A 57,671-nucleotide genomic window follows, 5' to 3' on the forward strand; every position below is an offset into this window, starting at 1 on the left:
CGGCGTGATGAGCGGTGCGAGGATGACGGCGGCCGCCGCGACCGGCAGCGTCGCCAGCCCGGCCTGCAGCGCGCTCATCCCCAACGTGGCCGGATCCTGGAAGTAGAGACTGATCACGTACATGATCGCGTTCAGTGTCCCGGACCCGATGAGGATCGACACGGTCGCGCCGACGAGCACCTTGTTGCGCAGCAGCCGCAGATCGAGCAGCGGCGCGGCCCGTCGCTGCTCGACGACGACGAAGGCGACGAGAGCGGCGACGGACAGGACGAGGCAGCCGATCGTCCGGCCGGACAGCCAACCCCACTCCTGGCCCTTGCTCAGCGCGAAGATGAGCGCCGCGAGCGTGAGGGCGATGAGCAGGGTGCCGGGGAAGTCGATGGAGCGGGATCGGTTGGGATCCCGCGATTCGGCGGTCCGCGCCAGGGTCAGCGGGATGCAGGCGGCCGCGATCACGGCGTCGATCCAGAACAGCCCCTGCCAGCCGGTGACCTCGACGAGCAGCCCACCCACCAGAGGACCGGCGGCCGCGCCGATGGCCGACGCGGCGCCCCACAACGTCACGGCGCGTAGTTGCTCCTCGCCGGTGTTGGCCGCCGACAGCAGGCTCATCCCGCAGGCGAGGATGGTGGAACCGGCCGCGCCCTGAATGCAGCGGCCCGCGATCACACCGCCACCGCCCTGCGCGAGCGCGATCATCGCGCACGACGCCACGAACAGCAGCAACCCGCCGAGGAAGATCTTGCGACGGCCGAACACGTCCCCGAGCGCGCCGGCTGTCACGATGGTCGCCGCGCCGACCAGGGAGTATCCGGTCACCGCCCACTGCAGGGTGGAGACGGGCGTACCGGTGTCGTCGGAGATCGCCGGCAGCAGGATCGCCACCGCGGAGGTGTTGGCGTTGACGACCAGCGCCGAGACGCAGGTCGCGAGAAGCGTCCCGGAGGAACCGCGGCGATCCGTCACGTCGATCCACCTCACTCACAGCGATGGCAGCGCAGGACCAGGAGATCAGCCGGAGACAAGATCCGGTTCACCCGCGGCGGGTGAGGGTCGCGAACCCCGGTCGCGGCGATGATCGGGGATACGAGGGGGTGGGGGTCGTGGTGGTGGAGAGCAGGCCCGGCGTGATGGCCACACCCGGCGGGCCGGCATACGCCCGGTCGTACGCCGACGTCGCCGCGGCCGCCGGAGTGCGACCCGAGCAGGGACTCAGCAGCAGCGAGGCGCAGGCTCGGCTGACGAAGTACGGCCCGAACCGGTTGGCGGGCGGGAAGAAGGAGTCGGCGCTCGCCGCGTTCGTGCGTCAGTACCGCGACTTCATGCAGATCATCCTGCTGGTCGCGGCGATCGTGAACCTGATCGTGACCAAGAGCTGGTCGACGACGATCGTGCTGGCCGGGCTGACCGTGTTCAACGCCGTCATCGGACTGCGGCAGGAGGCCAAGGCGGAGGAGAGCGTCCGCGCACTGCAACAGATGATGAAGACGATCGCCCGCGTACGCCGGGACGGGCAGGCGGTCGAGATCGACGCCGAGCAGCTCGTCCCCGGTGACGTCGTCCTGCTGGAGGCGGGGAACCGGGTGCCGGCCGACGGCCGGGTCGGCGTCGCGGCCACGTTGGAGATCGAGGAGGCCGCCCTGACCGGGGAGAGTCTCCCGGTCGGCAAGACGGTCGACGTGGTCCCCGGCGACGACGTCGCGCTGGGCGACCGCACCTGTATGGCGTACATGAACACCTCCGTGACCCGGGGCCGCGGTGAGCTGGTGGTGACCGCGACCGGGATGGACACGGAGATCGGCCACATCGCCCACCTCCTGGCCGGCACCGAGGCGGGCAAGACCCCGTTGCAGAAGCAGCTCGACGGCCTGTCGAAGATCATCGCGACGATTGCCGCGGTGGCCCTGGTCTTCGTCGTGGTGCTGGGGCTGATTCGCGGCCAGTCGTTCGACACGCTGTTCATCACCGGCGTGGCCCTGGCCGTGGCGGCGATCCCCACCGGCCTGCCCGCGGTCGTGACCGCCCTGCTGTCGATCGGCACCCGGGACATCGCCGCGCGAAACGCGATCGTCAAACGGCTGCCCGCGGTCGAGACGCTCGGCGCGACCTCGGTGATCTGCTCGGACAAGACCGGCACCCTGACCCTGAACAAGATGACCGCACGGGAGCTGGTCATTCCCGGACAGCAACGGTTCACCGTCAGCGGCGAGGGTTACGGCACCGAGGGCAAGATCACCCACGTCGGCGGGTCCGACTTCGAGCTGGACCCGTATCTGCTGCCGATGGCGTTGTGCGCCGACGCCGTGCTGGACGGTGAGAACCTGATCGGTGACCCGACCGAGGGCGCGCTGATCGTGCTGGCCGCCAAGGGCGGGCTGAACATCTCCGAGACCCGCGCCGGCTTCCCGCGCGTCGCCGAGGTCCCGTTCGACTCGGACTACAAGTTCATGGCGACCTTCCACGAGATGACCGACGACACCGGCAAAGCGGTGATCCGCTGCTACGTCAAAGGCGCGCCGGACGTCCTGATCGCCAAGGCGTCGTCCTACCGCGACCCGTCCGGTGCGGTGGTGCCGGTCACGGCCGAGAACAAGGCGCTCGCATCGGCGGCGAACGACCGGATCGCCGCCGCGGGGGAGCGGGTCATGGTGGTCGCGCAACGCGACTTCGACCCGGCCACGTTCGACCCGGCCGCCGATCTCCTTCCAGAGGTACGCGACCTGACGTTGCTGGCGATGGTCGGCATCGTCGACCCGCCGCGGCCGGAGGCCAAGGCCGCGATCGCCGAATGCCGGGCCGCCGGCATCCGCGTACGCATGATCACCGGCGACCACGCGACGACCGCCGCGGCGATCGCCCGGGAACTCGGCATCGAAGGCCGCGCCCTGACCGGCGCGCAGTTCTCGGCGATGACCGACGACCAACTGCTCCAGGAGCTGCCCGGCATCGGCGTGATCGCCCGGGTCGCCCCCGAGGACAAACTCCGCCTCGTACGCCTGCTGCAGGAGAGCGGCAACGTCGTCGCGATGACCGGCGACGGGGTCAACGACGCACCGGCGTTGAAGGCGGCCGACATCGGCGTCGCCATGGGCATCACCGGCACGGAGGTGTCCAAGGAAGCCGCCGTCATGATCCTCACCGACGACAACTTCGCGACGATCGTGGGCGCCGTCGAGTACGGCCGGTCCCTCTACGACAACCTGCTGAAGTACCTGCGCTTCCAGATGTCCACCCTGGTCGCGTACATCGCGATCTTCCTGGCCGCCGGGGTGCTCAACATCGCCGCCGGTGCGCCGTTGAACCCGATGCAGATCCTCTGGCTCAACATGGTCATCGACGTCCCGATCGCGATCGCGCTCGGCTTCGACAAGCCGACGGCCGGTCTGATGGAACGGCCGCCCCGGCCGGTCGGCGCACCCGTGCTGTCCCGCGCCAACTGGATCCGGCTCTGCGTACAAGGGGCGGTCATGACCATCGGGTCGCTGGTGGCGTACCAGATCGGCGACGGGCAGGGCGGACCGGTGCTGGGCGCGACCATGCTGCTCACCACGCTGTCGCTGTTCCACCTCGTCGGCGGTCTGTTGTCGCGGGACCAGGTCGGCACGATCTTCGACCGGTCCGCCATCCCCGGCGCGCAGCAACTGCGGCGGTACGGCATCGCACTGGTCGCGATCATCGCCGTGACCGCGTTCGACATCCTCCACCGCATCTTCGGCACGACGTCGCTCGGCGGCCGGGAATGGCTGATCAGCATCGGGCTCGCCGCGACCCTGCTCGTCGTCGAGGAGCTGATCAAGGTCGTCGTGCGCCGCGGTGCGCGTACGCCGGAGGCGGCGGCCGTTCAGGGCGGCCGGGTGCCCCGAGCCGCTTGACCCAGCTGACTAGGACGCTCTACGCAGTGTGGCCACCCGGTCGACCCGGTTGGTCCAGATGACACCGCTGTAGCCGGCCGGCAGCCGTTTCCAGTCGTCGGCCGAGTCGAAGCCCTCGGAGAACCCGCCGTCACCGGCCACGAGCACGACCCGGGTGTCCTTGGCGGCCATCCGGTCCACGAACTTGACCGGCCAGCCCCACAGATAAGGCGCGTACGCCTCCGGGATGTGCAGCTGCCGGTGGGCGCAGGCGTCCGGCACGTATCCGGTCGCGCCGACGGCGATGTACTTCAGCAGGCAGTCCTTCATGATCGCTTTCGACATGACGCGTACCCGCGGGAGCCGGGCGGCCAACGCCGCGATCGGCTCGTCGCCGCCGTAGACACTGATCTTGGTCAGCCGCTCGGCGGGCACCGTCGCGAGGTATGCGGCCAGGACTTCGCCCTCCGTCGGTTCGCCGCTCTTGACGTCGATGAGGAACTCCCGGTCGGGGAACGCGGTCAGCACGTCCTCAATGGCCGGCATCTTGCCGACGCCCTTGCCGCGGAACGGAAAAGTCGCTCCACCGTCGGCGGTGTAGTGGTATCCGATGTCGAGCTTCTGCAGGTCGGCGAGAGTGTGATCGCGGACCTTGCCCGTGCTGTTCGTGCGGCAGCCCAGTTCGTGGTCGTGGAAGACGGCGATCCGGTCGTCCTGGGTCACCTGGATGTCGAACTCCACGATGTCGGCGCCCGCGTCGAAGGCCGCGCGCATGGACTCGATCGTGTTCTCCAGGTACGGATGCTCCGGCGGGTAGATCACCTCGGCCGTGCAGGTGTCGCCGTCGACGCTCCCGACGTCGAAGGTCTGCGCCAGCCCACGATGAGCCAGCAGCAGCGGCGCGCGGCCGTCGTCGCCCGCGAGCCACGAGCTGTTGTTGACGTACGCGGCCGCGACGAGGGCCAGAACGCAGGCGAGCGAGATGAGGAGGATGCGGCGGCGACGGGAGCGTTTCTGTGCGTGCACCGAAGCAGTGTCCCAGCCTTTCCGTGGAGCTTCGTTCCGTGGAGCGCCGAACACGCCCGCGTAAGGAAGGCGACCGGAGGACCCCTCGGGTCTGCTTTCGACGGCACAATGTCGCCATGTTCATCGAGACGACGCCCGAGCAGGCCGCGACCGGTTCCACTGCCGAGTATTACCAGCAGCAACGGGCCGCGTGGGGATTCCTGCCCAACTACGCCGGCGCGTTCGGTCACCGTCCGGACGTGGCGCAGGCGTGGAACGCGCTCAATCTCGCCATCCGGGGCGGGATGGATCGCCGGCGGTTCGAGATCGCCACGATCGCCGCCGCCCGGGCGCTGCGGTCGACGTATTGCACGGCTGCCCACTCGAAGTTCCTGCGGGACGTCTGCGGCGACGAGGCTTCGCTCCGCCGCATCGCCGAGTCGCCGGACGGTGAGAGCCTCGACGAGCAGGACCGCGCCGTGTACCGGTTCGCGACGAAGGTCGCGACGGATGCCGCGTCGGTGCAGCAGGGTGATGTCGACGAGTTGCACGCCGTCGGGCTCGCGGACCGCGACATCGCCGACATCGTGTACGCGGCGGCCGCGCGTAGCTTCTTCACCCGGGTGCTCGACGGGCTCGGGGCGCAGCTCGACGTGGAGATCGCCGAGGAGTTCGATCCCGAGTTGTACGCGACGATGGTGGTCGGCCGGGAAGCCGCCGCCTGATCGGAGTACTCGGTCGCCAGGCCGTATTCGGTTCGCCCGGCGGCTGGTCGACCTGACAGGATGCCGCGATGGCGTACAAGATCCGGAAGGCCGTGGCCGACGACGCGGCGTTCCTGGCCGAGATGCTGCTGGCGGCGTTCGACTGGCGGGGCACCGGCCGGTTCACCTTGTCCGAAGTCCTTGCCCGGCCGGACGTCGCGCACTATGTCGCCGGGTGGCCGCGCTCGGGTGATCTGGGTGTCGTCGCGGTCGACGAGGCCGGCGTCCCGGCCGGGGCCTGCTGGCTGCGGTACCTGCCGGCCGACGATCCCGGCTACGGCTGGGTCGCCGCCGACGTCCCGGAGATCACGCTCGGTGTGGCCGACGCCCACCGGCGTCGCGGGCTCGGCCGGATGCTGCTGCGCGAGCTGCTGGTCGTGGCCCGCGAGGCGGGCATCGCGCAGCTGTCGCTGTCGGTGGAGCCGGACAATCACGCACGTGGCCTGTATCTGGCCGAAGGCTTCGAGGTGGTCGGCGGGGACGGCGGAGCGGAAACCCTCAGCCGCCGTCCCTGACGTCCGGAGTGGTGCGGTGTGCTCAGCAGAACGGTGCGACCGGGACGGTCGTGGTGCTGGGCAGCCCGGCCGGCGGTTCGCCCGTGAACGCCAGCCGCATGTCGGTGTAGAACTCGTTGCCGCACAGGTGCTGCGGGGCGCTCAGCGTGACGGTGACCGGGATGCTCACCGTGGCGCCGGTGGCGCAGTTCGGGTCGCACAGGTTGACCGTCGCGGTGCCCGTGCCGGAGACGGTGCCGTTGCTGGTGCTGTCGGACCAATTGGTCCAGGTCAGGTCGGACAGCTTCAGTGAAGAGTCGACGGAGACCGGCGCGGTCGTCGGTGCCACGGCGGCGGATGCGGGAGTCTTCCCGTTCGCGGCGAGGTAGATGGCCTGACCGTCGGCGGCCGAGGCGGACATGGCGGACGGGACGAGACCGGCGGCGACGATCGTGGCGGTCGCGATCGATGCGGTGAACAGCTTCCGTCGCATGGGGGTGCTCCCTCGCGGTTGTGCGGGTCAAGACGACTACGGCGAGTATTCCCTCGGTTACAGCGACTCGTCTACCGTACTTTTCGCCAGGATGGAGAAGTTTCGACCTGTCCGGAGGTTTTCACCCGTATTTTCTGTCCTGTCCCCGGTATAAATTCGCCGCACATTGCCGAATATCCGGTTCAGCCCCCGCTCACGGCTGGTCCGTCTGCACGATGTCCACCGAGATCTCCACCGCAGGGACCGTCCCTCGGTTCTCCAGCCAGTGCAGGGTGTCACGGTCTTCGGGCCAGCCGACCCCGGGACCGTAGTCCGTGGTGGTGCCGTCCCGATGGTCGGTGATCGTCCCCTGGAGCACGTAGACGGTCCCGGGCCGGCCTCGATGGTCGTGCAGCGGGCCGAAGACGCCGCCGGGTTCGATCGTCACCATACGCATCCGAAGCTGCCGCCCGGCCAGGCCCTCGATCTCAGGCCCGAGGTCCACCGTGGCCAGTAGCTCCACCGACACCCCGCTCGACGGCGGCACCGCCTGTTCGTCGCTCACTGTGCTGTCCTCTCCGCCGAGGTATGCCGGCCGCGACCGACCCGGTTCGATTATCGGGCCTGGTCAGCGTCTCGACGGCGAAGTCTCGCGAGTCGCGTGAAACGGCCCGGGCCGCAGGGTCGATGATGCAGGGATGAGAGACGTTCCGATCCGCGACGACATGATCCGGCTGGGCCAGTTCCTGAAACTGGCCGGTGTCATGGACACCGGCGGCGAAGCCAAGTCCGCCATCGTCGCCGGCGAGGTCGCCGTCAACGGTGAAGCCGAAGTGCGTCGGGGCAGGCAGCTCCACCGTGGTGACGTCGTCGAGATCGACGGTGAACGCCTTCGGGTGGCGTAGCGGGGTTAGGCGTACGCCGGGCTGCTCCGTTGCGCCCAGCGCACGACGACCGGCATCACCAGCCCGACGATCACGAACACTCCACCGAGCAGCAGCCAGCCCGGCGCACCCCAGCTCAGGCAGAGCACCGCGACGACCGACGGCGCGACCACGTTCACCAGGCCGGTGCCGAGGCTGGCGACCCCGGTGTACTGGCCTTGGGCGTACGCGGGAACGAGGCTGAACCGCAGCTCCATCGAGCCGGCCGCATGCCACAGTTCGCCGACGGTGTGCACCGCGACCCCGCCGGCGATGAGCAGAGCGGCGGCCCAGCCCGGCAGTCCGGCGGCGGCGGCCGTCAACGCCATTCCGGCCAGGAAAGCCAGGCCCGCGCGGCGGATGGCGTGCGCTCCCGGGATGCTGCCGTCGACGGCCCGGCCGGCGCGTACCTGGAAGAGCACCACCAGCGCGGTGTTGAGGAGGGTCGCCGCCCCGACGAGCCACCGCGGCGCGGACGTATGCCCGACAATCCACAATGGCAGGCCGAAGACCAGGACCCGACCCTGGATCGACATGATGGCGTCAAGAACAGTGAAGACCACGTAGCCCCGGTCGCGCAGCGCCAGCCATCGGCCGACGGTCGACGGCCGTTCGACCGGGGCGACCGACGGCAGGCGAACCGTGATCAGGGCGCTCGCCACGAAACTCAGCGCGTTGCCCACGACGACCGCCAGATACGCCGACCGGGTGTCGAACTGCACGGCGAACCCGGCCGCCACCGCACCGAGCGCGGCGGCCAGGTTGGCGACCGAGCGCAGGTACGCCCGGAACCGCGGCAGCTCGGCGTCGCCGAAGCGGCGTACCAGAGGTGCTCGCGCGGAGACGCTCGCGGTGCGAGCCAGCTCGCCGACGCACAGCGCGACCAGGAAGACGCCGAACGAGCGGGCCGTGACCAGCGCCGCCATCGCCGCGGCCTGCACGCAGAGCGTGACCAGATAGACCTCGCGCGGCCCTCGGCGGTCGGCGAGATGCCCGACCGGGATACCCGCGGCGATGCCGACGATCGCCGCGATGCCGAGCGCGGCGGCGACCTGCGCGACCGACAGACCGACCACCCGCGTCGCGAACAGCGCCGAGCTGACCATGAACATGCCGCTGCCGAGCATGTTGACGAACGAGGACAGCGCGATGACACGCTGCGGTCCAGCCTCGGGGAGCGCGGCCCGGATCAATCGCGACAAGATCAGCACGCGGTGCAGGCTAGCGGCCTTGCCGCCCTGCGGGGAGTCGGTTCGTCGCCCGATACCGCGCGACGGCCCAGGCTGCTAACTTACTTGTACGCGATCAGCCGAGACAGACCTCGTCGCCCGGAACGGGTTCTTGCTACGAGTTGCCGACTTCGATCTCCTCTGCCCAGGCGAGAAGTCTGATAACCATCGCTTCGACCTGGTCGGCATTGAGCTTGTACGACTCGAACGCTGAAGCGGGAAGTCGCGTGACAGCCTGGAGGGCCTCAGCGAAGATCCCGGCTTCGAATCCTGGGTCATGGTCTGCGGCCATCTGCTGCAGTTCGGGCCCGGTGTACCGACCGTCTTTCAGTACTCCATACACGTCGATGTAGTCACGCACCGCGGCCCGCCCGAACAAAGCGCACAGCTTGTTCGCCGCCGCATCCACCGGATGCAACACCGGACCGATCGCCAGTGGTACTGGCGGAAAAGCGCGCCAGTCCACTCCGAGCTCGACAGTGCTGCTCTCGCCGGAGGCGGGGTCGGCGACTCCCGGCGACTCGAGCCAGGCGCTCATGAAATGGATCCATCGATCTCAAGCCGCTCCGGGCAGACCCGGGAAGCGGGATTCCCATAGATCCCGGACCTTGCGAGGCAACCAGAGCCGACGCCACACCCGGGCCAGGGTCGCGCCGTCGATGAATGCACGTAGATCCTCCACCCGCATCGACTCCCGGAGGACGACCTCATACATGAGGTTGCGTTGACGAGGATCGGACAGGTCGTAACGGCCCTGCTCAGACCAGTCCAGACGCGGTGGCAGCTCGACCACCCCTGTGGTAGGTCCGGTCAGCTCTTCCAGCGAATCCGGCACCGTATAGGGTCGGCCATCTTCGTACAAAGTCCGTGGCTGCACCATATGAACATTATCTAGCATCCGTGCGTCGCCACTCCAGACCTGCCGCGCGAGGCGGCAATTGTCAAGTATTCGTGCGGCTTCTGGGATCTTCCCGCCGCAATCAGGACATAAACCGGATGCCTAGATCATTTGGATGAGTCGGGTGTCGCGGTGCGCGGCGGCCTGTTTACTCGGGCGTGGTCTTGCGTCAAGATCGTTGAAAGTCCGGGTTGGAGGCGGGAGATGACCAGGGAGGCAGCGACAGGCGAGCTGTTGTCCGGCGCTGCCGCGGTGTCGCCGCCGGCGTTGGTCGGCCGTGACGAGGAACTGGCCCGGCTGGGCGAGGTCGTCGCGACGCCCCCGGCCCTGGTGCTGATCGAGGGAGAAGCCGGGATCGGCAAGACCCGTCTCCTGGAGGAGTTCCTGGCCGCGGCTGGCGGTGGGTTCACTGCTTTGACGGCGACCTGTCCACCGCTGCGGGAGCCGTGCACGCTAGGCCCGATTGTGGACGCGGTGCTGGCGACCGGCATCAGTACGCTCGCCCCGCTGGAGCTGAGCCCGTTGGCGGGGGCGCTGCGTCCCTTGTTCCCGGAGTGGGCGCAGGAACTGCCGCCCGCGCCGGAACCGGCCGAGGACGCCACCGCCGCCCGGCATCGTGTCCTGCGCGCATTGGCCGAACTGGTCGACAAGCTGGGCGTCACGTTGCTCGTCATCGACGACGCCCAGTGGTCGGACGACGCGACCAGGGAGTTCGTGCTGTTCCTGGCGAACCGGGAGGGCGCTCGTCTCAGCATCGTGGTGGCGTATCGGCCGGAGGACCTCGTCGAGGACTCCTGGCTGCGGAGGCTTTCGGCGCTGTTGCGGCCGCACCGTTCCCGGCTCCGGCTCGTGCTGGAACCGCTCGGCCAGGCCGAGACGGCGGCGTTGGCGATGTCGATGCTGGCGGGGGAGGCGGTCTCCGACGGGTTCGCGCGCCACCTGCATGTGCACACCGACGGTGTTCCGCTCGCGGTCGAGGAGTGCGTACGCCTGATGGCCGGCCGGGGCGACGTCATCCGGCACGTGGGTGTCTGGAAGCGGCTGCCGCTGGAGGAGATCATCGTGCCGCCGACGGTGCGGGACACCGTCCTCGAGCACGCGGGTCAGCTCGCGCCGGCGACGCAGGCCGTGCTGCGCGCGGCGGCCGTCGTCGCCGAGCCGGTCGCCGAGCGGCATCTGATCCAGATCAGCGGGCTGGCGCCGGAGGAGTTCGAGGCGGGTGTGGCCGAGGCGATGGCGCATCGTCTGCTGCACCAGCGGGACCGGCAGCGGTTGTCGTTCCGCCACGTGCTGGCCGGCCGGGCGGTCTACGACGCCATCCCCGAGCGCGAGAAGCGCACGCTGCACGAGCGGGCCGGCCTCGCGCTCGAAACGCTGGCGCCCTTGCCGTTGGCCCAGTTGGCGAACCACTTCCGGCACGCCGGCGATGGCGAACGGTGGCGCAAGTACGCCGGGCTGACCGTCGACGTGGCGGTGCAGACCGGCGACGAGGCGACGGCCGGAGCGGTGCTGTACGACCTCGTGATCAACGGCGATGTGCCGGTCGACCAGCTCTCCGCGCTCGTCGACCGCCTGCCGCTCGGCGCGTTGACGGGAACGACGCGGCTGGCGGACGTCGCGCAGGTGTTGCGACGGCGGCTCGATCAGCCTTTGTCGGACCGCAGCGTCGAGGCCGACCTGCGATTCCAGCTGGCCCGGATCCTCAACGACCTGGAAGACTACGGCGGTGCTCGCTCCGAAATGGAGCGTGCCCTGCCGCATCTGGCTCGCACGGACGTGTCCGCCGCGCTGGCCATGCTGGTGCTCGGCTGGCCGCGCGGGCGTTCGACGGTGTCCACCCATGTGGCGTGGCTGGACCGGGCGGCCGAACTCCTGCCCGGACTTGAGCGGTCGGAGCGGCTGCGCATCGTCGCCGGACGGGCGGCCGCTTTGCTGACCTTGGGCGTCGAGCGTGGCTGGACGGAGGCCCAGGAGATTCCGGCCGAGGCCGGCGCGGGCCGGGATCGTCGAGTCATCACCGGCGGGCATCTCAACGTCGGCCACGCGGCGCTCCGTTGGGGAAGGTACGCCGAGGCGAGCCGATGGCTCGGGGCCGCGCGCCGGTTGGCGGAGGACAACGAGCAGTCGCGGCTCGAAGGTCTGATCCTGGGCTCGCAGCTGCACCTGGACTGGATGACCGGCACCTGGGACGGGCTCGCCGAGCGCGCCGCGACGCTGGCCGGGGATGAGAACGTCCCGCCGGTCAGTCGGCTGGAACCGGCCCTGATCGGCGGCCTGCTGCACCTGGCGTCCGGGCGTCCGGCAGTCGCCGCAAAGGAACTTGAACACGTCATGGAGACGGTGCGAGGCTTCGACGCCTGGGAGTTCCTGGCGGAGGCCGCAGCGGCGCTGACCCGGATCAGGCTGCGGGAAGACCGTCCCGACAAGGCGTTGGAGTCCTCCGACGAGGCCTGTGCCATCATCGTGGCGAAGGACATCTGGATCTGGGGGACCGAGATCGTCCCGGCGCGCGTACGGGCGCTGGCGGCTGCCGGGGCCACGGCGGAGGCCCGGGATCTCCTGGCGCGGTTCGAAGCCGGTCTAGCGGAGCGGCCTGTGCCCGCGCCGTTGGCGGCCGCCGCGGAGTGCCGTGCCGTGCTCGCCGAGAGCGCCGGCGAGTACGCCATCGCAGCGGACCTGTTCGAGCAGACGGCGCTCGCCTGGGCCGCACTGCCTCGGCCGTATGAGGCCGCACTGGCGCAGGAACACCAGGCGTCGAATCTGCTGCGGGCGGGGTCCGAAGCGGCCGGTCTGGAGCTGCTCACCGATGTGCTGAGCGCTTTTGCGGCACTCCCGGCGAGCGGCGACGTGGACCGGGTCGCCCGGACACTACGCGAACACGGGCAGCCGGTGCCGCGTACCTGGCGTGGGGGTCGCCGCGGCTATGGCACTGATCTGTCTCCGCGAGAACTCGAAGTGGTCGCGCTGGCCGCTGAGGGCCACACGAACCAGGAGATCGCCCGCCAGCTTCACCGCTCGCACCACACCGTGGCCAGCCAGTTGAAGTCGGCCATGCGCAAACTGGGCGCCGGGTCGCGTACCGGGTTGACTGCCAAGGCGATCGCGGCGGGTGTCGTGGCCGAACCGGGATCCACCACCGGCCCCTGATGTTGTTTCACCAGCTCTAGGTATCGCGATCGCAGGCTGTCCTGATCAGGATGCAGAGCATGCCAGATCGTGACGACGACGACCAGAACCAGCTGACGACGCCTCCGGAGGACGGCGTACGCGAGCGTGCGACCGCACGGCCCGCCGACGAGCAGCCGCGAGCCCGGCCGGGCGGCGACCCGGACGGCCACCCCCACGACCACTACGTGCCGCTCTAGGCCACCCCGAACCCCCACCCCGAAAGAAGATGAGGAACCCCCATGCCTGTCTTCCCCTCCCATCGGCGGAGATCCGCCGCAGTCCTGCTGGCGGTGGCGGCGACCGCGCTGGCGGTGACGGTCACGGCACCCGCGGCGGCCAGCCCCACCGCGCCCGGCACACCATCCACTGTGTCCAAGAACAAGATCCGTCCTGACCTGCGCAAACAGCTGGAAAGCCGGGATCGCACCGACTTCTGGATCGCCTTCGCGGCCAAGGCCGACCTGTCGAAGGCCGCGTCGATCAAGGATTGGAACGCCCGCGGCACGGCGGTCGCGGTGGCGTTGAAGCAGACCGCCGCCGAGAGCCAGCGGTCCGTCCGCGGAACGCTCGACTCGGCCGGCGTCAAGTATCAGAGCTTCTGGGCCACCAATGCGATCAAGGTGACCGGAGGCAAGCGTGCCCTCGTCGAGGCACTGGCGACCCGAGCCGAAGTGGCGTCCGTGTCACCGTCGTTCAAGGTCGAGCCGCCCAAGGTCACGACGTCCACGACCGCGCACACCTTGAGCGCCGTGGAGTGGGGAGTGGCCAACATCCAGGCCGACGACGTGTGGGCCGAGTACGGCGTACACGGTGAGGGCATCACGATCGCCAGCATCGACACCGGCGTCCAGTACGACCACCCGGCTCTGGTTCGTCAGTACCGCGGCAACAACGGCGACGGGACGTTCGACCACAACTACAACTGGTTCGACGCCGCCGGCACCTGCGGCGCCACTCCGTGCGACGGCCACGGCCACGGCACCCACACGATGGGCACGATGGTCGGCGACGACGGGGCCGGTCACCAGATCGGCGTCGCCCCCGGCGCCAAGTGGATCACCGCCAACGGCTGCTGCCCGGACGACACAGCGCTGATCGCGTCAGGACAGTGGATGCTGGAACCCACCGACCTGGCCGGGCAGAACCCCGACGCGAGCAAGCGCCCCAACATCGTCAACAACTCGTGGGGCTCCACCACCCCGAGCGACGAGCCGATCCTGGAGGACATCAGCCTCGCGTGGACCGCCTCGGGCATCTTCGGCATCTTCGCCAACGGCAACTCCGGCCCCGCGTGCCAGACCAGCGGCTCACCGGGCAGCCGCGTGATCAACTATTCGGTCGGCGCGTATGACGCGACCAACGCGATCGCCGACTTCTCCTCCCGGGGCTCCGGTCAGGACGGCGCGATCAAGCCCGACATCTCCGCTCCGGGCGCGTCGATCCTGTCCAGCCTGCCCGGCAACCGATACGAAGCCTGGGACGGGACGTCCATGGCCACCCCGCACGTCGCCGGAACGATCGCGCTGCTGTGGTCGGCGGCCGGGGCGCTGGTCGGCGACATCGACGAAACACGTGCCCTGCTCGACGGCACCGCCATCGACAGTCCCGACAGCCAGTGCGGCGGAACCGACGGCGACAACAACGTCTTCGGCCAAGGCCGCCTCGACGCGCTCGCGCTGCTCAAGTCCGCGCCCATCGGCGCGGTCGGGCGGGTGGGCGGAACCGTCACCGACACGGCCGGTACGCCGATCGGCGGAGCGCGGGTCACCATCACCGGACCGGTCAACCGCCAGCTGAGCACCGCCGCCGACGGCACCTTCCTCTCCGGAGTCCTGCCGATCGGGACCTACACGGTCAGCGTGAAGAAGTACGGCTACGAGGAACCGAGCGTCAGCGCCCAGATCAACCAGGACGCGACGACGACGCTGAACGTCGAACTCGTCGCCCTGCCCTTCACAACGGTCAGCGGCACCGTCACCGACGGGTCCGGCCACGGCTGGCCGCTCTACGCCAAGCTCACCATCGACGGCTACACCGAAGGCCCCATCTTCACCGACCCCGTCACCGGCCGCTACAGCGTCCGCCTGCCCGCGTCGACCGCGTACCAGGTGCACGTCTTCCCGCAGTACGACGGCTACGCCACCACCGACCGCACGGTGCGGCTCGGCGACGCCGACCTCACCTACGACGTGTCGCTGACCGCCGACGCGTCCAGCTGCACCGCACCGGGATACCGGTGGAACGGGGCCGGCGAGGACTTCACCGGCTGGACCAGCCCCACGGACGGCTGGACCTCCTCCGGTCAGCCCGCGTGGCGCTTCGACAACCCCGGCTACCGCACGGCGCCCAACGACGCCGGTGGCCGATTCGCGATCGCCGACCCGGCGTACGCGGGCGCCAAGCGCTTCGACACCACGCTCACCTCACCCGCGTTCGATCTGTCCCGGCAGGACAGTCCCCAGATCGCCTTCGACACCGCGTACTACGGCACCAGCAGCCAGCGGGCCGACGTGGACGTCAGCGTCGACGGCGGCAAGACGTGGACGACCGTGTGGCAGAAGACCACCGGCAACACCTTCGGCCGCGTCACCGTCGCGCTACCGCAAGCCGCGCACCGGTCCGACGTCCGTCTCCGGTTCCACTACCAGGGGCGCAACGGCACCTGGTGGGCCCTCGACAACGTCTTCGTCGGTACGCACGCCTGCGTCGTGGCCGACGGCGGCCTCGTCCTCGGATACGCCAAGGACACCACCGGTGCGCCGGTGTACGCCACCGTCGCGCGTACCGGCAACCCGCAGGAGTCCGCCACCACGGTGACCACCCCGGTCGACCCGAACGTCGGCGACGGCCTCTACTGGCTGTTCAGCAGCGCGACCGGGCCGACCGAACTCACCGCCACCGCCGCCACCTACGCCGGAGCCACCGCGACGGTCTCGGTGGTCAAGAATGCGATCGTCACCCAGGACTGGACCCTGACCAGGGCCGGTGGCTGACATGACGACCTTCACCTCACGAAGGAGCCGCCCCGTGATCCGGGCATACCGCAGACTTCTGGTCGCCTCCGCGACCGTCCTCCTCACCGTCAACGCCGGAACCACCGCCCTCGCGGACCCGGCCACGGACCTGACCACCACCGCCCCGGCCACCACGTCGGCGACCGGCAACAGTGGACTGTCGATGCCGGGCCTGACCGCGACCACCTACACGACCACCCTGATCACCGGGGACAAGGTCACCCTGCAGCAGACCGGCGGCCGCTACACCGTCACCGCCACGGCGGCTCAGCGCGCCGACGGCAGGATTCCCGCCGTCGACGTCCGGGCGAAGTTCGGCGCGGACTCGAAGACCACCAGCGTCATCGCCCTCCCGGCCGACGCCGGCGGCCTGGTCAAGGCCGGTGTGGTCGACCGCAACAGCTTCGACGTCCTCTGGCTGGCGAAACGATCCGCTGCCGGCGACACCTCGCTGCCGATGACGGTCAAGTTCGGCCCCGGGCTGGACGTCGCGGCGCTGACGCAAGCCGCGTCCGTCCTGCCCGGATCGTCCATCGCCGCGACGCACCAGGACACCGGCACCGTCGACCTGCGCGTCGACCCCGGCCAGGCCGCTCAGTTCTGGGCCGCCGTCGCGCCTTCCGGCTCCGCCGGAGATCTCACCGACCATCTGGTACGCGGTGTCACGCCTCAGCTGGCGCACGGCGTACTGGGCCTCTGGCCGACCGGCCACCGTTCGCCGGTGATGGCGCCGCAGACCGACACCGGCCAGCCCGAGTTCGACGTCACCTGGATCATCACCGCGCCCAGCCGCGCGGACCAGCAGCTGTGCGGCACCATGATCGCCACCATGTGCCTGTTCGCCGAGCCCAGCTTGGCGCAGGTCGGCGGGTCGGCCGTGGGGACGCCGTTCGCGTTGCAGGGCCTGCGCTGCGTGGCGGTCGACCCCTGCACGGGCTATGCGGCGACGTTCCGGGTGCCGGCCGGCGTCTACGAGGGCGGCGGGCTCATGACCTTCCGCCTCGCGGGCGTCGACCAGATCTTCAACGTCGAGGTGCCGGAGTTCACCGTCGACCGCGATATCACCCTCCAGACCGACGGCGACGTGGCCCAGCAGCTGACCGTCGAGACCCCGCGTCCGAGCGAGACCTACAACGGCACCCTGCTGACCTACCGCAGCTTCGCCAACGGCGTCGGCGGAGTCTCGATGGTGTTCACCATGTATGGGCACGCCAACTACTGGGCGGTGCCCAGCGCCCCGATCACGGTGGGCAGCTTCCACCTGGGCCAGAACTGGGTGCTCGGCGAGCCCTTCGTCCGCATGAAGGTCGTCAAGCCCACCAAACGGCCGCTGGCCGCGATTCAGGCGGGCAACATCCTGCAGGCGAGCCAGTCGTTCGCCCACTTCACCGGACGGCAGACCGTCGAACTGGTCGACGGCGGCCTCGGCCGGGCCGAAGACCTGGCCAAGATCGACGCGCGCGGCAAGCTCGTGATGCTGCAGATCGACGACGACAAGCTCGGCGGGATCTGCGACATCGGTACGCCCGCGCTCGACCGGGCGAAGGCGGCCGGCGCGGTCGGGGTGCTGGTCGACCCGGTCGCCAGCAACGGGCCGTGGCCGACGATGGTGTGCAACTACCTGCCGATCCTGCCGGCCTGGTGGACGCAGCCGTCGCAGGGCCGGCCCGAACTCCCGTACGCGGCGGTCACCCACGCCGAGGCGCAGCAGCTGCTCGAAATCATGCGTACGGACACCGTCAAGATCGAGATCACCGGTTCGTCGCCGATCAGCCCGTACATCTACAACCTGCACCTCTACCAGGAAGGGCAGATCCCCGCCTCCCTGCACACCGTGCTCACCGACAGCCAGCTCGCCGAGGTGCAGACGACGCTGGCGGGGACGCCGACCGAACCCGACCCGATGACCTTCTCGGCCTTCCGCAAGAACGAGCACGTGACGGGCGGCGTCATGTTGGTCGGCCTCACGGAGGGCATCCGCTACACCACCTACCAGGGGCCGGTCGCGCCCGACCTCGTCCGAGTCCAGCAAGACTGGTCCAACCGTGGCACCGTGGAGGTGGTCGACCGGGCCGGCCCGATCCGCGCCCAGCAGTGGGGGACCGGACCGCTGGTGCCTGGAGCGCCCGAGCTGTCGTCCAAGGTCTTCGAAGCCCGGCCGGGTGACTTCGACGGCGACGACTTCTACACGACCGTCACCGTCTGCTCGTTCTGCCGGCAGGGCAACACGTTCTATCCGCTCCTGCACCTGGTCACCGGGGCGAGCCCGAGCATCGTCAACGGCGCGTACATCTTCGCTCCGGAGAACCTGCACATGTACGCCGACGGGCAGGAACTGGCGCAAGGCACGGACTTCCTCTGGGGAGCCGTCTACGACCTGCCCGAGGAGGCGAAACGCTACGAGCTGACCGGCTCCAGCAACGGCGGAGCCACCACGACCAAGTGGGGCTTCACCTCGTCGGCGCCGACCACGGAGGCCCGGCAGCAAGGAACCTGGTGCCCGCAGGGGATCGGCGTCCTCTGCCACTCCGAGCCGCTGCTGTTCCTGCGATACGACGCCGGGCTCGACGCGACCGGGACGGTCACCGGCGGCGGTAAGCACGAACTGAAGCTCACCGCGTACCACCAGGGCGTCCACAGCGCGCCCATCGCGAGCCTGGAGCTGTCGATCAGTCTGGACGGCGGGACCACCTGGCAGCAGGTGAAGGTCGCGGCCAAGGGCGGCGGCGACTTCACCGCGAGTTACGTCCTGCCGAGCCGCACCGAAACCGGTGGGACGGTCAGCATCAAGGCGAAGGCGTCCGACACCGACGGCAACACCATCGAGCAGACGGTGCTCAACGCCTACGGCATCAAGTGACCGAAAGGGGTGCGAAGGCCTGGCGGCCTTCGCACCCCTTTCACATCTGCGGTCAGTACACGAACGGCCAGCCGGCTGAGTCGTAGCCGATGCGGTTGATGCCGAGGTACGACGCGCCACTGTCCGCGTAGTAGTGGTAGAAGAGCACGTCGCCATCAGCGTCGGCGATGACCGCCTGGTGGCCGGGGCCGTGGATCGAGCCGTGCCCGGCCAGGACCTGCGTGCCGCCGCCGGAGGTCATCGGCGTTCCGGCCCGGTCGGCGAACGGGCCGGTGACCGACGTCGACCGGCCGACCATGACGCGATAGGTGCTGGACGCGCCCTGACAGCACAGGTCGAACGAAACCCAGAGGTAGTAGTAGCCGCCGTGGTGGAAGATGAACGGCGCTTCGACCGCACCGCTCGCGGTCGTACGCGTAGCCAGGGCGCGGACCGCGGTGTCGGTGGTCGACCGCTTACCGGTGGCCGAGTTCAGCCGGATCATCTTGATGCCGCTCCAGAACGATCCGAACGTCAACCACCACTGACCGGCGTCGTCCACGACGAGGTTGGGGTCGATCGCGTTGTAGGTGACGGCGCTGCTGCTCTCGATGATCAAGCCTTGGTTGGTCCAGGAGCCCTGCAGCCCGGTGGTGCTGGTGGCCAGGAAGATGGCCGAGTGCTGGGACCCGAACGTCGACGCGGCGTAATAGAGGTAGAACCGGCCGTTGCGGAAGGAGATGTCCGGAGCCCACAGATTGGCGCTGCCGCCGGTGTACGCGGTCGTCCAGGACGCGCCGTTGGGCCACACCACGCCGGCGTTGGACCAGGCGGTGCGGTCGGTCGACGTCTTGAGCGACAGGTTGTTGCCGGTGGCGGCCAGAACGTAGGTGCCGTTCGGTCCCTTCACCACGCTGGGGTCGTGCGTACCGGTGCTGCCGGTGACCGTCCCGGGATTGGGATAGGAGGCCGGCGGGGTGGTCGGCGTACCGGTGACCGTGGGGGTCGCGGTCGGCGTCGAGCCACCCAGCTTGGTCAGGAGGAACTGCTGGTTGGTGCCGCCGTTGTCGGTCCACTGCACCAGGTTCGCGCCGTCGGCCGTGGATCGGGCGTTCACGTCGAGTGCCTTGCCGCTGTTGCGGTTGATCAGCTTGACGTAGCCGCTGTCGGTGTCGACGACGGACCACTGCTGGTTCGTGCCGTTGAGGTCGGTCCACTGGATGACGGCGGCACCGTCCGTAGTGGACCGGTTGGACACGTCGACCACCTTGCCGCTGTGCCGCGCGCGCAGCCGGTAGAAGCCGCTGCCGGAGTCGACGAACTGGAACTGCTGGCTCAAGCTGGCAGGGTTGACCGTCTGCTGGATGATCCCGGCGCCGTCGGCCGTTGAGGAACCGGCGACGTCCACTGCCTTTCCGCTGTGCCGAGCCGTCAGCCGATACCACGCCGACGTGTCGATCGTTGCCGCCTCGGCCGGCTGCCGAACGACGATGAACAATCCCATGACAGCGAGGGCGCTGGCCAGAACAGTCGAGACGGCGCGGAATCGCCACCGTCGGGACGCGGGTATGCCGATCATTGGTGCCTCCAGCCTTGCCAGGAGCGCAGCGACCGACAGCGCTGTCCGGGATCGCCCACGTTCAGGGGAAAGGGCGCGGCAGCAATGTTCGCGCTAACATCGACATCTGTCAAGGCGCGGTGCATCGATCCGCGAAAACCGGTGGACCGGCGTCGCTGTGCGTCATTACCGTGCACTGGAGCCGATGATCTAGACAAGGACGAGCCGTTGTACCACCTGTGAGACCTCCCAAGCGCTGTTATCTCGCGTGACGCCGCGTGCGTCGCGCTCCTTCCTGCTGCGGACCTCTCACTGAAACTGGGGTATATCTGTGCTCACCACCTGGGTGGTCGCCTTCGCCTGCCCGCCGATCGTCCTCCGCCGATGCCGCTCCTGCGCGGCCTGGGGCACTGCCGTTCCGTGCATCGGCTGCGACAACGCCGCCGGGCTCACTGTGTCGGAGCGGATGAACGCACGACTTCACGCGACCCGATCTGCTGGACCGGCGGTACGCCAACGCTGCCGGCACGACCGCCGAGCCGCTTCCGCGTCCGCTCACGCGATGGCGCAGTCGCAGCGCCACCGATTGGGGCAACACCTGGCACTGCGGCACCGGCGGGTCGGCTGACCTTGCACTGCGGCGAGCGCGGCTGGGCCGCTGGCCGGTCCGGTTCGGCGATCCCGCTGAACCGGACCGGCGCCGCCGGGTTCGGGCCGACAGTGGGGTGATTCCGGCGAGACCAGCATTCCGGACCGGCGTCGCTGGTTTCCCGACACGCGGGGCGGCTACCTCGACTTGGATCATCGCCTGCCGCCATGATCGAGCTGTCGGTCGTCCCGCGACGGCCACGAGGACGCGGTGACGGCAGCGGCAGCCGACTGCACGCGTGACGTCCCGGGCGGCGAGCCTGGTCACCCATGTGACCTACCGCGTGCTGTCCTGACCGCCTCTACGAAGGGAAGACATCGTGGCGGAGCTACTCGTCGACTTCATCACCTCGCTGGACGGCTACGGAGCCGCCGAGGGTTGGCCCGGGCTGTGGGGCTTGGGTGGTCCCGAGTACCTCGGCTGGCTCGAAGACCAACCCGAAGCCGGCTACACCCTGCTCATGGGCGCCAACACGTATCGCGCGATGTCTGGCCTCGCCGCCGAAGGGGAGCCGGGCACCGAGTCGCTGGCGGAGCTGCCGAAGATCGTGTGCTCGTCCTCGCTCACCGAGCCGCTGGTGTGGCCGAACACTCGGCTGATCTCCGGAGACGCCGTCGAGGCGGTCCGCAACCTGAAGGACAGCGAAGGCGTCTCGCTGCGTACGCTGGGCAGCCTCGCGCTCTGCCGTTCCCTGCTGAACGCCGGTCTCGTGGATCGCTTCCGGGTCGTCGTGTTCCCCGTCGTCAACGGACGGACCGGCTACGACCGGATCTACGACGGCTATCCCGAGGTACGCCTCGATCTGCTGCGTACCGGGACCTTCGACGGCCGGCTGCAACTGCTCGAGTACGCGCCCACGGTCCTCGACGGCCCGCCCGGCGCCTAGTCATACCCGGCCGGTGGCGGGAGTTGTCAGGACGCCACGGGTGACCATCCGGCTGACCAGAGCGAGGAGTTTGCGGGGGCGGCGGGGCTGCAGGTGCGCGCCGGCGAAGTTGCTCAGGCCCGGCACGACATAACCACGGTTGCGCTTGAGCGCCTGGAGCGCCTTGTCCACCACGAGGTCGGCGGTGACCATCCGGCCGTTGACGGCGGCTTTGCGGGTGCCGATGACCTCGAAGAACTGCGTCTCGACCGGTCCCGGGCACAGCGCCAGGACCTTGAGGCCGCGGTCACGGTACTCGCTCCACAATGCGAGGCTGAAATTCAGCACGTACGCCTTCGCCGCGCTGTAGACCGCGAAGTACGCCGCCGGCTGGAAGCCGGCCGTGGACGCCACGTTCACGACCGCCCCGCCGCCGCGGCTGAGCATGCGTGGGACAAGTGCGTGGGTCAGATCGGTCAACGCCACCACGTTGACCATCACCTGGTCGTGGTCGCGCTCGGCGGAGATCTCCTCGAATCGGCCGCAGGTGCCGAAGCCGGCGTTGTTGACGAGCAGGTCGACGGTCAGGCCTCGTTCGTCCAACTCCCGCGTGAGCTGCCGGGCGGCGTCCGGCTGGGCCAGATCCTGCCCGAGCACCTCGACGCGTACGCCGTGGGCCTGCCGGAGCTGTTCGGCGAGCTGCTCCATCGGCGCCATCGATCGTGCGGTCAGGACGAGGTCGTGTCCCTCGGCGGCGAGCCGCCGGGCGAAGGCGGCGCCGATGCCGGAGGAGGCGCCGGTGATCAGAGCGGTGAGGCGTGCCATGAGGAACTCCTATGGTGAAGGGCTTCTGCGATTCAACGTAGCCGTTCTCAGTCACATCTGCAACACCATGTTGCAGATAGAGACGCAAAGGATTCTTCGTGTACCATCTTTGGCATGACCGCGACTGGACGGCGCCTTCGTGCCGACGCCGAGCGCAGCGTGCAGGCCATCCTGGAAGCCGCCGAACGGGTGCTCAAGGACGACCCGGCCGCCACCTTGGAGCAGATCGCCGAGGCCGCCGGAGTCGCGCGTACGACGGTCCATCGGCGGTTCGCGAGCCGGGACGCGCTGGTGGCGGCGCTGGCGGAGTCGGCCTGGCGGCAGATCGCCGGGGCGGTCGAAGGTGCGCGGCCGGCGACCGCGCCACCGCTCGTGGCACTGCACCAGGCGACGGCGAACATCCTCGCCATCAAGTCGGGCTGGACGTTCGCGCTGGGGCAACCGGCCGCCACCGAGGAGATCGCCCGCCTGCAGGACGCCGTCTTCACCGCCTGCGACCAGGTCTTCCGCCGCGCGCAGCAGACCGGGGTCATCCGGGAGGGCGTCGACCTGGCCTGGGCCCGGCAGGTCTACCTGGCGCTGATCGACGAGACGGTGCACGGTCCAGCGGGCGGGGGAGATCCGGACGCCGCGGCGACGCGCATCCTCGACACCCTCTTCCACGGCGTCGGCTGAATCGCCCTGACGGCGATCGTCAGTGCCGCTCGGCCGCCGACCCGGAATTCACCGAACCGCGTACCGCCGCCTGCTCGGTTTTCTACAGTGAGGGGCGTGTGGCGACCGCCGCCGGTCGTGAATGGGGGGTGGGGTGTGGAACAACCCCGGAATCTGCAGGTGGAGATCCTCGACCGGGTCGCCGTCGACGACCTCATCGGGAAGGTGCGCAGCGTCGCCGAGCACCCCGGCGCGGCAGACGAAGTACGCCGATGGCGGGCCGACAACGGCCCGGAACACGCCACGCCCAAGGCCACCTCGTTCGTCGTCGTAGGTGCGACGCTGATGTTCCTGCACCCGTGCCCCGACGGTGTCATCCTGCCGTTCGCGGCATATCCCGACGGTACGACGAAGGTGTACACCGACGCCGACCACGCCGGCGAAAGCTTCTACCGCGAGGACTGACGACACCGCGAGGAGGTGAGGACCGGACGGATCCGGCCCTCACCTCCCTCAGCGATGCGATCAGACGCAGGTGTTGCCGGAGTACCGGCAGTAGTAGCTGCTGTCGACGCAGTTGGAGCTGCAGGTGTAGTAGCGGCGGTACGCGGCCGTGCCGGAGCAGTAGCAGAACGCGCCCCACCAGTGCGAGCCCGGGTCACACGCGCAGGGACCCGCCTCCGCCTTGACCTTCGGCACGATCCTGGTCAGCAGGCGATCAGCGACGGCGTTGAGCAGGGTCATCGACCTCTCCTTCCCCTTGATGGACTGTTCGCACCGACGGTAGGGAAGCGGGATACAGCCGGGCGCACATCGCGGGCACATCCCGTTCGTGATCTCCCGTTCGAAGTTGATCGTTGTTACGATGTCGCTCTGCACCGGGAGGTCGATCCGATCTGGAGCTCGCGTGGCGCACACCTTCAGCCTGCTGGGCCCACTCTCCATTCACCATGACGACCGTGTCGTCACCGTCGCCGCCGCCAAACCGCGTGCGCTCCTCGCCTTCCTGCTGCTGGAGGCGAATCGGCAGGTGCCGACCGAGCGACTGATCACGGAGTTGTGGGGCGAGGAGCCGCCGAGGTCGGCGACGGCGAACCTGCGCACCTACATCGCCGGGCTCCGGTCACGGGTGGAGTCGCCGAGTGCGGAGATCGAAACCGTACGCGACGGCTATGTCCTGCGCTGTGCCGCGGACGCGTGCGACGCGGAGGTGTTCCGGCGTACCGTCAGCGACGGTCGGCACGCCCGCGCCGCCGACGACCTGCCCGAGGCGCTGGCGAAACTCGATCAGGCCATGGACTTGTGGCGGGGGCGGGCACTGGAGGACGTACCGCTCGGCCCCCGGCTCGTCTGGCACGCCGAGCGGCTCGAGGCCGAACGGGTCGAGGTCTTCGAGGACTCGATGCAGCTACGCCTGGATCTCGGCCACCACGCCGAGGTCCTCACCGCGATGCGGCGGCATGTCCAGATCCATCCGCTGCGGGAACGGGCGCATTCGCTGCTGATGCTGGCGGCGTACCGGTCGGGAGACGTGGCGGGCGCGCTGAAGTCGTTCATGGCAGCCCGGTCGGTCTTGCGTAACCAATTGGGCATCGAACCCGGCCCGGAGCTTTCCGCTCTCCACCGGGCCATTCTGCGGCGAGACCGCGACCTCGCCGCGCCGCCCGTGGCCGCAGTACGCCGCGAGGCGCCGCTGCGTGAGGTGACCCCGCCGCGACAGCTGCCGGCGGCGCCGGGGACCTTCGTCGGTCGGCGCGAGGAGATCGCGACCGCGCTGCGGCTGGCGCGCTCGGCCCCGGCCGTCGGGCGACCGAGACTGGTCGCGATCTCCGGCCGAGCCGGGGTCGGCAAGTCCGCCTTGGCCCGCCACATCGCCCATGAGCTGGCCGATGAGTTCCCCGATGGGCAGCTCTACCTCAATCTGCAGGGCGCCAATCCGGATCTGCCCCCGATTCCGGGCACGGTCGCCGTGCACCGCCTGCTGCAAGGCCTGGGCGTTCCGGCGGGCGACATCCCGGCCGCACCGGCCGAGGCTGAAGCGCTCCTGCGGTCCACAGTGGCCGACCGCTCGTTGATGATCGTCCTGGACGACGCGGCCTACGCGCACCAGGTGATGCCGCTGCTCCCGGCAGCACCCGGCTGTCTCGTCCTGATCACCAGCCGGGCGATGCCGATCGAACTCGACGGCGCGGCGCACATCCGGCTCGCACCCCTGGATCCCGACTGCTCGGCTCAGCTGCTGAGCGAGATCACCGGCGCTGAGCGGGTCGCCGCGGATCTGGCGTCCGCCCGCGCCGTCGCCGAGCTGTGCGAGCATCTGCCACTGGCGCTGCGCGTCACCGGTGCCCGGCTGGCCGCCCAGCCGCATCGGACGCTGGCCGATCTGAGCGTACGGCTCGCTGACGAGCATCACCGCCTGGACCTGCTCGAACTGGGCGAAGCCGGCGTACGCTCGTCGCTTCGCGTGACGCTCGACCAGCTGCGTACCTCGGGCGATCCGGTGGACGTGGCCGCGGCGACGGCGTTCACCCGGCTCAGCGCGGCGCACCTCGCGACCTTCTCCGACGTCCTGGTGGCCCGGGAACTCGGGCTCGACGCGGTCGCCGCGGAAGGCGTGGTGGATCGGCTGGTCACCTTGCATCTGCTGGAGCCCGCCGGCCCGGGGCGTTTCCGAATCCTGGATCTGCTGCGGCTGGTGGGCGCGGAGGCCTGCGAGGACGGCGCGGCGGTCATGGGCCGGATCTACAGCTATTACGCCGCGACCGCGTGGCACGCGGTGTATCTGCTCCGGCCCGGCATTCCGCCGCCTCGCACGGATCTGGACAGCGGCGTACGGCCGCCGGATTCGGACGCCGCGGCGGCCTGGCTGCACGCGGAGATGTTCACGATCCTGGGTGTCGCCCGGCGCTGCGCCGACCGGCCGGATCTGGCCCATATCACGATGGACCTGCTGCACTGTCTCACCAACTACCTGCCCTCGCGGGGCCATTGGGCCGTCCTGGCGGACCTGTCGGACGCCGGGTTGACCGCCGCGGAGGCCGTCGGCGACGCACGCGCCCGGGGCCTGGCCCTCTCGGCGCTGGCGTCCGTCGACCGCTCGCGGGGCGACTTCGAGCTGGCCCTGAACCGGCTGGCGCAGGCCTACGGGATCTATGTCGAGGCGGGCTACCGGCCGGGCACCGCCGCCGTGCTCGACTGGCTGGCGCTGGTGCTGACGAATCTAGAGCAGCCGCAGGCCGCCATCGGGTGTCTGCAGCGGAGTCTCGGCATCCACCTCGATCTCGGCCGCACCGCCCAGGCGGCGACGACCCTGCACAACATGGCCGAGGCGTACGCGCAGCTCGGCCGCTATCCGGCGGCCGAACGGCTGCTCCGGCGCTGCCTGCCGATGCGCCAGAAGGCGTCCGATGTCCTCGGCGAGGCGTGCACGACAGTGGTCACCGGCCTCGTCCGGGCGCTGCGAGGTGATCTGCGGGACGCGGCGGCCTGGCTGGACGCGGGATTGGAGCAGGCGACCAGCAGCGGCTATTCGGAGATGGAGTGGGAGGCTGCCATCACCCGCGCCTGGGTACGCCTGGCCGCCGGTGACCCGTCCGGAGTCGACGACTGCAAACGGGCGGCCGACGTCGCCCGTCGCCTGGGTGATCGTTACCGGGTCGCGCTGGTGGACGCGGTGCACAGGCGGACCGTCCCGGATCTCGTCCGCGCCTATCGAGGACCGCGATCGTTCCTGGTGGAACGGCTCATCTTGGGTGCGGATCCGTCGGCCGCCGGGCGGGGCCGGATCGCGACGCCGAGCACATGGCCGACCGGGATGAAGCCGACCGACCGCGAGTCGTAGCCGCGGGTCGGCGAGTCGCCGAGGATGACCACCGTGCCCTCCGGCACCACAGCGTCGCCGTGATGCGCCGGCGGGAGAGCTGCGGGCACCGGATCCCCGGCCACCGCTGCCACCCGTTTGATCAGCCAGCGCTGGTCGGGCGACGGCGATGACCCCTGCGCGTCCGCTGCGGCCGGTGGACGCCGGACCACCACGACGTCGCCCACGCGCAAGCGCCGGTGCGACCGCCGGATGAGGACGACCTCACCGGGGGCATAGGTAGGGCTCATCGACGTCCCGTCCACCCGCACCGAGACGTAGCGCCGACGCAGGACCACAACGGTCGCGGCGAGCACAACTGCCACCAGCGTTGCGGCGACGACGGGACTCACGAGGGAATGCCGATCATGCCCGCCGGTTCGTCCTCGGCGAACCCCTCGGCCTGCAGCCGGAAGAGCCGGGCGTACTGCCCTTCGTGTGCCATCAGTTCGGCGTGCGTACCCTGCTCGGCGACGACGCCGTCGGCGAGCACGACGATCAGGTCTGCGCCGCGTACGGCGTTGAGGCGGTGCGTGATCAGCAGGCTCGTCCGTCCGGTACGCAGCACCTGCAGACGTTCGTGGATGGCGTGCTCCGCCTCGGCGTCCAATCCGGAGCTGGGCTCGTCGAGGATCAGCAGATCGCGGTCGCCGCGCATCAACGCCCGAGCCAGTGCGACGCGTTGCCACTGCCCGCCGGACAGCACGACGCCGGTCGCCGGGTCGTCCCGGTCGGACTCCGAGGTGAAGATGCGGGTGAGCAGCGTGTCATAGCCGTGGGGCAGGCCTTCGATCGCCTCGTGGACGCCCGCCGTCGCGGCGGCGCGCTGAATACGCGGCCGGTCCGCGATCGCTGAGACGTCGCCGAGCCCGATGTTCTCCGCGGCCGACAACTCGTAGCAGGTGAAGTCCTGGAACACTGCGGCGAGCCGGGTCCGCAGCTCGTCGACCGGCAGGTCACGCAGGTCCACCCCGTCCCATGAGATGCGGCCGCGTACCGGATCGTAGAAGCGGCACAGCAGCTTGACGACGGTGCTCTTGCCCGCCCCGTTGAGTCCGACGAGCCCGGTCGAACGCCCCGCCGGGAGCGTCAGCGTCAACCCGCGGAGCACCCACGGTTGGTCCTCGCCGTACCGGAACCACACGTCCTCGAAGACGACACCCTCGTGCAACGGCGGGACCTGCCGGGCCTCGGGCGCGGTCGGCAGGTCCGGTCCCGCCTCCACCACTTCGCGATAGTGCCCGAACAGCAACAGCGCGCCGTGCCCGGCGCCGAGCCCGCCGATGATCGACCCCAAGCCGCCCTGCACGCCGGCGACGGCCGCCACGAACAAGGTGAAGTCGCCGATGGTCAGGGTGCCCGACCGGGCGGCGAGAATCGCCCACACCGTTCCCGCGCCACCGACGAACGCGCCGACCAGCGAGACGGAAGTGTGATTGAGCAGTTCCCGCCGATCCATCGCGCGGTGGCGGGCGTTGATCCCACTCAGCTCCGCCGTCATCCGGGACCGGAACAGCGGGCCGAGGCCCAGCAGGCGTACCTCCTTGGCCACGGTCAGGCTGGTGAGCAGGTTGGCGAAGAAGAACTCCCGCCGCATCGGCTGACCGAGGTCGAGTGCGAGCCGACTGCGCGCACGGCTCAGACGCAGCTCCGTCACCAACGTCGGCACGGCCGCGACGACCACGATCACCAGCGCCCACGGGCTGATCGCGCTGAGCGTGACGACGAATCCCACGGTCACCAGCAGGCCCTGGGCCACCGTCAGCAATCCGCCGAGCACCTGGCTGGGACCACTCGGTCCGGCATCCGCGGCCAGTTGCAGCCGGTCGTGGAAGCGCGGATCCTCCAGCCGGCCCAGTCCGGTCAACCGCTCCACCGCCCCGAAGAGGCGGTCGCGGGCGAACAGGGCGACCCGGCGGCCGAGTTCCGCGTCGGCGTACTGCAGGAAACGGGGCAGCAGGGCCAGGAGGATGCCGCAGAAGGCGAGGCCGATGGCGGCCGGCACGACAGGAGCGCCCGCCGGTCTCGCCAGCGCGTCGATCACGATCTTCATGAGCCAGGCCGCGGCCAGCGGAACCGCCGAAGCCACCACGGTGAGGGTCAGACGCAGCAGGACGGCTTGAGGAGCCGCACGCCAGGCGACCGCGGCCGCGGCCGGCAGATGCCGTACCGTGGCCGGCTCGCCGGGCGACCGCTGGCTCACACCGCCTCCGGCAGCGGTACGCCATGCAGGTCGAAGCCGCTGAACACGATCGTGGACGAGTCGAGCACGGCGAAGGCCGGATAGCCCTGTACGCCGAAGGCCCGGCCCACGGGCCCCTGATCCGCCTCGGCGACGACCCGTGCCGCACCGGCGAGCTTGGCGCGCAGGTCCGCCGTCTCCTGGAGGTCGCCGACCGCCACCGCCACGACCTCGTCAGGGCCGCCGGGCATCTGGGCGGCGAGTGCCACGAACTCCGGCAGCCGCTCGGCGCACGCCGGGCAACTGGGAGTGAAGAAGCCGACGAGGGTCGAACGGCCTGCTCCGCCGACGTTGATCTGCGCACCCTCGGCGGTCGTGGCCGTCAGCGCCGGCAGCTTGGTGCCGGCCGGGTGCATCACCCCACCGGCGGCGTCCGATCGGTTCGTCAGCTTGGTCAGCATCTCGGTGTGCTCGCGCAGGCGGCGGATCACGCCGAAGTTCAGGAGCAGGCTGAACACACAGAGGACGGCGGTGATCACGACCGCGACGGCGAGCAGCGTCATCGAGTCTCCTCCACACACGACGGATGCCGCGACCGGCATCGGACGGAAACAGTTGGCCGAGGGGTGCGCCGTGACGTTAGGCAGCCCGCGTACAGCAGGGTGCACATTGCACGCACATCGACGTATCGTGCCGATCCATCCATCGGCGGGAGTGTGCCGAGGTCAGTGGGCGTGAACAAGGCTCTTGCCGACCGGTTACTCATATACCGGGCACATCGAATCGATCGTTACACCTTTACGGCTACGAAGATCGATTCTACGGTGGGGGACATTCTCTCGAAGCGGCCATCGGCGTAATCCACAGTCGGCTGCCTGCCCCTCACCGGAGGTCCGAGACATGCGCGTCGCCCGAAGCTGGTTCACCAGAGCGGCGCTGCCGCTGCTCGCCGTCACCATGGCCGTCGCACCGGCGCCGATCGCAGCGATGGCAGCGCCTGCCGCGGCGTCGGCCTCGACGGCGGGGACGCCGACACCGGCCGACGTTCTGAGCCTGCTCAGTGGACTTCCCGTGGACGCCACTGGGTTCGGCGCCGAATCGAGCGCCGACGGCACACAACCGCCGAGCGGTGTGTCCCCCGAGGTACGCGCAGCCCTGGACGACGGCGGCACCGCCAACGTCATCATCCGGTTGCGTACGCAGCCAGACTTGGCCGCGATCAACCGGCGGGCCGCGGAGGAGGGCCGGACGGCCGCCGAGACGACCCGTCGGCAGCTGACCGTCGCGAGTGCGTACATGGGTCGAGCGGCGGCCGAGCGGCAGATCGCCGACGCCGCGCGAAGCGCCAAGGCGCGTACGGTGCGTGACGGCATGCGGCAGACCGCCGAGGCGACCCAGCCGGGCGTACGCCGACTGCTCGCCACTCATGAGCAAGCGGGCCACGCTCGCGGCGTCAAGCCGTACTGGATCTTCAACGGTTTCGCCGCCACTGTGGACCGCCAGGCGCTCGACGCGCTCGCCGCCCACCCCGACGTCGCGAGCATCACCCCCGACGTCGAGATCCGGCAGGAGGAGCCCATCACGCCGGCGGCCGGCGAGCCGCTGCTGCCCAGCTGGAGCCTGGAGTCGATCAACGCCCCGGAGACGTGGGGCGAGTACGGCGTACGCGGTGACGGTGTCGTCGTCGGCATCATGGACGGCGGCGCGGACGGCGGCCACCCGGCGCTGCGGAACTCGTGGCGTGGCCTCACCGGCGATCCGGCAGCGAGCTGGTACGTCCCGACCGGCGAGAACTATCGGACGCCGGGCGACGGCGGCGGTCACGGCACCCACGTCACCGGCAGCATCGTCGGCTCCGCCCCGGGGGAGCTGACCGGCGTCGCGCCCGGAGCGCAGTGGATCGCGGCGAAGATCTTCCGCGACTCCGGCAGCACGACCGAATCGATCATCCACGACGCGTTTCAGTGGATGATGGCTCCCGGCGGCGACCCGTCCGCAGCGCCCGACGTCGTCAACAACTCCTGGGGCGCCGACGCCCCTAACGCCACGACCTTCTGGAACGACCTGCTCGCCTGGGAGGCCGCGGGCATCGTCGCGGTGTTCGCCAACGGCAACAACGGCCCCGGACCGGGCACCGTCGGTTCGCCGGGCAGCTATCCGCACGTCATCGGCATCGGCGCGACCGACCAGCAGGACCGCGTCGCCGGCTTCTCCAGCCGCGGCCCGGTCACCTGGGACGGCGTCACCCACATCAAGCCCGACGTCAGCGCACCGGGTCACCTGATCCGCTCGACCTGGCCCCGGCAGCTGATCGCGTCCGGGTACAACACGATCTCGGGCACCTCGATGGCCACGCCGCACGCCACCGGCGTCGTCGCCCTGATGCTCTCGGCCAACCCCGAACTGACCGTCGCCGAGGTACGCCAGATCCTCACGGGCACGGCGCGGGTCGAATCCCACATGGGCACGGTGCCCAACAACGCTTACGGCACGGGGATCATCGACGCGTACGCCGCGGTCACCCGGGCCGCGCACTCCGGCACCGTCACCGGCCGGGTGACCGGGCCGGACGGCAAACCACGGGCCGCCACGGTCACCGTCGCGGGGGAGTCGACGACCTCCGACGCGCAGACCGGCGCCTATTCGCTGGTGGCCCCGGCCGGTACGCAGGACGTCACCGTCAGCGCGTACGGGTTCGTGACCCAGCGGGGCAAGGTGACCGTCGCCGTCGGCGAGTCGATCGCCCACGACGTGTCGCTTGCCGCCGCGCCCAACCGCCGAGTCGTCGGCACCGTCACGGGACCGTCGGGTGCGATCCGAAGCGCTCGTGTCACCTTTGCCGGCACCCCGCTCGACGCCGTCACCACCGACGCGAACGGCCGGTTCGAGCTGACCGTCGCCGAGGGCGTCTACTCCGTGCGAGTGGCCGCGGCCGGCTACAGGCCCGCGACGTCCGAGACCACTGTGGACGGAGACGAGGACGTCCGGTTCGCACTGGCCGCCCTGAACCAGCCGACCGCACCCGGCTGGAGCCAATACCAGAACAACCCCGTGCGAGCCGGCCTGTCCGGTGACCCGATCGCGGGCCGGACGCTGCAGCCGAGCTGGAACGCCGACGCGGGCAGCCCGGTGGTCTTCGCCAGCCCGGTCATCGCCGACGGCCGGGTGTTCCTCGGTTCCGACGCCGGTCGGCTGACCGCCCGGGATGTCGGAACGGGACGGCAGTTGTGGGCCTTCCAGACCGGCCAGGCGCTGCGGGGAAGCCCAGCGGTGGCGGGCGGACTGGTGTTCACGGGCGGTGGCGTGACCGGCGGCATCCACGCCCTCGACGCCGCCACCGGCAAACTGCGCTGGCAGGTGCCCACCCCGGACCGGTTGACCGTCTACACCGCTCCGTCGGTCGTGGACGGCGTCGTCTACGCCGCGACCGGGCCGACGCAGAATCGCTCCGACACGGTGTACGCCCTCGACGCGGCCACCGGCCGGCAGCTGTGGGCCACCGATGTCGGCACGTCCGTCTTCGCCGGCCCAGCCGTCGGCGGCGGGCTGGTGATCGTCGGCAACGCCGACGACGGCCAGCTCATCGCCCTCGACGCGACGACCGGAGCCCGCAAGTGGACCTACACCCGCAGCGCTGACTACTTCATCGGCGGCGCGAGCGTCGTCGGCGGCGCCGTCTACGTCGCCACGACCGACGGCAACGGCGGCGGCAGCATGCTGGCCCTCGACGCCGCGAGCGGCGCGCTGCGGTGGGAGAACAGCACCCACGGCGACGGCCAGGGCAGCACGCCCGCGGTCTACGGCGACCTCGTGATCGCCGGATCGCACGGGCTCGGCTTCGTCGCCGCCTACGACGCGACGACCGGAAAGGCGGTCTGGCACTACGGGATCAACGGCGCGGTCAGCGCTTCCGTGCTCGTCAGCGGTGACGGGTACGTCCTCGGCGGCTCGCAGCTCGACCGGCGGATCTGGGCGCTCGACGCGGCCACCGGCGACCTGGTCTGGCAGGCCACGACCGGCGCCAACGTGACCACCACCCCGGCGTACGCCGAGGGGCTCCTGGTCACCGCGGATTCCAACGGTGACCTGTACGCGTACCACCCGACTGGAAAGATCACCGGCGTCGTCACCGGGCCGGACGGCCCAGTCGCCGCCACGGTCCGCGTACAGGAGACCGGTGCGCAGGTCGCCACCGATCCGGCCACCGGGCGCTTCGAGCTGGCACATCAGCCCGGCCGGGTGACGGTCACGATCGCCGCGTACGGGCTGGAGAGCCAGAGCCGGGAGATCGTGCTGATCGCGGGCGAGACCACCACGATGGATGCCGGTCTCGCCGCAGTCGGCACGGGCGCGATCCGGGGCGTGGTATGCGACGAGGCGGGCAAGCCGCTCGCGGGCGCCACGATCACCCTCGAGTCCACCCCTGTCGGCCCGGCCACCAGCGACGCGGCCGGCGAGTTCACGCTGGGCCAGGTGTCGGCCGGCACGTATCGCGTCACGGTCTCCCGCACGGGCTACGCTCCGCAGTCGCGGTCGGTGACCGTCGTGGCCGGGCAGACCATCACGCTCGACACGACTCTGAAGCGGTATGACCTGGCGGTGATCGGCGACTACGAGGGCCGGATCGCCGCCGAGCTCACCGCCCTCGGCTACTCGGTCCAACCGGCGACCTATGCCGAGGTGACCGCCCGCGCCGGCGACTTCCGCGCGGTCGTCGCCAACGGAAGCAGCGGCAGCGATCCCGGACCCGACGCGTTCCGGGCCTTCCTCACCGCGACCGACGCGGCCGGCACCAGCGTCGTGTTCCTGGATCAGTGGTCGCTGGGCTACGGAGCCATCAACCACTTGACCAAGCACACCGGCGATCCGCAGGCGCTCCCCGGCGACTTGAACACCACCGGGCGCATCTCGGTCGTCGCCACGACCTCACACCCCCTGACCGCGGGCCTCGCCCTCGGTGAACGCACCGAGATTCTCGCGCCGCGCGGCGCGTGGTCGGCCTTCACCGGCTACTCCGGCACCACGGTCGCCACCCTGAACACCGACGAGGCCGGTGACGTCGGCAGCGCCATCGCCTTCGAGCCGCGTGGCACGGAAAACACACACGTGCTGATCGGTTCGCTGGCCGCGGCTGCCTCCTGGGGGGTCCCGGCCGAGGACTGGCTCCCGGCGGCACGCACCATTCTCCACAATGCCATCGGGTACGCCATCGACGCGCGCTACGCAGCCGTCGAGGGCACGGTCACCGATCCGTCGGGCGTACCTCTGGCGGGTGTGACCGTGGCGGTGCCCGCGACGGGTGAGCGGACCACGACTGCCGCCGACGGCACCTACCGGCTGCTCGTCACCCCCGGCACACCGACGCTACGGTTCACTCGGGTCGGCAGCACACCGTTCGAGCAGGCGATCACGGTGGCGGCGGGCGACCTGGTCACCGTCAACCCCACGCTGACCGTCTCCGGGACCGGCGGCGTACGCGGCGTGGTCACCAGCGGGCGTGACGGCTCGCCGGTGGGCGGTGCGACCGTCGTCGTCGAAGGCACCGACCGCACGGCGACCTCGGCAGCCGACGGCGGCTACGCCATCGACCTGCCCGTCGGCACGTACCAGGTGCGGACGAGCGCGGCCGGCCACCTGAGCAGCACGGTCACCGTCGAAATCCGAGCCGGCGTCGAGACTGTCTCTGATGTGGAGCTGACCGCGGCCCCCCGGGTCGGTGTGCTGGGCGACTACTCGGGCGACAGCGTCGTCGCGTTGATGCGCGCGAACGAGATCGCCGCGGAGCCGATCGCCTGGACGGATGCCGGTCGGCTGTCGCAGTTCGACGTCGTGGTCTTCAACGACCCGACCGACCCCGGCGCGGCCGTGTTCACGCAGTTCCTCGCGGCCATGGACGCGGCCTCCGTCAGCGGGGTCTTCCCCGACGACCGGTACTCCAGTGACGGCGGTGCGCGCCTGCTGCGCAAGTATCTCGCCGACCCGGCGGGGACGCTGCCCGTCAGCGGCGAAGGCATCCTCTCGTACGCCTCGACCGTGGCCGGGCACCCGCTGTTCGCCGGTCTGCCCGAACGGCCGGAGATCTTCCGGGCCGGCCGGACCGCCGCCGCGATCGTGGGCTACTCCGGTACGCCGCTGGCCGACGTGCACTCGGAGACGGCCGGCCGGCGGGGCGTCGCCGCCGCCTACACGGTGCGTACCACGGGCAGCGTGCATCTGGTGCTCGGCGGCTTCGCCGGGACGGTCCTGCAGGGGCCGAAGGACGACTGGACGCCCGACGGCGTCAAGCTCTACCTCAACGCGATCCGGTGGAGCGCCGCGCCCGGGTTGGGCGGGGCGACGGGCCGGGTCGTCGGCGTCGACGCGGCGGCGCTGCCGGCGACGGTCGAACTGGTCGGCACTCCGCGCCGGGTGACGACCGACGCCGCCGGTGAATACACGTTCCCCCTCGACCCGGGGACGCACCGGCTGCGGTTCAGCTCGTTCGGCTACGCGCCGGTCGAGCGTGAGGTCACGGTCGAACGCAACGGTCTGGCCCGGGTGGACGTCGAGATGCAGCCGGGAACCGTCGGCGGCCTCGCGGGGACCGTCACCGCGCTGACCGAGATCGAGGCGAACGGCGCCACCGCCACCGCCGGACCCGTCGACGGGGCGACGATCACGCTGGTGGGCACCACCGCGCGCACCGTTACCGACAGCACCGGGCACTACCGGCTGCCGCTGGTCGAGCCGGGGTCGTACGAGCTGGAGGTGACGTCGGCGGGCTACGTGCGTACGCGGATCCCGGTGACCGTGACGGCCGGCGTGGAGACCACCGCCGACGGCGTCCTGCGTCCGTCCCCGGCGGTCGGCGTCCTCGACGACTTCGAGGGCCGGCTCACGGCATACCTGACCTACTGGGGCTACGAACCGCGCTCCATCGGCTGGGCGGACACCGCGGCGCTCGGCGACCTCGACCTCGTCATCGGCAACATGGCGACCTACACCGGCACCGACCCGGGCGCCGCCGGGTGGGCCGCCTTCGACGACGCGCTCAACCGGTCCGGCGTACCGGCGTTGTGGCTGGACCAACTGGGTCGCGGCTCGTTCCGCTACTTGAAGGCGTACGACGGTGATCCTGATGTGGAAGGCGAGGGCCGCAACGACGGCACCGTGACCGCGCACGCGACAGTGCCCGGCCACCCGCTGCTCGCGGGCCTGCCGACGTCGTTCGAGCTGACCGCGCCCAACAAGGAGTACTCCTGGTTCGGCGAGTTCAGCGGGACCACCATCGCCACCGTGACCTCCGACGACCCGACGGCGGGCGGCGGACTCGTGGGCGTGCGGCACCGTGGCGCGCGGGCCGTCGACGTCCTGCTCGGCGCACTCTCGGTGAGCACCTACGGGTACCCGGGCTACGGTGACCACCCCGGCCTCAACTGGTCCGGCGGCGCAGAGCGGCTGCTGCGTAACGCCCTGTCCTACGCGCTGGACACCGACGGGCTCGGCGGCGAGGTCCGCGGCACGCTGCGGGCCGCGAGCCAGGCACCGCTCGCGGGCACGGTCAAGGTCGCCGAGACCGGTGAGACGGTGTCCGCGCGGCCCGGCGACGGCACGTTCGTCGTGACGCTTCCGGTCGGCCGGTGGACGCTGCAGGCGTCGAGCTTCGGGTACGCCGACAGCACGACCGTCGTGGACATCACCGCGGGCGGAGTCGTGACGCTGCCGATGACTCTCACAGCTCGCCCGGCCGGAACCATCACCGGCGTCGTCACGGGGCCGGCCGGAGCCGTCGCGGGAGCGAGCGTCGCCGTCGTCGGCACGCCGTTGACCGCGACGACCGCAGCCGACGGTTCTTACACGATCGCGGGGGTGCCCGCCGCCGCCTGGACCGTGCGGGTCACGGCGGCCGGACATCAGGTGGCCACGCGGGCCGTCACGGTGGCCCCCGACGGCACCTTGTCGTTGGATGTCACCCTGATCGCCTCGCATCGCGTGGCAGTCGTGGCCGACTCGTCGAACGCCATCACCGGGCTGCTGCAGCGGGAGGGTTACGCCGTCGAACAGGTGACGGCGGCTCAGCTCAGCACCCTGGTACCCCGGGTGAGCGAGTTCGACCTGATCATCGTCAACGGGACGGTGTCCAGCTCGTATCGTCCCGCACTGCTGCAGGTGATCAACGCCGCGGCGGCCGGCAGCGTCTCCACCATCTATGGTGGACAGTGGGGCGGCGCCGCCATCGGAGCGCTGTCCGACGTCCGCGACGATCCGGCCGACGTGGCCTACGACTTCGAGCCCGGCGACATCGCGTACGTCGTCGGCAAGCCGCACCCGATCTTCGCGGGCTTCCCGGTCGGCGAGCCGGTGGTGGTGCTCAGCAACCCCGGCGACAACCAGCAATGGCTGACCTACTCGGGGTACAGCGGGACCACCGTCGCCGACGCGCGATCGGCGACGGCCGACCTCGGCAACGCCGTCGGTTACCGGTTCACCTCGGCGACGAGCGTCGAGGTGCTGCTCGGTGGCCTGTCGGCCGGCTCCTACGGACGACCGGGTACGCGATGGACGCCGGCGGCGGAGCAGATCTACCTCAACGCCGTGGCGTGGGCGGTCGACGCCCGACAAGCCGCGATCGCCGGGGTGGTGACCGACGCCGACGGCGCCCCCGTGAACGGGGCCCGTGTCACCGCCGTCGAAGCCGGTGCCGGCACGGTGACGGCTGCGAACGGCGCGTACACGCTGGGCCTCACGGCCGGGACCCACACGATCCGGATCGAGGCGTTCGGGTTCGTGACGGCCGAGCGGTCGGTGACCATGCCGGAGAGCGGGACGTTGACGCTCGACATCACGCTGGCGCCGCTGCCGCGAGGCGGCGTCTCCGGCACGGTCCGGTCGACGAACGGCTCGGTGATACCGGCCGCCACCGTGTCGGCCGAGGGCATCCAGCCCTGGTCGGCGACCACCGACGCGTCGGGCACGTTCACCGCGGATCGACTGCTCGAAGGCGAGTACACGGTCACCGTGTCCGCACAGGGTCACCTGCCGGCGACGGCGAAGGTGACGGTCACCGCGGGCAAGGTCGCCCGGCTCGACGTGACGTTGCAGCCCTACGACGTCGGCGTCCTCGGCGACTCCAGTGGAACGCTCGTGGCGTTCCTACGCGCCAACGGTGTCGCGGCGACGGAGCTGACCTGGTCGCCGGACCTCGACCTCGACGGCTTCGACACCGTCGTGGTGAACGGCGGGACGCCCGACAAGGCCACCTACGAGGCCGTGGTGGCCGCCGCCGACGCAGCGCAGACGAGCCTCGTCTACACCGGCACGTGGGGGGTGGACCGAGGCGGCCTGCGGCTGCTCGAGCGGTACACCGGCCGCGTGTCCGTGACGGCGCAAGGCTACGGCGAGGGCGCCGTGACGCTGGGCGGCTTCGAAACCGGGCATCCGTTGTTCGCCGGGCTCACCGATCCGGCCGACCTCATCGTCTCCGGCGGCTACTACAGCGTCGCGGGCGGCTACGCCGGCAAACCGCTGGCCGAGCTGTCGGTCCGGCGCGCGGACGGAACGGTCGTACGCGGCCTGGGCGTCGGCTTCGACTGGCGTACGGCCGGAAGCGTTGAGGTGGTGCTGTCCGCGAGCGGCGTGACCGAAGCGGTCGGGCCCCAGCTCGGCTGGACCGAGGCTGGGAAGCGTCTGCTCCTCAACGCGGTGCAGTGGAGCCGAACCGTGTCCATGCCGGTCCCGGCGTCTCCGGTGGTGACCGCACCGGCGGTGACGCTCGACGACTCGATCACCGTGTCGGGCACTGCCGACTGGCCGTCGACCGTACGCCTGCGCATCGGCGCGACCGAGGTGGCCACAGCGGTGACGGCGAAGGACGGAACGTGGTCGGCCAAGGTGCCGCTGTCTCTCGGCAGCAACGCGTTGACGGCGACGGCGGCGAACGCGGCGGGCACCTCCGCCGCGACGACTCCGGTGATCGTCCAACGATGGCAGCCGGTCTGGACCGTGCCCGGCGCAGGCCGTTCCCGTCCGGTGGTCCTGAAGCTCGACGGCGTCACGCCTGGGCACGCCCCGGCCGACCGCGCGATTCTGGTGGTCCGCGACGCACTCGGCGCGGAGAAGGCACGCCTGTCGCTGAAGTGGACCGACGAGCAGTCCTACCTCGCCGTGCTGAAGGACTTGCCGTCCGGCACGTATTCGCTCAGCGCGGAGCTGACCGTCGGCGGCACCACCGTCGTCGCCGACGGTCCGGAGGTGACGCTGCCGTGAGATCGTGACCGACGAATACCCGATGGGTCGCCGAGGACGTCACTCGAATCGGCGACCCATCGAGGCATCGGCCCGACTTCATGCCGCCGGAGTGTCATCCTCAGCAGATGCGCCATGACCGCGCCCTGATGAAGGCGCAGCGATGACTGTCGAGTCCCGCGCCGGGGCGGTGCGAGTTCATCCGCTCGCCCGGACCATCGGCCTGACCGGCCTGGTGGGCACCGTGGTGCTGTTCGTTGCCCTAAGCACCAGTACGCCGGGCGAGCCGCCGACCGACGCCACGACCGCGGCGGCGGCGGACTTCCTCCGTGGTCTGGACGGAACCTGGGTTCGGCTGGGCGAGGTCGTGGCCGACATCGCCATGTTCGCCGTGCTCTGGTTCATGGTCGGTTTCGCGCTGCTGCTGCGCCGGGTCGAGGGCGACCTCCCGTGGCGGTCCACCATGGCGGGGCTGTCCGGCCTTCTGGTAGCGGCGTTCGTCATCCTCGACTCCAGCGAGGAGGCGGCCAGCCATCGGGCCGCCGATCTCGATCAAGGGCAGCTGGCGTACGCCTACGACGTCACCACGATCGGGTTCACCAACATCTGGTTGCCCCTGGGCGGCTTCGCCCTCGCCTGCGGGTGGGTCATCCTCTCGTCCGGCGCCCTGCCACGGTGGCTGGGATGGTGGGGCGTCGTCAGCGGGATCGGTCTCGCCCTCGCGCAGTTCGTCTGGGAGATCCCGATCTGGTTGATCCCCTACGCCGCCTTCTGGATCTGGCTGCTGACTACGTGCGTACTGCTGGTGCGCCGGCCCGCTGGGGGAGTGGACGGGGTCACGCGAAGGTGACCCCGGTCAGCTGCTCGGAGACCGACCACAGCCGTGCCGCGGCGTCGGGGTCGCGCAGCGTCCCCCACGGCTTCTGCTCGCCGGGCGGGCCGCCGGCGTTCCCCGGCCACTGGGGACCGTAGAAGGCACCGTCCTGGGCGTCGACCGACGTCGCGGCGAGCAGCGCCGGCAACGTCGCGCCGCGTGGCATGGTCCGCTCCTGCGTCGACTGAAGATGTGCACGTGTCATCCCTGACAACGATGCTCCCCGGCGGATCGTCCCTCACCGGACCGACATCCCGGCGTCGCTGCCCTCGTCTGGTTAGGGTTTCGAGATGACGACCAGCACCATCGAGGTTCAGATCAACCTGTTCTGCCGCGATGTCGACGCGTGTCTCACCTTCTACACCGGCCTTGGGCTGGCGGAGGCATTCCGGGCGCCGGCCTCGGGTCCCATCGAGCATGTCGAGGTCGAAGCGGCTGGCGTCCGGATCGGCCTGACCTCGGCGCGGGTCGCCAACGCCCTGATGGGGCTGGGGGTGGACGCTGCGGGTGGCAGCCCGTCCACGGAACTGGTGCTGTGGTGTGAGAACACCGATGCGTTCTTCGATCGGGCGTTGGCGGCCGGCGCGACGAGCGTCGTCGCCCCGACCGACTCACCCGACGGACGTCTCCACTACGCGTGGGTCCGCGATCCCGACGGCCACCAGGTCAAGTTCGTGCAGAAGCGCTGACCCGGCCCGCGTCGTCGGATTCCGCCCCGGCTCCACCGGCATGGATCATGCGGTCGGGGTGGTGACGCAAACCCAGTCGTTCTGCGCGGGCGGGTTGTACGCCGAGACCCCGGCCGCGGTGTACGCGCGTACCTTGAAGCACATGTAGGTGCCCGGCGCCAGACCGGTCCAGTCGTACGTGGTCGTGTTCGCGCCGACGCTTCTCGACGTGTCGCCGTTGATGACGGTGAAGCCGTTCTCGTCCGTCGAGTTGTCCGTCCATTGCAGACGGATCGTGCTCGCGCTGATCGGCGTCGCCGTCAGGCTCGTCGGCGCGGCCGGACCCGAGCCGGACTGCGTCGTGGCGCAGATCCAATCGCTCTGGGCGGCCGGATAGTAGGCGGAGACCCCCGAGGCGTTGTACGCACGTACTTTGAAGCAGGTGCGGGTGTCCGGCGTCAGCCCGGTCCAGTCATAGGTCGTCGTGTTGGCGGCGACGTTCTTCGACGTGTTGCCGTTGATGACGGTGAAGCCGCCTTCGGCGGTCGACTTGTCCGCCCAGCGCAGGCGGATCGTGCTCGCGCTGATCGGCGTCGCCGTCAGGCTCGTCGGCGCCCCGAGCGGAGTCGCTCCGCCGCCGGAAACCGGGCTGGCGACGCTGGACCGGGGCGCGGGACTCGTCCCGCCCGTGCTGGACGGTGAACCCGTGGCGTTGGGGCTCGGCGGCGTACTCGTGGCTGGGCTGTTCGCCAGAGGACTCGCGGTGTTCACCCTCAGACCGTCGCCGAGGCTCTCGGCCTGCGGGTCGTCACCCTGGCTGAGCAGCACGCCGGCCGCCACCAGGACGGAGACGACCAGCCCCGCCGCGATTACGACGAGTGTCCGCCCGGTGGAGCGCCGGCCGGCGGCGGGCTGACTCGGCGTCGGTATCGTGACCATCGCCTGGGGACGGGGCGACGGCACATCGGACTCTTCCAGCGCCCGCCGCGCCTCCTGGGCCAGAGCCGCGCCCGAGGGCCAGCGATTCGCCGGGTCCTTCTCCATCGCTCGTTCCACGATCGCCCGTACGCCGGCCGGCACGTCCGGCGGCAGCGGCGGCGCCTCGTCGTGGACGTGACGCAGCGCGACCTCCACCAAGTTGTCCCCGGCGAACGGCAGCCGACCGGCCAGGCACCGGTACGCCACGATGCCGAGCGAGTAGATGTCCGACGCGGGTGTGGCCGGACGGCCCAACGCGCGCTCGGGAGCGATGTACGACGCGGTGCCGATCAGCGATCCAGGCGCGGTGTGCCCGGCGGCGCCGGACGAGCGGGCGATGCCGAAGTCGCCGACCAGGACGCCGCCGTCCGCGCGTACCAGGAGATTGCCCGGCTTGACGTCGCGGTGGGTGACGCCTTTCTCGTGGGCCGCGTGCAGCGCCTCGGCCGCGTCGGCGACCAGTCGCATCGTGGCCTTCGCGCTGAGCCGCTCGACCCGGGCCAGCGTCTCGGCCAGCGACTCGCCGTCGATGTACTTCATGACCAGGTAGACGCCGGCGGCCGGGTCGTCGCCGAAGTCGTACACCTCGACCACGCCGGGATGGCTGATCGTGGCCATGACGCGGGCCTCGGCCCGGAACTCGTCGACGAAGCTCGGCTCGTTCGGCGGCGCGTCGAGCAGGCACTTGACCGCGACGGTGCGGGCCAGCACGAAGTCGAAGGACTTCCACACCTCACCCATGCCACCGCTGCCGACGCGCTGTTCGAGCTGATAGCGCCCGGCCAGCACCATTCCCGCACGGACCACTGCGACCACCTTCGGCAGGCTGCTGGATCGAGCAGACCAATTGTCAACTCGCAGAGGGTACGCCGTCGCGCGCTTACTCGGTGGCCGCGGTGCGGACGGTTCCCAGACGTTCGAACGGGCCGGGCTCCGCGCTCGGATTCGGCGGTGCGCCGAGATGGCGTACGCGAAGATCGGCCATGAGTTCGTCGAGGAACGCCGGACCTCCGTCGCGTAGGAGGTGCTGCCGTCGGCGGAGTTCGTCGTCGCCGGAGCGCCAGTCGAGACCCCAGTTGCCGAGGGCGTAGAGGATGGGAAGAGTCTGGATGCCGGCCTCGGTGAGGCTGTAGCGGGCGCGCTGCCCACGCGCTGCGGTGCCGCGCGTGAGGATCCCCGCTTCGACGAGGCGGACGAGGCGATCCGCGAGGATGTTCGACGCGATGCCCTCGGCCGACCCGGTGAGCAGGGCCCGGAAGTAACGGCGGTCGTCGAAGACGACGTCCCGCAGGATGAGCAGCGACCAGCGGTCTCCCAGCACCTCGACGGCGGCGCCGATCGGACACCCGGACCGTGATTCCACGATTCCTCCTTGACGGCTCGGTCGCCCTCACTATAGTGGTTGCAGAACGCAATCACTTGGAGGTGGGCATGGGACGTCTCATCTACTCGATGAACGTGTCTGTCGACTTGCGGATCGAGCAGGTGCCCGGCGACAACGGAGCCGGCGAATGGCTGCGCATCGACGAGGAGTTCCACCGCGAGGCGAACGCGCTGGCGCGGGAGGTCGCGCTCATGGTTCACGGCCGGGTCTTCTACGAGATCATGGAGGAGTACTGGCCACGGGCGGGGGACGACGCCTCGCTGCCGGACTATATGCGGGAGTACGGCGAGATCTGGACGGCCAAGCCGAAGGTGCTCGTGTCTCGCACCCGCCAGGAGGCCGAGTACAACACCCAGATCATCGGCGAGGACGCCCTCGGCCGGCTCGCCGTCCTGCGGGCGCAGACCGACGGCCTCATCAGCGTCGGCGGCGCGACCCTCGCCACCCAGTTGCTGCGGGCAGGGCTGCTCGACGAGCTGCTGCTGTGGACCCATCCGGCGATCCTCGGCTTCGGTCGGCCGCTGTTCGACGACTATGACCGGCCGATCGACCTCGAGCTGATCGAGCAGCGAGCGTTGCGATCGGGCGTCACGGTGCACCGTTACGCCATCAAGGATGCGAAGGAGACGAACCCGTGCTGACGCGGATCGCGGAGGGCGTACTGGTCCACGAGAGCGACTTCGTGCAGAGCAACGCGATCGTCATGCAAGGCCACGCCGGCGTGCTGCTCATCGACGCCGGCCTCCAGGACCACGAGATGGTCTGTCTCGCGAACGATCTGTCGCAGTCGGGCCAGACTGTCGTGGCCGGCTTCTCGACCCACCCGGACTGGGATCACCTACTGTGGCACCCGCGGTTCGGCGACGCGCCCCGGTATGGCACGGCCCGCTGTGCCGCCGCCGTGGCGGAGCAGCTCTCCGACCCCGATATCAAGACGAAGATCATCGAACACCTGGAATCGACCGGCATAGCCGAGCAGGTGCCGCTGGACCTCTACGGCCTCATCACCGCGCTGCCCGCCGGGACGGCACAGATCCCCTGGGACGGTCCCGAGGTCCGGATCATCGAGCATCGAGCGCACGCGCCGGGGCATGCGGCGCTGCTGATCGCCGAGCGCCGCGTACTGGTCGCCGGCGACATGCTGTCCGACGTCCTGATCCCGATGCTCGACCTCGAGGCCGAGGATCCGATCGAGGACTACCTCGCCGCGCTGCGGCTGCTCGACGGCGTCGCCGGCGATGTCGACGTCGTCGTCCCCGGCCACGGGTCCGTCGGGGTCGGGGAGGCGCACGCGCGTATCCAGGCGGACCGGGCGTACGTGCTCGCGCTCCGGGAGGGCGGCGTGCCCAATGACGCGCGGGTCGGCTCGTCGGCCAAGCCCGGCTGGGAGTGGGTCAGCGATGTCCACGACGGGCAACTCCAGCGGCTCAAGGACAAGCGCTAGCGCGACGGCTCGCCGCGCCAGCGCTCGCGCAGCCCCTCAGCAGCCGATGCGGCTGGCGCCCAGGGCCACCTCGTCGAACCACAGCGTGTCGGCGCCGACTCCGTAGCTCTCCCAGCCAAGGCGGAAATCGGTCAGGCTAGGCCGCCAGTTGGTGCGGCTGAGCCATTGCTGATCGATGTCATGCGTCGGTACGCCGTCCTCGTGCAGCCCGGCCACCTCGGTGCCGTTGAGCCAGGTCTGCATGGTTCCGTCGGCGCCGCTGACCTTGAACTCGACGCAGTTCCACGAGTTCACCGGCAATACCGCGGACAACGCCACACCGGCCGGGCTCTGCTCGGGCAGCGTCGCGTCGTCGGACTGGCGGTTCCATTGCAGGGCGCCGTTCTGGCCACCCATTCGCAGGTCGCGGTTGCCGTCGGCGGAGTCCTTCAGCGCCACGAAGGTGACATGCGAGGCCGGGAGCGCGGTCGTGTGGCGTACGTAGAAGCGGGCGTACCACACGGTGCCGGTCAGCGTCGCGGTCGATCTGACGAAGACGTGATTGCAGTAGCCTTCCGTTCCGCTGATCTTCAGCGACTTGCCCCCGCGGTACGCCGTTGTCGTGTCGACGGTCGCGGTACCCGTGCCCTGGCAATCCGGGTAACTCACGACCCATGCCCCGCTGGGCGTACCACCGGCTTGGCTCTCGAAGCCCTCGCACAGGGTGAGGGTTCCGCAGGAGCTGGAGCTGGGCGATCCCGACGGCGACGCGGACGGTGAGATGGACGCGGACGGTGACGAAGACGCGGAGGGTGACGCCGACGCGGACGGTGAGGCCGACGGGCTGGTCGGCACCGTGCCGCAGGGAGCGCCGTTGAGCAGCAGCGCCGTGGGCGTGGGATCGGCGCTGGCCCAGGTCCCCTGTACGCCGAACTCGACCGTGGCGCCCGGGTTGATGTCGGCGTTGTACGCGAGATTGGTGGCGGTCACCGCGGTCCCGGATTGGGCGACGGTCGCGCCCCACGCCGAGGTGATCTTCTGATCTCCGCCGTAGGCCCAGGTCACCGTCCAGCCGTGGATTGCGGTGCTGCCGGCAGTGATGTCGACGTAGCCGACGAATCCGCCGGGCCATTCGTTGACACGGTACGTGACTTGGCATGCTGTCGCGGCGTTCGCCTCGGGGGCGGTCGCGACGAACGTGCCGGCCAGGCCAACGGTGGCGAGGACGGTCACGGCGAGCGCGCCGATGGTCCGCGATGATCGTGTGATGCGCATGGGCGATCCTTTCGAGTGGTGGTGGAGACACCACAATGGACTTTATGTGCTGATGAACGTCGATGTATGGCCGTCCCGATGAGTGGACGTGCCCCGGATGCCCATCCTGTTACTCAGCGCAGCGATCCATGACGCAGCGTCACCGGATATGCGAGGTACCCGCCCTCGCGGTCGTTGAATGTGAGGAATGCCCGATTCGCGCTATAGGCCAGATAGACGATGTTTCGGGGGTGTGATCGACGCGACGATGGATCAGGCGACGAACACACGGAGGGATGAGCGATGTTCCACCTGAACCTGGACACCATGTGCGAAGCGCTGTTCGCCTCGCACGTGCAAGCTTCCGACCGCCCCGACTCGCGGCAGGTCACCGCGGCGATCACCGGGGTACTCGACCAGTTCGGCCCGCAGTACTGCGCCGGGCAGGTGGCCCAGGAGTTCGGCGACCACCCGGAGTCGGCCGCCGCCCGGATGCGCTGGGTCCGCGAGACCATGGCGTCGGGTCTGCGTTCCTCCGTGCCCCTCGTCTGGTACGCCGAGCGCGCGTGACCCGGCGTACCAGCTGAGGCGTACTAGCTGAGGCGTACTAACCGGGCGGGCGTCAGCTGCAGGCGACGCCGTTGAGCGCGAAGCCGGTCGGCGCCCCCGTGTTGCCGGTATGCGTGGCCTGGTAGCCGATGCCGACCGAACCGCCGGCGGCGATGGTCGAGTTGTAGCCCGCGTTGGTCGCGGTCACCGCGCCGCTGGCCGGGCTGTAGGTGGCGTTCCAGCCCGAGGTGATGGTCTGTCCGCTCGGGAGGGTGAAGGTCAGTCGCCAGTTGGTGACGGCCGAGCCGCTGGTGTTGGTGATGGTGAGGTTGTTGGTCAGCCCGGTGTTCCAGGCGCTGACCGCGGACGTCACCCGGCAGCCGCCACCGGTGGGCGGCGGGCTCGACGACGGAGCTGAGGACGACGGCGATGTGGTCGGCTGGGACCCGTCGGGCGCGACCGCCCGTCCGGTCGTCGGCGAGATCATGCCCGCGCACAGGTTGCGGCTGGCCAAGCCGGCCGCGATCTGCGGAATGGCGGCGACCGTGTTCGCCGGCCAGTCGTGCATCAGGATGATCTGACCGTTGGTCAGCCGGGCGTTGGCCGCCACGATGGACGCGACGCTGGCGTTGTTCCAGTCCTGCGAGTCGACGTCCCAGATGATCTCGGTGAGGCCGTACTGCGCCTCGACCGACTTCAGCGTGCTGTTGGTCTCGCCGTACGGCGGCCGGAACAGCTTCGGCGCCGAGCCGGTGATCTGCTGGATCGCCGACTGCGTGTTGCCGATCTGGGTCGACATCTGGGCCGAGCTGAGCTGGGTCATGTGCGGGTGGTCCCAGCTGTGGTTGCCGATCCACATGCCCGCGTTCTTCGTCGCCTGGACGAGCGACGGATTCGCCTGCACGTTCTTGCCCTCGTCGAAGAACGTGGCGCGCAGGCCGTTCGAGGTGAGCGCGTTGAGCAGGTTCTGGGTGTTGCCGGGGGTCGGGCCGTCGTCGAAGGTCAGCCCGACATAGCCGCTGCACGTGGCCGCTTGGGACGGAGCGGCGGCCAGCGTGAGGACGGCGACGGCGCCGGTGACGGCCGCCGCTACGGTGGCGGCGATGGCGAGGATCCTGCGGGCCGGGCGAGGTGTGGAAACCATGGCCTCTCCTTGCGTACGGCCACCGGGTGGAGACCGGCGGCCAGGTCGATGAGGGATCATTGAAACATCCCCATCTTTTGTTCCGCAACATTTCGGATCCAGGGCCGGTGTCACCGCCTCATCGGCGAGCATCTGTGCACGTCGGAGCATGGTCGTGACGCCGAAACTTTCGGAGCCGGTCCTCCATGGCGGCCGGTCTAGCTGGCTGCTTCGGATCAGCGACGCTCGCTAGGATGCGGCGATGCCGACCACGCCACCGGACCCCGACGAGGAAGGCCTAAGCCTCACGCAGCGGTGGGCGGCCGAGCGCGTACGCGGCCGTGAGACGGTGCTGCTTGTCCTCGCGGCCGTCGTGGCCTGGCCGTTCGTCCTGATCGGCAAAGGTCTGTACGCGCTGCGGTGGATCGTCCTGGGTCCGTGGGAGCTCGTGCAGATCCTTCGCTACCTGCGCCGAAGCCGCGACGAATAGGGGCGACGGCGATGAGGCTGCGCCTGCGGGAAGCGGCGTGAGGGCCACCGCTGGGTTGCCCTCACGCCGGATGACCGCGGCCTGGATCTGGTGCGGGGTCAGCGGCTCCTGCCCTTGAGGGTCCGCTCGTAGTCCTGGAATCGAGCCTTGGCGATCGCCGCCCGGTCCGGTGAGCGCAGCACGATGCCTTCCGGCCGCCCGGCGGCGTCGTCGTCCAGGGCGACGCGCGTAGAGGGCATCCACTTGTCGAGGAGGGCCTTGGTCTCTGCGATGTCGGTGGGCAGCTCCGTCGCGTCGATCTCGAAGAGCCGCGGAGTCAGGTCCAGCCCGGTGTCTTCGGCGGTACGCCGCAGGGTCGTTTCGCCGAGGAACTGCTGCCCGCCCGCGTCACGCCACGCGGCGACGCGCTGCGAATCCCAGCCTGACATCTCCCGATGGTCGCCGATGACCGCCACGTCGAACAGCCGGTGCCCGACGCGCTTGTCACCCGTGTACTGCTTCGAGGCAGCGGTGACCTTGCCGCCGTAGACCTCCAGGTAGTAGACCACGATGTGGTCGTCCTCGACGGCGGGCAGGTTGTCGGCGATCGGGCGCAGCGCGTCGACGATGCCGAGTGCCGGGTTGCCGATCAGATCGCCCTGCGCGTAGAGCAGTTCCTCGCGGCTGCCGAGCAGATAGGTGCCGTCCGGCAGCAGGATGATCCGCGAGTTGGTGCCGTCGACCTTCTCCGTGCCGATGACCAGGCTGGGAAAGGGTACTGCCTCGTCGAGCAGTCTGCCGTTGCGCGGGTCGAGGCTGTGGTAGGTCGGGATCGACGGGTACTTGGTCATCGAGTTGATGGCCGGGAGGTTCGAGGTTCGGACGGCGAACGTGGTCACGGCGGCTCCTTCCGACGCGGGCGTCGATCATCGTGCGGGCTGGACGACTGAGCCGCAATCGAGTTAACCGACGTCCGACCGGGCGAGAGTCCGTCAGGCCGCGCGTTGAGCCACTCCGTCGAGAATGAGGTCGAGGCCGAGCAGGAAGTCGGCGTCGGCCAGATCCGCGTCCGGCGCGTTGGGCGTTCCGAACACGGCGGACGAGAAGAGCTGCGCTGCCTGCGGGAAGCGTTCTGCGTCCACCAGCCGGGCGAGAGCCTGCCCGTACGCGCGCTCAGCGGCGGCTTGCGCCTGTCCTTCGGCTCGTCCGGCGGCCAGCTCACTGCTCTGCCGCACGAAGTGGGCGACGTAGCCGCCGATCAGGGACATCACTCCGACCTTGTGTGCCCAGTCCAGGCGGGTACGCGCCAGGATCGCCAGGGCGCTTTCCATCCAGGCGATCTGATGCGGGCCGGCGGGCGGGCCGGAGACGGGTATCTGGGTGGCCCACGGGTGCCGCTGAAGCACCGCGCGCTGAGCCTGCGCCCATTCGCGGAGGGCGGTACGCCACGCGCCGGCGGTGATCGGCGGTGGATCGCCCAGCGCGAAGTCGACCATCAACGTCAGCAGCTCGTCCTTCGAGCCGACGTACCGGTAGAGCGACATGCCGGTGACGCCGAGGCTCTTCCCGACGTTGGGCAGGGTCACGGCGACGAGGCCTTCGCCGTCGGCGATTCTCACCGCCTCGGCGACGACCGCGTCGACGTCGAGCGTCGGTCGACGGCCGAGGCGGGACGGCTCCGCCAGCCGCCACAGCCGCCGCAGCGCTGCGGGAACGTCTTCGCTGATCATACGAAGCACATCATGTCAGACAGCATTAGTTTGCGTGTGATAGTTTCTCAGAGAAATTAATCGTCCCTGGGGAGGGCACACGTGAGCATCGACGCCATCTTCGAAAAGACGACCGCGATGCCGGTTCGCGGTCCAGCGCCAGCCACCGAACGGGCGCTGGCACCCGACCTGGCCCGGGGTGCGATGCTGTTGATCATCGCGGTCGCGAACGTGGCGGGAGTCGTCTTCGCCGGGGAGCCCGGGGTCGATCCATCGCCGGAGGGCGTCGACCGGATCTTGACCTTCGCGCTCTTCGACCTGGCGCATGCGCGGGGCTATCCGGTCTTCGCGGTGATGTTCGGCTACGGCGTCGTCCAGCTCGCCCGCCGTCAGGAGCGCTCCGGCGCGGCACCGGCCCGGGTCCGGTCGATCCTCCTGCGCCGCAACGCTTGGCTGCTCGTCTTCGGATTCGTGCACGCCGCGCTGCTGTACTACGGCGACTTCCTCGGCGCGTACGGGATCGTCGGGATGGTCATGACACTCGTCCTGCTTCGCCGGGGAGACAAGTTCCATCGGATCATCCTGGGCCTGTGGGCGCTCTACGCCGTGGAGGTCGTCGTCCTCGGCGTGATCGTCGCCCTGAAGGTGTCGGCCGGCTCGACGGGCTCCGCTCCGCTACCGGTGGGACGCGTCGACTCGCTGACCGCCACCACCTATCTCCTGTCCATGCTGGACCGCCTCGCGGAATGGCCCGCGCATACCGCGACCGTCCTGCCCTTCATCCTCATCACCTGGATGGGGATGTGGGCCGCACGCCGCCGGATGCTCGAAGAACCGGCGCGCCACCGCACCTCGCTGCGCTGGATCGCGATCGTGGGGCTGGGCATCGCGGTCCTCGGCGGCCTGCCTGCCGCGCTGTCCGCGGCCGGATGGCTGCACACCGGCGAATCGACCGCCGAACTGATGATGATGTTGCACGGTGGCAGTGGAATGTTCGCCGGATTCGGCTACGTCGCGGCGTTCGGTCTGATCGCCGCGCGCGTCACGCGCCCAGGTGCGGTGGTCAACAGCCTGGCCGCGCTGGGCCGGCGCTCGCTGTCCGGCTATCTGTTCCAGTCGGTCGCCTGGCTCGTCCTGCTCCTGCCGTTCGGCTTGGCCCTCGGTACGCGGTTCGCCACACCGACGATCGCCGGATTGGTCATCGCCACCGGAGTGTGGCTGACCACGGTCGTACTCGCCCGCTGGCTCGACCGCAGAGGGAAAGCCGGCCCAGCGGAATTCGTCCTACGGCGCCTTGCGTACGGGCGACGGTGACGCCAAGCCCCTGGTAACGCGTCATGGGGCAAGGTCGCGGCCCGGGTAGCGATCGCCATCCGGGCCGCGGTGCCGGCTCACGCCCCGGAACGGGTGCTTTCCCGCGCCACGAGTGTGAACGGCGTGACCACGTCCTGCGGCTGCCCGGAACCGTCCTGGAGGGCCGCCCGGACCAGGCCGACGGCGGCTTCGGCGATAGCGGCCTTGTCCGGTGCGATCGTCGTCAGCCGGGGTGCGCTGTAGTTGCCCTCGTCGACCCCGTCGAAGCCGACGACCGCCACATCCTCCGGTACGCGTAACCCTCGATCCCGCACCGCGCTGAGCGCACCGATGGCGAGCATGTCGTTGAAGCAGAACACCGCGTCCGGCGGGTCGGCCAGATCGAGCAGGTGTCGCATGGCGACGGTGCCTTCGGCCCGGCTGTAGGCGGCAGCCGGGACGATGAGGGCCGGGTCGGGAGTGATGCCGGCCGATCGCAGCGCCGACTCGTAGCCCCGCAGCCGCAGAGCTGCCGTGCCGTGCGGGCCGGGCTGGTCGCCGAGGGCGGCGATCCGGCGATGTCCGAGGTCGAGCAGGTGACGTGTGGCGGCACGGGCAGCGGCGACGTTGTCGATGGCCACGTGATGGACCGGCGCGCTCAGCGCTCGTTCGCCGAGCAGGACCAGGGGAGTGCCGGGTGCGGCTTCGGCGAGGTCGGTGGGCCGCAGCCCGATCGGGCTGAGGATGATGGCGTCGACCAGTGATCGGTGCGCCGCGTTGATGACCGTCAGCTCCCGGTCGCGCTCGCCGCCGGTCTGTTCGATCAGGACGGTCCAGTCGTGCTCGGCGGCGGCGTTCATGACCAGTCCGCACAGCTCGGCGAAGTAGGGGTTGGCCAGCTCCGGCACCGCAAGGGTCAGAAATCCGGTGCGGCCCTTGCGAAGGTTGCGCGCGCCGATGTTCGGCACGTACCCCAGGAGGTCGATGGCCTCCTGGACGCGCCGCCGGTTGTCCTCGGTGACGAACGAGTATCCGTTGACCACGTTGGACACCGTCTTGACCGACACGCCCGCACGGGCGGCGACGTCCTTGAGGGTGGCAACCATCGATCAACCTCACTCACGATCCGAGGAGCGGGGGGTCCGGGGACTTCAAGGTACAACGTTGTAACGATTCTCGCCAAGACCTCTTTACAACGTCGTTCCAACGATGGAACATGTCTGCAATCTCCCCCGAGCTGGGACGGAAGGTCGACCCCCAATGAGATCACCTTTGCGAGCACCTTGGAAGATTGCCGCAGTCCTCACCGCCGGCCTGCTGGCCGTCGCGGGCTGCGGTTCCGGCGGCGACGACAGTTCCGCCGACGGCGTCGTGCAGCTCAGCCTCTGGACCGGGTTCACCGGTCCCGACCGGCCGGCGTACGAGTCGCTGGTCAAGCAGTTCAACGACACGCACCCGAAGATCAAGGTCACCATGGACGTGCAGCCGTGGGACGCCATCGGCCAGAAGCTGCCCGGCGCCTGGGCGACCGGTCAGGGACCCGATCTGGCCACGCCCAACTTCGACCCCGGCGTGCTGTTCACCTACGTCAAGACGAACTCGCTGCTGCCGCTGGACGAGGCGGCCGGTGACGGCGACGGCAAGCTCAACACGTCGCTGTTCCCCAAGGCGGTGACCACCGCCTTCACCATCGACGGCAAGCTGTACGCCGCCCCGGCCAACATGGCGACGCTGGTGCTCTACTACAACAAGGCGATGCTGACCGAGGCCGGCGTCAGCGAGCCGAAGACCGGCGACGACCTGGTCAACGCGGCCAAGAAGCTGACCAAGATGGACGGTGGCAAGGTCACGCAGTACGGCATCTCGCTGGCCGACCACGCGACCATCCAGATGTGGCCGATCCTGCAGTGGATGAACGGCGGTGACATCGTCGACGCCAAGGGCTGCGCCACCGTCGCCGAGCCGGCGAGCGTCCAGGCCCTGCAGACCTGGGCGGATCTCGTCGCCAAGGACAAGGTCAGCCCGGTCGGGCAGACCGGAGCCGACGCCGACACGCTGTTCTCGGCGAAGAAGGCAGCGATGGAGATCAACGGCCCCTGGGCCGCCGCCGGCTTCAAGTCCGCCGGGATCGATCTCGGCATCGCCGCCGTGCCGGTCGGCGCGGGCGGCCCGGTGACTCTCGCCTCGACGGTGCCGCTGGCGATCGGCAAGTCCACCAAGCACAAGGCCCAGGCGCTGGAGTTCCTCGCCTGGTGGACGGGCAAGACCGCGCAGGCCGCATTCAGCGACGCCTCCGGGTTCCCGCCGGTACGCACCGACGTGACGCCCACCAACCCGATCGTGGCCCCGTTCGCCGCGCAACTGCCGAACGCACGGCTCTACCTGCCAGGGCTGCCGACGTCGGCCAAGATCGACACCGACGTCTACGTCCCGCTGATCGGCAAGATCACCCGGGGTGAGCCGGTCGGCCCGGCGGCGCAGTCCGCCGCCGAAGCCATCAACAAGATCACCGGCTGCAAGCCCTGACCCGATCGGGTCTGGTCCACCGACGTTCCGCGGCAAGATCGTCGGCTGCCGACAATCAAGGGCGTCACAGCTCCTTGAGCGTCGGCCGCCGACGATCAAGAACGCGCGGATCGCCAGAACGTCAGCCGCCGCCGACGATCACCGCGACCGAACCCGACCAAGACCGTCCGGAAGGCACGCATGACCACCGCCACCATCCCCTCGGCGAAGGCGAGACGCCGGCCGCGGTTCAACTCGGCGTACCTCTATGTCGCGCCCAGTCTGTTGCTCATCGGAGTGTTCATCGCCGAGCCGATCCTGCGGTCGGGCTGGATGAGCCTGCACGACTGGACCGTCGGCGAGGACACGCACGCCTGGGTCGGCCTCGGCAACTACACCGAGCTGTTCGGCGACGAACGTTTCCGCAACGCCCTCGGCGTCACCGGTCTGTACACAGTGGTCGTCACTGCCGGGCAGGTCCTCGGCGGGCTCGCGCTCGCCTTGTGGCTGCGGCGAACCACCTGGCTCACCGCGATCCTGCGGTCGGCGTTCTTCTTCCCGACCGTCGCCTCGTTCGCCGTGGTCGGGGTGGTCTGGAAGTTCCTGCTCGATCCGCAGGTCGGCCTGATCAACGGCTGGCTCGACCGGGTGGGCGTCACCGGCCCCAGCTGGCTCGCCGACACCGGGCTCGCGTTGCCCACCGTGATGGCCGTCGGCATCTGGAAAGGCGTGGGCTTCTCCATGATCGTGCTACTGGCGGCGCTGCAAGGCGTACCGGTTCCGCTCATGGAGGCGGCCACCTTGGACGGTGCGAACCGCTGGCAACGACTGCGCGCGGTCACCCTGCCGGAGATCCGGCCCGCGCTGCTGTTCACCACCGTCATCTCGACGGTGACCTCCCTGCAGCTGTTCGATCTGGTCTACGTCATGACCGGCGGCGGGCCGCTGTTCCACACCGAATCGATCGTCACCTACCTGTATCAGCGCGGCTTCGTCGAGTTCCGGCTCGGCTACGCCAGCGCCATCGCCTGGGTGCTGTTCCTGCTCATCCTGGCGGTCTCGCTGATCCAGCTGCGCATCGCGAGGAGCGACGATGACCAGTGAGACGCTCGCGCGGGTCGAGGCGCCCGCCTGGCTGCCGGGCACGCTGCGGTTTCTCCAGCAGATCATCCGGTACGCCTCCTGGGGCGTGCTGATTCTGGCGGCCGCGGCCACCGTCCTGCCGTTCGTCTGGATGATCGGGGTCGCCCTGCGTACGCCGGCCGACCTTTACGCCGATCCGGCCCGGCTCTGGCCGGGGGAGTGGAGTGTGGCCGGTTTCCATGCCGTGCTGACGCAGCTGCCGTTCGCCCGGCTGGCGTTCAACACGTTCGTGTTCGCGGGCGGCACGACGATCCTGCTGGTGTTCCTCGATTCCCTCGCCGGGTACGCCCTGGCCCGCTTGAAGTTCCGGGGGCGGCAGGCGATTTTCATCGTCATCCTGGCCACGCTGATGGTGCCCTTCCAGGTCACGATCATCCCGGTGTTCCTGACCTTGTTCGACCTGGGCTGGCTCAACACCCTCCAGGGCCTGATCATCCCGCGGGCCACCAGCGCGCTCGGGATATTCATGCTGCGCCAGTTCTTCCGTACGCTGCCCGCCGAGCTCGACGACGCCGCGCACATCGACGGGGCGAACAGCTTCCAGATCTACTGGCGCATCGTCCTGCCCCTGGCCAAACCGGCCCTGGCGTCGTTGTTCGTCATCCAGTTCATGGCCTTGTGGAACGACTTCCTGTGGCCGCTGGTCGTCTCCAGCACCCTCGACATGCGGACACTGCCGTCCGCGTTGACCCTGTTCTCCAGTCAGTCCGGCGTCGACCATGCCGCGTTGATGGCCGGGGCCGCCATCTCCCTAGCACCGCTCGCCGTCGCGTTCCTCGTCGCCCAGCGCTTCTTCGTCCAGGGCATCGCGACCACGGGACTGAAGTGACCGGAGCTGAACTGATGACCACCCGCAATCAGATGGGAAGTACCGCCGTGCTCACCTGCACCGTCACCCTCGATCCCGCCTTCGGCATCGCACCGGTCGACCCGCGCCTGTTCGGCTCGTTCGTCGAGCACATGGGCCGCTGCGTCTACGGCGGCGTGTTCGAACCCGGCCACGCCGAGGCGGACACCGACGGGCTGCGGGCCGACGTCCTCAAGCTCGTCCGCGAACTGGGCATCACGGTCGCGCGCTATCCCGGCGGCAACTTCGTCTCCGGCTATCGCTGGGAGGACGGCGTCGGCCCGGTCGCCGACCGGCCGCGCCGGTTGGACTTGGCGTGGCGGTCGGTCGAGACGAACGCGTTCGGGCTCAACGAGTTCATGACGTGGACGCAGCGGGCGGCCGTCGAGCCGATGATGGCGGTGAACCTGGGCACCCGGGGCATCCAGGAAGCCTGCGACCTGCTCGAGTACGCCAACCACCCGGGCGGCACCTACTGGTCGGATCTGCGGCGCAGGCACGGCGTCGCCGACCCCTACGGCATCGAACTCTGGTGCCTGGGCAACGAGATGGACGGCCCGTGGCAGGTGGGCCACAAGAGCGCGGACGCGTACGGGGCGCTGGCCGCCGAGACCGCCAAAGCCATGCGGCAGGTCGATCCCAGTGTCAAACTGGTCGCCTGTGGCAGCTCGAACGACCGGATGCCGACCTTCGGCGCCTGGGAGGCGACCGTCCTCGACCACACCTTCGATCACGTCGACTACATCTCGCTGCACGCGTACTTCGAGAAGCATGGGGACGACCGGGCCTCGTTCCTCGCCTCCGGGCTGGCGATGGACCGGTTCATCGACGGCGTGGTGGCCACCGCCGATCACGTCGCAGCCAAGAAGCGCTCTCGCAAGAAGCTGCAGCTGTCGTTCGACGAGTGGAACATCTGGTACGAGAGCCGGTTCGCCGGCTACACCAACCTCGAGTGGGCCGAAGCCCCGCGGCTGATCGAGGACGAGTACACCGTCGAGGACGCCGTCGTGGTCGGCTCGCTGCTGATGAGCCTGCTCCGGCACGCCGACCGGGTCGGGGTCGCCTGCCTCGCCCAGCTGGTCAACATCATCGCCCCGATCCGCGCCGAGTCTGACCGTCCCGCGTGGCGGCAGACGATCTTCCACCCGTTCGCGCTGACCGCCCGCCACGCCCGGGGCACCGTCCTGCGGGCCGAACCCCGTACCTCCACCTACGACACCGCGCGCCACGGCGACGTCCCGGTCGCCGACGTCGTCGCCACCCACGATCCCGAGACCGGCCAGGTCACCGTGCTGGCCCTCAATCGCAGCGAAAGCGAACCGGTGAACCTCACCGCCCAGCTCCGGGCGCTTCCAGGGCTGCGGGTCGTCGAGCACGTCGTGCTCGGTGGCGACTCCGCCGAGCTGCTCCACACCAACAACGCCGAGGACCCCGACCGGGTCCAGCCGCGTACGAGCACCGACCACACCCTGACCGACGGTGAGCTCACCGCCGCGCTCCCACCGGTGTCCTGGACCATGCTGCGCCTCGCACCCACCGCCTGACCGTCAGGCGTACCCCCAGCGAAGGAGTCGCAATGAACCGTCCCCTTCTGCGCATCCTCTCCGTCATCGGCCTCGTCGCCGCGGTCGCGGTCGTTCCCCAGCCCGCGGCCGCCGTCGGCGCCAACGTCATCTCCGTCGACGCGAGCGCTCCCGTCGGCGTCGTCCAGCCCGGCGTCACCGGGCAGATGATGGAATGGGCGTCCGACGACATGAACGGCGCCTGGGCCGAGCGCGTCACCGATCGCTCGTTCGAGCGGGATCAGGTGACCGCCGAGCGATCCACCCTCTACGACGGCTTCGGCGGCTCTGCTTTGGACAGATCGAAGTGGACGCCGATGAGTCTCGACACCGCACCGGCCGGCACCGTCAGCGTGTCCGGCGGCTCCGTCGCGGTCACCGCCGCGACCGGCGGCCGGTTCGGCATCATGAGCAACC

At 69.9% G+C, this 57,671-nt stretch carries 46 protein-coding genes and 1 pseudogene (2 of these 47 running past the window's edge); 26 read left to right on the forward strand and 21 right to left on the reverse strand.

Annotation, left to right across the window (positions count from 1 at the left end):
• Window positions 1–966: the 5' portion of an MFS transporter gene (locus tag AB0H43_RS32150; protein ID WP_360005546.1), read on the reverse strand. The gene continues 543 nt to the left of window position 1, outside the view; 966 of the gene's 1,509 nt are visible here — the first part of the coding sequence; its start codon is at window positions 964–966; the stop codon falls past the left edge of the window.
• A 137-nt stretch (window positions 967–1,103) separates the two neighbouring features.
• Here AB0H43_RS32150 and AB0H43_RS32155 point away from each other — a divergent pair, with 137 nt between their 5' ends.
• Window positions 1,104–3,872: a cation-transporting P-type ATPase gene (locus tag AB0H43_RS32155; protein ID WP_360005548.1), complete on the forward strand. Its 2,769-nt coding sequence runs from the start codon at window positions 1,104–1,106 to the stop codon at window positions 3,870–3,872.
• A gap of 9 nt (window positions 3,873–3,881) precedes the next feature.
• Here AB0H43_RS32155 and AB0H43_RS32160 read toward each other — a convergent pair whose 3' ends face one another.
• Window positions 3,882–4,877, reverse strand: coding sequence for a glycerophosphodiester phosphodiesterase family protein (locus tag AB0H43_RS32160; protein WP_360005550.1), 996 nt, complete (start codon window positions 4,875–4,877; stop codon window positions 3,882–3,884).
• A 116-nt stretch (window positions 4,878–4,993) separates the two neighbouring features.
• Between AB0H43_RS32160 and AB0H43_RS32165 the strand changes: the two genes are divergently transcribed.
• Complete coding sequence (locus tag AB0H43_RS32165) at window positions 4,994–5,581, forward strand: peroxidase-related enzyme (protein WP_360005552.1); 588 nt, start codon at window positions 4,994–4,996, stop codon at window positions 5,579–5,581.
• Between the two features lie 68 nt (window positions 5,582–5,649).
• Window positions 5,650–6,135 carry an N-acetyltransferase gene (locus tag AB0H43_RS32170; protein ID WP_360005554.1) on the forward strand — a complete coding sequence of 162 codons (486 nt, stop codon included), beginning with the start codon at window positions 5,650–5,652 and terminating at the stop codon, window positions 6,133–6,135.
• 22 nt (window positions 6,136–6,157) lie between these two features.
• Here AB0H43_RS32170 and AB0H43_RS32175 read toward each other — a convergent pair whose 3' ends face one another.
• The gene (locus AB0H43_RS32175) at window positions 6,158–6,607 is read right to left on the reverse strand and encodes a hypothetical protein (RefSeq protein WP_360005556.1); all 450 of its coding nucleotides are present in this window, start codon (window positions 6,605–6,607) and stop codon (window positions 6,158–6,160) included.
• A gap of 193 nt (window positions 6,608–6,800) precedes the next feature.
• Window positions 6,801–7,151 (reverse strand): cupin domain-containing protein, encoded by a 351-nt coding sequence (locus AB0H43_RS32180; protein ID WP_360005558.1) that lies wholly within the window; start codon window positions 7,149–7,151, stop codon window positions 6,801–6,803.
• 133 nt (window positions 7,152–7,284) lie between these two features.
• Here AB0H43_RS32180 and AB0H43_RS32185 point away from each other — a divergent pair, with 133 nt between their 5' ends.
• Complete coding sequence (locus AB0H43_RS32185; RefSeq protein ID WP_360005560.1) at window positions 7,285–7,491, forward strand: RNA-binding S4 domain-containing protein; 207 nt, start codon at window positions 7,285–7,287, stop codon at window positions 7,489–7,491.
• A 5-nt stretch (window positions 7,492–7,496) separates the two neighbouring features.
• Here the strand turns inward: AB0H43_RS32185 and AB0H43_RS32190 are convergent, their stop codons facing one another.
• The 3 genes from AB0H43_RS32190 to AB0H43_RS32200 all read right to left on the reverse strand — a co-directional run bounded on the left by AB0H43_RS32190 (window position 7,497) and on the right by AB0H43_RS32200 (window position 9,618).
• Entirely contained in the window at window positions 7,497–8,720 is a 1,224-nt protein-coding gene (locus tag AB0H43_RS32190; RefSeq protein ID WP_360005562.1) for an MFS transporter, read from the reverse strand.
• Window positions 8,721–8,853: 133 nt separating this feature from the next.
• Window positions 8,854–9,276, reverse strand: coding sequence for a nucleotidyl transferase AbiEii/AbiGii toxin family protein (locus tag AB0H43_RS32195; RefSeq protein WP_360005564.1), 423 nt, complete (start codon window positions 9,274–9,276; stop codon window positions 8,854–8,856).
• A gap of 18 nt (window positions 9,277–9,294) precedes the next feature.
• On the reverse strand, window positions 9,295–9,618 hold the full coding sequence (locus AB0H43_RS32200; RefSeq protein ID WP_360005566.1) for a hypothetical protein: 324 nt from the start codon (window positions 9,616–9,618) through the stop codon (window positions 9,295–9,297).
• 222 nt (window positions 9,619–9,840) lie between these two features.
• On the opposite strand from AB0H43_RS32200, the gene AB0H43_RS32205 reads away from it, so the two are divergent.
• From AB0H43_RS32205 to AB0H43_RS32220, 4 genes are read left to right on the forward strand one after another with little or no spacing between them, the layout of a single operon-like run.
• Window positions 9,841–12,783 carry an AAA family ATPase gene (locus tag AB0H43_RS32205; RefSeq protein ID WP_360005567.1) on the forward strand — a complete coding sequence of 981 codons (2,943 nt, stop codon included), beginning with the start codon at window positions 9,841–9,843 and terminating at the stop codon, window positions 12,781–12,783.
• 59 nt (window positions 12,784–12,842) lie between these two features.
• Entirely contained in the window at window positions 12,843–13,001 is a 159-nt protein-coding gene (locus tag AB0H43_RS32210) for a hypothetical protein (RefSeq protein ID WP_360005568.1), read from the forward strand.
• 42 nt (window positions 13,002–13,043) lie between these two features.
• Window positions 13,044–15,797: a S8 family serine peptidase gene (locus AB0H43_RS32215; RefSeq protein WP_360005570.1), complete on the forward strand. Its 2,754-nt coding sequence runs from the start codon at window positions 13,044–13,046 to the stop codon at window positions 15,795–15,797.
• A 34-nt stretch (window positions 15,798–15,831) separates the two neighbouring features.
• On the forward strand, window positions 15,832–18,678 hold the full coding sequence (locus AB0H43_RS32220; RefSeq protein ID WP_360005572.1) for a hypothetical protein: 2,847 nt from the start codon (window positions 15,832–15,834) through the stop codon (window positions 18,676–18,678).
• Window positions 18,679–18,730: 52 nt separating this feature from the next.
• Here the strand turns inward: AB0H43_RS32220 and AB0H43_RS32225 are convergent, their stop codons facing one another.
• Window positions 18,731–20,161 carry a family 43 glycosylhydrolase gene (locus AB0H43_RS32225; RefSeq protein ID WP_360005573.1) on the reverse strand — a complete coding sequence of 477 codons (1,431 nt, stop codon included), beginning with the start codon at window positions 20,159–20,161 and terminating at the stop codon, window positions 18,731–18,733.
• A gap of 385 nt (window positions 20,162–20,546) precedes the next feature.
• Between AB0H43_RS32225 and AB0H43_RS32230 the strand changes: the two genes are divergently transcribed.
• Window positions 20,547–20,843 (forward strand): hypothetical protein, encoded by a 297-nt coding sequence (locus AB0H43_RS32230; protein WP_360005575.1) that lies wholly within the window; start codon window positions 20,547–20,549, stop codon window positions 20,841–20,843.
• Window positions 20,844–21,183: 340 nt separating this feature from the next.
• Complete coding sequence (locus AB0H43_RS32235) at window positions 21,184–21,750, forward strand: dihydrofolate reductase family protein (RefSeq protein ID WP_360005577.1); 567 nt, start codon at window positions 21,184–21,186, stop codon at window positions 21,748–21,750.
• On the opposite strand, the gene AB0H43_RS32240 is transcribed toward AB0H43_RS32235, so the two are convergent.
• Window positions 21,751–22,554, reverse strand: a complete 804-nt coding sequence (locus AB0H43_RS32240) for an SDR family oxidoreductase (protein ID WP_360005579.1) — start codon at window positions 22,552–22,554, stop codon at window positions 21,751–21,753.
• Window positions 22,555–22,668: 114 nt separating this feature from the next.
• On the opposite strand from AB0H43_RS32240, the gene AB0H43_RS32245 reads away from it, so the two are divergent.
• Window positions 22,669–23,229, forward strand: coding sequence for a helix-turn-helix domain-containing protein (locus AB0H43_RS32245; RefSeq protein WP_360005581.1), 561 nt, complete (start codon window positions 22,669–22,671; stop codon window positions 23,227–23,229).
• 135 nt (window positions 23,230–23,364) lie between these two features.
• On the forward strand, window positions 23,365–23,673 hold the full coding sequence (locus tag AB0H43_RS32250) for a hypothetical protein (RefSeq protein WP_360005583.1): 309 nt from the start codon (window positions 23,365–23,367) through the stop codon (window positions 23,671–23,673).
• A 60-nt stretch (window positions 23,674–23,733) separates the two neighbouring features.
• Here the strand turns inward: AB0H43_RS32250 and AB0H43_RS32255 are convergent, their stop codons facing one another.
• Complete coding sequence (locus tag AB0H43_RS32255) at window positions 23,734–23,952, reverse strand: hypothetical protein (protein WP_360005585.1); 219 nt, start codon at window positions 23,950–23,952, stop codon at window positions 23,734–23,736.
• A gap of 121 nt (window positions 23,953–24,073) precedes the next feature.
• Between AB0H43_RS32255 and AB0H43_RS32260 the strand changes: the two are divergent.
• Window positions 24,074–26,707: pseudogene (locus tag AB0H43_RS32260) on the forward strand (BTAD domain-containing putative transcriptional regulator); the annotation flags it as partial.
• Between the two features lie 209 nt (window positions 26,708–26,916).
• Here AB0H43_RS32260 and AB0H43_RS32265 read toward each other — a convergent pair.
• Genes AB0H43_RS32265 through AB0H43_RS32275 form a run of 3 tightly spaced genes read right to left on the reverse strand, consistent with a single transcriptional unit; the run spans window position 26,917 to window position 29,812 of the window.
• Window positions 26,917–27,420: a S26 family signal peptidase gene (locus AB0H43_RS32265; protein ID WP_360005587.1), complete on the reverse strand. Its 504-nt coding sequence runs from the start codon at window positions 27,418–27,420 to the stop codon at window positions 26,917–26,919.
• Window positions 27,417–29,270 carry an ABC transporter ATP-binding protein gene (locus tag AB0H43_RS32270; protein ID WP_360005589.1) on the reverse strand — a complete coding sequence of 618 codons (1,854 nt, stop codon included), beginning with the start codon at window positions 29,268–29,270 and terminating at the stop codon, window positions 27,417–27,419. Before AB0H43_RS32270 ends, AB0H43_RS32265 begins: the two co-directional genes overlap by 4 nt.
• Window positions 29,267–29,812, reverse strand: coding sequence for a TlpA disulfide reductase family protein (locus AB0H43_RS32275; RefSeq protein WP_360005591.1), 546 nt, complete (start codon window positions 29,810–29,812; stop codon window positions 29,267–29,269). The genes AB0H43_RS32270 and AB0H43_RS32275 overlap by 4 nt, the downstream gene beginning before the upstream one ends.
• 337 nt (window positions 29,813–30,149) lie before the next feature.
• Here AB0H43_RS32275 and AB0H43_RS32280 point away from each other — a divergent pair, with 337 nt between their 5' ends.
• Both AB0H43_RS32280 and AB0H43_RS32285 read left to right on the forward strand, forming a co-directional pair.
• Entirely contained in the window at window positions 30,150–39,494 is a 9,345-nt protein-coding gene (locus AB0H43_RS32280) for a carboxypeptidase regulatory-like domain-containing protein (RefSeq protein ID WP_360005592.1), read from the forward strand.
• Window positions 39,495–39,636: 142 nt separating this feature from the next.
• Window positions 39,637–40,323: a DUF4386 family protein gene (locus AB0H43_RS32285; protein ID WP_360005594.1), complete on the forward strand. Its 687-nt coding sequence runs from the start codon at window positions 39,637–39,639 to the stop codon at window positions 40,321–40,323.
• Here AB0H43_RS32285 and AB0H43_RS32290 read toward each other — a convergent pair.
• On the reverse strand, window positions 40,310–40,552 hold the full coding sequence (locus AB0H43_RS32290; RefSeq protein ID WP_360005596.1) for a hypothetical protein: 243 nt from the start codon (window positions 40,550–40,552) through the stop codon (window positions 40,310–40,312). The two genes, AB0H43_RS32285 and AB0H43_RS32290, sit on opposite strands and share 14 nt — an antisense overlap.
• An 85-nt stretch (window positions 40,553–40,637) precedes the next feature.
• Here AB0H43_RS32290 and AB0H43_RS32295 point away from each other — a divergent pair, with 85 nt between their 5' ends.
• Window positions 40,638–41,036 (forward strand): VOC family protein, encoded by a 399-nt coding sequence (locus AB0H43_RS32295; protein WP_360005598.1) that lies wholly within the window; start codon window positions 40,638–40,640, stop codon window positions 41,034–41,036.
• Between the two features lie 45 nt (window positions 41,037–41,081).
• Here AB0H43_RS32295 and AB0H43_RS32300 read toward each other — a convergent pair whose 3' ends face one another.
• Window positions 41,082–42,800, reverse strand: coding sequence for a protein kinase (locus AB0H43_RS32300; RefSeq protein ID WP_360005600.1), 1,719 nt, complete (start codon window positions 42,798–42,800; stop codon window positions 41,082–41,084).
• A gap of 73 nt (window positions 42,801–42,873) precedes the next feature.
• Window positions 42,874–43,356 carry a helix-turn-helix domain-containing protein gene (locus AB0H43_RS32305; RefSeq protein ID WP_360005601.1) on the reverse strand — a complete coding sequence of 161 codons (483 nt, stop codon included), beginning with the start codon at window positions 43,354–43,356 and terminating at the stop codon, window positions 42,874–42,876.
• A gap of 68 nt (window positions 43,357–43,424) precedes the next feature.
• Between AB0H43_RS32305 and AB0H43_RS32310 the strand changes: the two genes are divergently transcribed.
• Both AB0H43_RS32310 and AB0H43_RS32315 read left to right on the forward strand, forming a co-directional pair.
• Window positions 43,425–44,018, forward strand: a complete 594-nt coding sequence (locus AB0H43_RS32310) for a dihydrofolate reductase family protein (RefSeq protein WP_360005603.1) — start codon at window positions 43,425–43,427, stop codon at window positions 44,016–44,018.
• Window positions 44,012–44,821 carry an MBL fold metallo-hydrolase gene (locus AB0H43_RS32315; protein ID WP_360005605.1) on the forward strand — a complete coding sequence of 270 codons (810 nt, stop codon included), beginning with the start codon at window positions 44,012–44,014 and terminating at the stop codon, window positions 44,819–44,821. The genes AB0H43_RS32310 and AB0H43_RS32315 overlap by 7 nt, the downstream gene beginning before the upstream one ends.
• A gap of 36 nt (window positions 44,822–44,857) precedes the next feature.
• On the opposite strand, the gene AB0H43_RS32320 is transcribed toward AB0H43_RS32315, so the two are convergent.
• The gene (locus AB0H43_RS32320; RefSeq protein WP_360005607.1) at window positions 44,858–46,075 is read right to left on the reverse strand and encodes a cellulose-binding domain-containing protein; all 1,218 of its coding nucleotides are present in this window, start codon (window positions 46,073–46,075) and stop codon (window positions 44,858–44,860) included.
• Between the two features lie 282 nt (window positions 46,076–46,357).
• Between AB0H43_RS32320 and AB0H43_RS32325 the strand changes: the two genes are divergently transcribed.
• Window positions 46,358–46,624, forward strand: coding sequence for a hypothetical protein (locus tag AB0H43_RS32325; protein ID WP_360005608.1), 267 nt, complete (start codon window positions 46,358–46,360; stop codon window positions 46,622–46,624).
• 52 nt (window positions 46,625–46,676) lie between these two features.
• On the opposite strand, the gene AB0H43_RS32330 is transcribed toward AB0H43_RS32325, so the two are convergent.
• Complete coding sequence (locus AB0H43_RS32330; RefSeq protein WP_360005610.1) at window positions 46,677–47,747, reverse strand: polysaccharide deacetylase family protein; 1,071 nt, start codon at window positions 47,745–47,747, stop codon at window positions 46,677–46,679.
• Between the two features lie 241 nt (window positions 47,748–47,988).
• Between AB0H43_RS32330 and AB0H43_RS32335 the strand changes: the two genes are divergently transcribed.
• Window positions 47,989–48,216, forward strand: coding sequence for a hypothetical protein (locus AB0H43_RS32335; protein ID WP_360005612.1), 228 nt, complete (start codon window positions 47,989–47,991; stop codon window positions 48,214–48,216).
• A gap of 98 nt (window positions 48,217–48,314) precedes the next feature.
• Here AB0H43_RS32335 and AB0H43_RS32340 read toward each other — a convergent pair whose 3' ends face one another.
• Together AB0H43_RS32340 and AB0H43_RS32345 are read right to left on the reverse strand one after the other, a co-directional pair.
• Complete coding sequence (locus AB0H43_RS32340; RefSeq protein ID WP_360005614.1) at window positions 48,315–49,094, reverse strand: RNA ligase family protein; 780 nt, start codon at window positions 49,092–49,094, stop codon at window positions 48,315–48,317.
• Window positions 49,095–49,187: 93 nt separating this feature from the next.
• Window positions 49,188–49,925, reverse strand: coding sequence for a TetR/AcrR family transcriptional regulator C-terminal domain-containing protein (locus tag AB0H43_RS32345; protein ID WP_360005616.1), 738 nt, complete (start codon window positions 49,923–49,925; stop codon window positions 49,188–49,190).
• Between the two features lie 81 nt (window positions 49,926–50,006).
• On the opposite strand from AB0H43_RS32345, the gene AB0H43_RS32350 reads away from it, so the two are divergent.
• Complete coding sequence (locus AB0H43_RS32350) at window positions 50,007–51,218, forward strand: DUF418 domain-containing protein (RefSeq protein ID WP_360005618.1); 1,212 nt, start codon at window positions 50,007–50,009, stop codon at window positions 51,216–51,218.
• Window positions 51,219–51,295: 77 nt separating this feature from the next.
• Here the strand turns inward: AB0H43_RS32350 and AB0H43_RS32355 are convergent, their stop codons facing one another.
• Window positions 51,296–52,303: a LacI family DNA-binding transcriptional regulator gene (locus AB0H43_RS32355; protein ID WP_360005620.1), complete on the reverse strand. Its 1,008-nt coding sequence runs from the start codon at window positions 52,301–52,303 to the stop codon at window positions 51,296–51,298.
• A gap of 154 nt (window positions 52,304–52,457) precedes the next feature.
• Here AB0H43_RS32355 and AB0H43_RS32360 point away from each other — a divergent pair, with 154 nt between their 5' ends.
• The 5 genes from AB0H43_RS32360 to AB0H43_RS32380 form a co-directional block, all read left to right on the forward strand.
• Complete coding sequence (locus AB0H43_RS32360) at window positions 52,458–53,723, forward strand: ABC transporter substrate-binding protein (RefSeq protein ID WP_360005622.1); 1,266 nt, start codon at window positions 52,458–52,460, stop codon at window positions 53,721–53,723.
• Window positions 53,724–53,903: 180 nt separating this feature from the next.
• Window positions 53,904–54,806, forward strand: a complete 903-nt coding sequence (locus AB0H43_RS32365) for a sugar ABC transporter permease (RefSeq protein ID WP_360005623.1) — start codon at window positions 53,904–53,906, stop codon at window positions 54,804–54,806.
• Entirely contained in the window at window positions 54,796–55,674 is an 879-nt protein-coding gene (locus AB0H43_RS32370; protein ID WP_360005625.1) for a carbohydrate ABC transporter permease, read from the forward strand. Before AB0H43_RS32365 ends, AB0H43_RS32370 begins: the two co-directional genes overlap by 11 nt.
• Before the next feature lie 14 nt (window positions 55,675–55,688).
• Window positions 55,689–57,236, forward strand: coding sequence for an alpha-N-arabinofuranosidase (locus tag AB0H43_RS32375; RefSeq protein ID WP_360005627.1), 1,548 nt, complete (start codon window positions 55,689–55,691; stop codon window positions 57,234–57,236).
• A 32-nt stretch (window positions 57,237–57,268) separates the two neighbouring features.
• Window positions 57,269–57,671: the 5' end (the start) of an alpha-L-arabinofuranosidase C-terminal domain-containing protein gene (locus AB0H43_RS32380; RefSeq protein WP_360005629.1), read on the forward strand. 3,503 nt of this gene lie beyond the right edge of the window; the window shows 403 of its 3,906 coding nt (coding positions 1–403); it begins with the start codon at window positions 57,269–57,271; its stop codon lies off the right edge, out of view.

Source organism: Hamadaea sp. NPDC050747 (genome assembly GCF_040654195.1).
In the GTDB taxonomy this organism is placed as follows: Bacteria; Actinomycetota; Actinomycetes; order Mycobacteriales; family Micromonosporaceae; genus Hamadaea.

Excerpts from the sequence above, each read along its gene's own strand:
- AB0H43_RS32165 (WP_360005552.1), top strand. The coding sequence starts at position 4,994 with ATGTTCATCGAGACGACGCCCGAGCAGGCCGCGACCGGTTCCACTGCC.
- AB0H43_RS32170 (WP_360005554.1), top strand. The coding sequence starts at position 5,650 with ATGGCGTACAAGATCCGGAAGGCCGTGGCCGACGACGCGGCGTTCCTG.
- AB0H43_RS32175 (WP_360005556.1), bottom strand. The coding sequence starts at position 6,607 with ATGCGACGGAAGCTGTTCACCGCATCGATCGCGACCGCCACGATCGTC.
- AB0H43_RS32185 (WP_360005560.1), top strand. The coding sequence starts at position 7,285 with ATGAGAGACGTTCCGATCCGCGACGACATGATCCGGCTGGGCCAGTTC.
- AB0H43_RS32195 (WP_360005564.1), bottom strand. The coding sequence starts at position 9,276 with ATGAGCGCCTGGCTCGAGTCGCCGGGAGTCGCCGACCCCGCCTCCGGC.
- AB0H43_RS32200 (WP_360005566.1), bottom strand. The coding sequence starts at position 9,618 with ATGGTGCAGCCACGGACTTTGTACGAAGATGGCCGACCCTATACGGTG.
- AB0H43_RS32205 (WP_360005567.1), top strand. The coding sequence starts at position 9,841 with ATGACCAGGGAGGCAGCGACAGGCGAGCTGTTGTCCGGCGCTGCCGCG.
- AB0H43_RS32210 (WP_360005568.1), top strand. The coding sequence starts at position 12,843 with ATGCCAGATCGTGACGACGACGACCAGAACCAGCTGACGACGCCTCCG.
- AB0H43_RS32215 (WP_360005570.1), top strand. The coding sequence starts at position 13,044 with ATGCCTGTCTTCCCCTCCCATCGGCGGAGATCCGCCGCAGTCCTGCTG.
- AB0H43_RS32225 (WP_360005573.1), bottom strand. The coding sequence starts at position 20,161 with ATGGGATTGTTCATCGTCGTTCGGCAGCCGGCCGAGGCGGCAACGATC.
- AB0H43_RS32240 (WP_360005579.1), bottom strand. The coding sequence starts at position 22,554 with ATGGCACGCCTCACCGCTCTGATCACCGGCGCCTCCTCCGGCATCGGC.
- AB0H43_RS32245 (WP_360005581.1), top strand. The coding sequence starts at position 22,669 with ATGACCGCGACTGGACGGCGCCTTCGTGCCGACGCCGAGCGCAGCGTG.
- AB0H43_RS32255 (WP_360005585.1), bottom strand. The coding sequence starts at position 23,952 with ATGACCCTGCTCAACGCCGTCGCTGATCGCCTGCTGACCAGGATCGTG.
- AB0H43_RS32275 (WP_360005591.1), bottom strand. The coding sequence starts at position 29,812 with ATGACGCTGCTCGCCGTCGCGGTCGTGATCACCGCCGTCCTCTGTGTG.
- AB0H43_RS32280 (WP_360005592.1), top strand. The coding sequence starts at position 30,150 with ATGCGCGTCGCCCGAAGCTGGTTCACCAGAGCGGCGCTGCCGCTGCTC.
- AB0H43_RS32285 (WP_360005594.1), top strand. The coding sequence starts at position 39,637 with ATGACTGTCGAGTCCCGCGCCGGGGCGGTGCGAGTTCATCCGCTCGCC.
- AB0H43_RS32290 (WP_360005596.1), bottom strand. The coding sequence starts at position 40,552 with ATGACACGTGCACATCTTCAGTCGACGCAGGAGCGGACCATGCCACGC.
- AB0H43_RS32295 (WP_360005598.1), top strand. The coding sequence starts at position 40,638 with ATGACGACCAGCACCATCGAGGTTCAGATCAACCTGTTCTGCCGCGAT.
- AB0H43_RS32310 (WP_360005603.1), top strand. The coding sequence starts at position 43,425 with ATGGGACGTCTCATCTACTCGATGAACGTGTCTGTCGACTTGCGGATC.
- AB0H43_RS32320 (WP_360005607.1), bottom strand. The coding sequence starts at position 46,075 with ATGCGCATCACACGATCATCGCGGACCATCGGCGCGCTCGCCGTGACC.
- AB0H43_RS32325 (WP_360005608.1), top strand. The coding sequence starts at position 46,358 with ATGTTCCACCTGAACCTGGACACCATGTGCGAAGCGCTGTTCGCCTCG.
- AB0H43_RS32330 (WP_360005610.1), bottom strand. The coding sequence starts at position 47,747 with ATGGTTTCCACACCTCGCCCGGCCCGCAGGATCCTCGCCATCGCCGCC.
- AB0H43_RS32335 (WP_360005612.1), top strand. The coding sequence starts at position 47,989 with ATGCCGACCACGCCACCGGACCCCGACGAGGAAGGCCTAAGCCTCACG.
- AB0H43_RS32345 (WP_360005616.1), bottom strand. The coding sequence starts at position 49,925 with ATGATCAGCGAAGACGTTCCCGCAGCGCTGCGGCGGCTGTGGCGGCTG.
- AB0H43_RS32355 (WP_360005620.1), bottom strand. The coding sequence starts at position 52,303 with ATGGTTGCCACCCTCAAGGACGTCGCCGCCCGTGCGGGCGTGTCGGTC.
- AB0H43_RS32360 (WP_360005622.1), top strand. The coding sequence starts at position 52,458 with ATGAGATCACCTTTGCGAGCACCTTGGAAGATTGCCGCAGTCCTCACC.
- AB0H43_RS32365 (WP_360005623.1), top strand. The coding sequence starts at position 53,904 with ATGACCACCGCCACCATCCCCTCGGCGAAGGCGAGACGCCGGCCGCGG.
- AB0H43_RS32370 (WP_360005625.1), top strand. The coding sequence starts at position 54,796 with ATGACCAGTGAGACGCTCGCGCGGGTCGAGGCGCCCGCCTGGCTGCCG.
- AB0H43_RS32375 (WP_360005627.1), top strand. The coding sequence starts at position 55,689 with ATGACCACCCGCAATCAGATGGGAAGTACCGCCGTGCTCACCTGCACC.